Genomic DNA, 57466 nt, shown 5'->3' with positions numbered 1-57466 from the left:
TGGTGGATTGGTCGACCGGTAGAGCTGCCGGGCTCACGCCCGCTGCGCTTCCAGCATGGCGACGATTTAGGTGCCTGCCTGCGCAACTGGCCTAGAGAACAGATCATTAAATGCCTGGTGTTCTACCACCCTGACGACGAGGTTGCGCTGCGCCTGGAGCAGGAGGAGCGGCTGCGCCAGCTCTACCAGGCGGCCTGTGCCTATGGGCTGGAACTGCTGATTGAGGTCATTCCTCCTTCGAGTATGCCCGGCGATGACACCACGCTGCCGCGCAGCCTGCAGCGGCTTTACAACCTGGGCATTCGGCCCGACTGGTGGAAGCTACCCACTATGTCAGACGCTGCCTGGCAGGCGGTGGGCGAGACCATTGAGCGCGAGGATACTTACTGCCGTGGCGTGGTACTGCTCGGGCTTGATGCCCCCATGGACGACATGAAGCGCGGCTTTGACGAGGCTGCTAAACACCCTTGCTGCAAGGGGTTTACCGTCGGACGCACGCTATTTGCCAGCGCCAGTCGCGACTGGCTGGCGGGGCGCATCGACGATGCAGCTTTGGTAACACGCGTTGCCAAAAATTATGCCGAGCTAATACAAGCGTGGCGGCAATTAAGGCAGGCGCAGCCGCAAACGCTGGCCCACACCGAGGAGGCGTAAGATGAGCACCATTCGACTCACCATGGCCCAGGCGCTGGTCAAGTATCTTGCCGCGCAACGTATCGAGATTGATGGTCAAGAGGTGGCGCTTTTCGAAGGCGTGTTTGCGATTTTTGGTCATGGCAATGTGGCCGGAATGGGGGAAGCGCTCTACCACATGCAAGACAAACTGCCGACCTTTCGCGCCCACAACGAACAGGCCATGGCTCACGCGGCGATTGCTTTTGCCAAAGCCAATAATCGCCAGCGCTTAATGGCCGCGACCAGTTCCATCGGCCCAGGGGCGACTAATATGGTCACCGCGGCGGCGCTGGCCCATGCCAACCGGTTGCCGATCCTGCTGCTGCCGGGGGACACCTTTGCCACCCGCGAACCCGACCCGGTTCTCCAGCAGGTGGAGCATTTCGGTGACCCTACGGTTAGCGTCAACGACTGTTTTCGTCCCGTGTCGCGCTACTTTGATCGTATCAGCCGCCCGGAACAGCTACTCACCAGCTTGCCCCAGGCGATCGCCACAATGCTTGACCCGGAGCACTGCGGCCCCGCGACCCTGGCGCTGCCCCAGGATGTGCAAACCTTTGCCTACGACTATCCAGAAGCCTTTTTTGCTCCCAAGGTGCATCGCATTCGCCGCTCGCCGCCGGATGCTTATGAGCTTAGTCAAGCAGTCGCGGCACTCAAGCAGGCCAAGCGCCCGTTGATCATTGCCGGTGGCGGTGTGCATTACGCCGCTGCCTGCGAAGATTTGGCCGAGTTTGCCAAAGCACGCGGCATCCCGGTCGCCGAAACCCAGGCGGGGAAAGGCGCACTGGCGGATAGCCACTCCTGCGCGGTGGGTGCCATTGGCGTCACCGGCAGCGCAGCCGCCAACCAGTTGGCAGAGCAGGCGGATGTCATCCTGGCGGTGGGCACCCGGCTGCAGGACTTTACCACCGGCTCCCGGGTGCTGTTTGAAAGCAGCGATAAGACACTGATTGCCCTCAACGTTGGCCGCTTCGACAGCCTGAAACATCAAGCGCTGCCGCTTAGCTGCGATGCCTTGGTCGGGCTGAGGCAACTCGACGCGGCGCTGGGCGAGTGGCGCGGCAGCGATGAGTGGCGCGAACAGACCAGCACGCTCAAGCGCGAATGGGCCGAGGCGGTACATCGTGTAACCGCCGATCAAGGGCTGGCGCTGCCCACTGATGCTCAGGTGATCGGTGCAGTTAATCGCCAGGCTGGTGATGACACCACCGTGGTATGCGCCGCCGGAGGTTTGCCAGGTGAACTGCATAAACTCTGGCAGTGTTCAGGCCCAGGTAGTTACCACGTTGAGTACGGTTTCTCCTGCATGGGCTATGAAATTGCTGGTGGGCTCGGCGTCAAGATGGCCAAGCCCGAGCGAGAAGTGGTGGTGATGGTGGGTGATGGTAGCTACCTGATGCACAACTCCGAGCTGGCCACCTCGGTGATGCTGGGCCACAAGCTGATCGTCGTGGTGTTGGATAACCGCGGCTATGGCTGTATCAACCGCTTGCAGCAGGCCACCGGCGGCGCGGGATTCAACAACCTGCTGGAAGATTGCCGCACTGTGGAGGCTGGCGCCCCCAAAACCGATTTTGCTGCCCACGCCAAAGCCCTGGGATGTGAGGCTGAGTCAGTGAGCGGCATTGCCGAACTGGAACAGGCGCTGGTGCGCGCTCGCGCTGCCCAATCCACCTATGTGATCGCCCTGGATACTGATCCGTTACCCAGTACCGAGGAAGGCGGAGCCTGGTGGGACGTGGCCGTGCCCGAGGTCTCCGAACGTGAAGAAGTCAATACTGCTTACCAAGGGTATCGCGAGGCCAAGCAGCGCCAACGCCATTAATGCCAACAAACATGCTCACAAGGAATACACCATGCCAACGGTTACGTTAGGTATTAATCCGCTCACCTGGACGAACGATGACTTGCCCAGCCTGGGGAGCGATACGCCCCTGGAAACCTGCCTTCAAGAAGGGCGCGAAGCGGGTTTTAGCGGCTTTGAACTGGGCAATAAATTTCCTCGCACGCCTGACGCCTTGAACAAAGTGCTGGGTGCTCATGACTTGGCGCTCGTTTCGGGCTGGTACTCCGCACGCCTGCTTGAGCGTAGCCCAGAAGAAGAGATTGAAGCCGTTCAGGATCATATGAACCTGCTCAAGCAGTGTGGGGCCAAGGTCATGCTGCTGTGCGAAGTTACCCACTGTGTACACGGCGACCAGCAACGCCCGCTCTCCCAGCGTCCGCATCTTTCTGATGAAGAGTGGCAGCGCCTGCTGCATGGCCTGGATGTGGTAGGCGACTACCTGAAATCCCAGGGCATACAGCTGGTGTATCACCACCATCTGGGCACGGTGATCGAAAGCCAGGGCGACGTTGAGCGCTTAATGGACAACACCGGCGAAGGCGTGGGTCTGCTGCTCGATTTTGGTCATCTGCGCGGCGCTGGCGGTGACCCGCTCGCCATCGCCAAACGCTACAGCCAGCGTATCCACCATGTGCACTGCAAAGACTTGCGCTTCCCGGTGCTGGACGCCGTGCGCAACCGCGACAAAAGCTTTTTAAACGGGGTGCTGGACGGCCTGTTTACGGTGCCCGGGGATGGCAATGTGGATTTTTTGCCCGCCTTAACCCACCTGTGCGAACAGGGCTATCAGGGTTGGTTAGTGGTTGAAGCCGAACAAGACCCGGAAGTCGCTCATCCGCTGACTTATGCCCGTCTGGGTTACCGTAACTTACGCCAACTTGCCGAGCAGGCGGGTTTTAACGTTGCCAGCTAAATAGCGCCAGCGCCGCACTTGAATCAGGAGTTTGTATGAAGACGCTATCCCACTATCTCAATGGTCAGTTCTCTGCCGGTCAGAGCCAGCGCACTTCGCCAGTTTACAACCCGGCCACCGGTGAACAGAGCGCCCAGGTGGCGCTGGCCAGTGCCGACGAGACCCGTGACGCAGTGCGCATTGCCGATGAGGCCTTTGTCGCCTGGTCAAAAACCTCGCCGCTGAAGCGCTCGCGCATCCTGTTTAAGTTTAAAGCGCTGGTTGAGGAGCACACCGATGAGCTGGCGCGGCTCATATCCAGTGAGCATGGCAAGGTGTTTTCTGACGCTAAAGGTGAAGTGACTCGCGGCCTGGAAGTGGTTGAGTTTGCCTGCGGCATTCCCCACCTGCAGAAAGGAGAGCACTCCATGAACGTGGGTAGCGGCGTCGATAGCTACTCGATGATGCAGCCGCTGGGCGTGTGTGCAGGTATCTCGCCGTTTAACTTCCCTGCCATGGTGCCCATGTGGATGTTCCCCATCGCGCTGGCCTGCGGCAACACCTTTGTGATGAAGCCTTCGGAAAAAGATCCCTCTACGCCGCTGCGCTTGGCCGAGTTGTTAAGCGAAGCGGGTCTGCCGGATGGCGTCTTTAATGTCCTCAACGGCGATAAAGAAGCGGTAGATGTGCTGCTCACCGATGAGTGCGTCCAGGCGGTAAGCTTTGTGGGCTCCACGCCCATCGCCGAGTACATCTACGCCACTGCCTCCGCCCATGGCAAGCGCGTTCAGGCCCTGGGCGGGGCTAAAAACCATATGGTGATCATGCCCGATGCGGATCTTGATCAAGCCGTGGGGGCCCTGATGGGCGCTGCCTATGGCTCGGCAGGCGAACGTTGTATGGCGATTTCCGTGGCAGTGCCCGTGGGTGAAGAAACCGCCAACCGCCTGCGGGAAAAGCTGGTGGCTGAACTGGATAAACTCACGGTCGGGCCTGGCTTGGTCGATGGCCCGGATAACGACATGGGCCCGCTGATCACCCGCGAACACCGGGACAAAGTGGCAGGCTATATCCAAACCGGCGTGGATGAGGGAGCAGAGCTTGTTGTGGACGGCCGCCAGACAACGATAGAGGGCGCGGGCGATGGCTATTTTATTGGCGGAACGCTATTTGATCGTGTGACGCCAGAAATGCGCATTCACTCTGAAGAAATCTTCGGCCCGGTGCTGGCGATTGCTCGCGTGGCGAGCTTCGACGAAGCCGTCAGCATGATCAATGCCCACGAGTTCGGCAACGGTACGGCGATCTTTACCCGGGATGGCGACGCGGCGCGTCAGTACTGCGAGCAGATCCAGGTCGGCATGGTGGGCGTTAATGTGCCGATTCCAGTGCCCATGGCGTTCCATAGCTTCGGCGGCTGGAAGCGCTCGCTGTTTGGCCCGCTGCATATGCACGGCCCCGACGGTGTACGTTTCTACACCCGCATGAAGACCATCACCCAGCGTTGGCCCAGTGGCATTCGTGAAGAGACCAACCACTTCACCATGCCGACGATGTAAACACTCTGTGGGGCACGACACCATTCAACGCCGGGCCCAGCCCGGCGTTATTTGTTTAAAACAGGATAACCACAATGAAAACCCTCAAAATTGGCCTCATCGGCACCGGCTATATGGGCAAAGCCCACGCCATCGCCTTTAACGCGGCGTCCAGCGTTTTTGAACTGCCCGCCAAGCCCGTTTGCGAACTACTGGCGGATGCCGACCTCGTCACTGCAGAGAGCCGGGCGCGGGCCTGGGGCTTTACCCGCGCCACCGACGATTGGTGTGCCCTGGTGGCAGACAGTGACGTGGACGTGGTGGATATCTGCGCACCCAATTTTCTGCATAAAGAGATGGCGCTGGCCGCCATTGCCGCTGGCAAGCATGTTTACGCAGAAAAACCGCTGGCGCTGAACACGGCAGATGCCGACGAGATGGTCGTTGCGGCTGAAAAGGCAGGCGTCAAAACCCTGGTCGGCTTTAACTATATTCGCAATTCCGCCACCCAGCTGGCCCGCCAGATTGTTGCCAGCGGTGAAATCGGTGAGCTGATTCACTTTCGTGGCCGGCACAATGAGGATTATCTGCTCGACCCAGCAAAGCCCCACGACTGGCATACACAGCGGGCAACAGCGGGTGCCGGTGCATTAGGCGATGTAGGGTCGCATATTCTCAATATGGCCGAGTTCTTGACCGGGCAGCGCATTACCGAGGCATGCGGCCATCTCCAGACCGTCATTCCCACTCGGCCCAGGGCCGACGGCAGTGGTATGGCGGCGGTAGAGAACGATGATCAGGCCCAGGCCATGTTGCGCTTTGACCGGGGGTTAATGGGCAATATCGAAACCTCCCGGGTGGCCGCTGGCCGCAAGATGGGGTTGGCCTACACCCTTACCGGCACAAAAGGCGCCATTGTGTTTGACCAGGAGCGCATGAGCGAGCTGCAGCTATATCGCCACGGCGATGCACCAGGGAGGCGTGGCTTTACCACCTTGTTCGCTGGTCCTGAACACCCCGACTATGCTTCATTTAGCCCCGCACCAGGCCATGGCTTGGGCTATAACGATCAGAAAATTATCGAGGTTAGGGATCTTGTCGAAGGCATCATCAACCACCGCCCCCTCTATCCTGATTTTCGCGAAGCGGCCCGGGTTAACCGACTGATCGACGCCATCGAAAGGTCAGATCAGACGGGGCGGTGGGTTCACATATAATATTAGCAGCCCGTGCCGTTCTGGGGGGCTGCTAATTGGACTGGACGTATGAACCGCCGTCTCAACATGAGGGCATACGACAGCAGGATGATAGTTGCTGACCCAGCTCTGCACTGGCCTTTTATGTTACATCCTACTTATCTCGTGAAGCCTCCCCATCCGGTATATAAATAAACAACAAAAGCGCAGCCGTTACGCAGACGAACATAGTAAGCGGCATGGCAAGTATCGGCAGGCCGTCTTGAAACAGGCCCACCGCAAATGCCCCTAATGCGCCGCCGGCCATCTGTAGGAAGCCCTGTAGTGATGCTGCCGTCCCGGCCCGGCTGGGGTGACGTTGCAGTGCGGCCGAGATGGCTATTGGCAGGAAGAGGCCAAGCCCCGTGACGTTAAGCACCATGGTGGCGTTGAAGACGTGTTTGTGGACAATCCCCGCAAGCGGCAAGGCCAACATCAACGCCAGCGCGGACATCATCAGGCCAAGTCCGCCCAACGCGATGCGGCGGGAAGGCACGTTTCCGGCGAAGCGGCGAACCGCTACCCCGCCGACGATAAAACCACTTACGGCAAGAGGCGGATAGAGCCCATATTCTGTCGGGCTGACATCGAGCCGGTCGATGAACAGTGCCGGCGATGCAGAAAAAAGGCCGACATGCTTCCGAATACGAGCCCAACCGTCACCGCATTGCCCAAAAAGACGGGGTCGGAAAAGACGATCCGGTAGGCAGATCCCATGCTCTTCAAGCTCAATGCGGGGCTGCGCTCCTTGAGGGTTTCCGGTAGCTTGAGAGCTGCAAGGATCGTGACCCCTGCGCCAAAAACGAAGGTGGCCCAGAATATTGACCTCCAACCTGCCACGCTTTGGAAAAGGCCCCCCAGCAGCGGCGTCAATCCCGGCACCAATGCAAACGCGATCGTCACAGCCGCCAAGGCACGCGAGAGTTCGATCCCTTCGAAGCTGTCGCGCGTGGCGGCTCGGGACACGACCACCCCAGCGGCGGCCCCTGCGGCCTGGATCACGCGAGCGGCGATCAGCGTCTCAAGCGTTGGAGCCAGCGCGCAACCAGCAGTTCCGACCAGGAATAGTGCCAGACCGGTGAACAGGATGGGGCGCCGACCATAGCGGTCGGCTGCGGGGCCATAAGCCAGTTGTCCTGCGGCGAACGCAGCAAGGAAGGCTACGAATGTGAGCTGAGCGCTGGCCGTGGTGGTTACGAACTCCTGGGCAACCGCCGGCAGCGATGGCGTATAGATATTGGACGCAAACTGGCCAAGCGCAGCCATCGCGGCGAGAAGAACGATCAAGAGCCTGGTCGCCGGCAGTGGGCCAGAGCGCCTGCGCGTGGCTGAGCTAGGCATAGTGTCCTTCCCTCATCATCAACGCCATCCCCGGAAAATGACGCTGGCGTTGACGCCACCAAAGCCGAAGCCATTGGATATAGCGTGCTCCATCGACATTTGGCGCGCTGACCCCCGCACTAAATCAAGCCCTTCGCTAGCAGGATCGGGATTCTCCAGGTTGAGGGTGGCAGGCGCGATCTGATCACGTAGCGCTAGGATGGTCAGAATCGCCTCCAGGCCCCCGGCCGCTCCTAGCAAATGACCGGTCGCCGACTTGGTCGCGCTGACGGCCACCTTGTCACCGAAGGTGCTCTTGATGGCTGCGAGCTCTCCTTTGTCTCCTAATGGAGTGGAAGTGGCGTGAGCGTTGAGGTGCTGGATATCGACGGGTTGCAGTTTTGCCTGCGCGAGCGCGTTTGACATCGCTCGCTGGGCGCCACTGCCGTCCTCAGGGCCTGACGTTATGTGATAAGCATCCGCCGTTGTGCCATAACCGACAATTTCAGCGAGGGGCGTCGCACCACGAGCAAGCGCATGTTCAAGCTCCTCTATGACCAGAAGTCCTGCACCTTCGCCCATCACAAAGCCATCCCGAGCGGAATCAAAAGGGCGGGAGGCCTGTGTTGGCGTGTCATTGAAATGCGTAGACAGCGCGCGAGCGGCCAAGAAGCCCCCCAGGCTCACTTCGTTGATGCAGGCCTCGGCCCCACCGCAGATGGCGACATCCACCTCATCGGCCCGAATCATCCTTGCCGCATCACCAATCGCCTGGACGCTGGCGGCGCAAGCGGTTACCGGCGCCCCGATAGGCCCTTTGTAGCCATATCGAATAGAGACATGACCAGCAGCCAGATTGACCAAGAACGAAGGCACGGTAAAAGGAGACAGGCGACGTGCGCCTCGGGTGTCCGTCGTGCGAACGGCATCTGCAATGGCTGGAAAGCCACCCACCCCAGATGCAATCACCGTTGCAGTACGCTCTTGCTCGTAAGCTTGCGTGGGATACCACCCGGCCTGGGCAACGGCTTCCTCGGCGGCTGCCAGCGCAAGCAGCATAAAGCGATCCATTTTGCGCTGCTCCTTAACCGGCACAACGTTATCGGCATTGAAGCCAGCCTCTGGATCTTCCTGGTGATCGGGAATAACCCCGGCAATTTTGACCGCCAGGTCATCTACCATGGTGTCAGGCAGCCGTTTAATACCTGACTGGCCATTCAAAAGCCTCGACCAGCTAGCTTCTACTCCGACAGCCAAAGGGGAGGCCAGCCCCAGTCCTGTCACAACGACTCTACGCATGCTTAGCTCCTTATTAGCTTATTGCTAATTATTCGTTTGGCCCTGTGTAACAGGGTTCACTCCACCTTTAGATGCGGTATTCCCGCCCCTAGGTGTCGGCTTGATCTTGAACCAAATGGCATACATCGCCGGCAAGAACACCAGCGTCAGAATTGTTCCCGCGAAGGTGCCACCGATCAGGGTATAGGCCAGCGTTCCCCAGAACACCGATTGGGTGAGGGGTATGAACGCTAGAATGGCGGCGAGCGCGGTCAGGATAACCGGGCGAGCACGCTGTACCGTCGCCTCGACCACCGCGTCGAAAGGTGCCAATCCATCCTGTCTGTTGCTGCGAATCTGCTCGATTAAAATTAGGGTGTTGCGCATCAGAATGCCTGCCAGCGCAATCAGACCGACGAGGGCATTGATGCCGAATGGCTGATTGAAAGCCAGCAAGGTGGGCACTACGCCGATGAGGCCCAGTGGTGCGGTGGCGAACACCATTGTCATCGCTGAGATCGACCGAACCTGAAAGATGATCGTGATCAGTGTCAGGGCGATCATAATGGGAAATAGGGGGGCCATAGCGCGATTTGCTTTGGCGGATTCCTCAATGGAACCGGCCATCTCGATCCGGTAGCCAGTTGGCAGTTCGGCTATGATTGGCTGTAGTTCTTCCCAGACGGCTTTGGATACGTCGGGCGGCTGCATCCCCTCGGCGATGTCGCCGCGCACGGTGATCGTCGGCGTACGATCATAGCGACGTAGGATCGGGTCTTCCATGCGGATGTCCACCGTGCCGATATGTGACAGCGGAATTCGCTGACCGGCTGAACCGGCCAGCGTAAAGTCGCCGATTTTGCTCGGATCGAGCCGCGTGTCGCCGGCCGAACGGGCAACCACCTGCGCCGAACGGATACCATCACGTACCTCCGTGACCGGGGCGCCATCTAGCAGGAACTGCAACTGCTGAGCTACATCGCTTGAGGTCAGGCCGAGGTTTTGCAGCCGATCCTGATCAAGCGAAAAATGTAGCGTGGGCACGCGCTCGCCCCAGTCGCTATTGACCGTGCGCATTTGGGGAGAGTCCTGCATAACGGCACTCACCTCTGCTGCGATGTCGCGTAGCGTATCTGGCTCGGGTCCCATGACCCGATAAGCCACCGGATAGGGCGAAGGAGGGCCAAATACGATCTGAGAAACGCGCACTTGCGCTTCGGGTGCCAACCCGTCGGCCACCGCTTGGCGCAGCCTGAGCTTGAGGGCTTCGCGTTCTTTGTCACCATCCGTGAGCACCACAATCTTGGCAAATGACGGATCGGGCAATTCAGGTGCCATTGCCAGGAAGAAGCGTGGCGCACCCTGCCCGATGTAGGCGGTCACGTTGCTGGCTTCCTCCTGCTCCGCTAGCCAGGCTTCGACCTTTGCCGTTGCGGCGCTCGTTTGCTTGATTGAGGTACCATAGGGCATCTGCAATTCGACCAACACTTCGGGGCGATCAGAGGTCGGAAAGAACTGCTTGTTGACCGCGCTCATGCCGAGGATCGAGATGCCGAAAGCACCGGTCACCGCTGCCGCGACCAGCCATTTGCGTCGGATCACCGTCCCCAGCAGCCGACGGAAGCGCTGGTAGTTGGGTGTCGCGTAGATCGCGTCGTGACCACCTTCGCGCTTCTTGAAATTCGGCAGTAGCTTCACCCCCAGGTAGGGTGTAAACACCACGGCAACGATCCAGGAAGCAATCAATGCGATACCGACGATCCAGAACATGTTGCTGGTGTACTCGCCGGCGGTGGATCGGGCGAAGCCGTTCGGCATGAAGCCGATGGCGGTTACCAGCGTCCCCGAGAGCATGGGAGCGGCGGTGTGGCTCCATGCATAGGCTGCAGCGCGGATGCGGTCGTAACCTTCCTCCATCTTCACCACCATCATTTCGATGGCGATGATCGCATCGTCGACCAACAGCCCGAGCGCCAATATCAACGAGCCGAGAGTGATGCGGTCGAAGTTCTTGCCAGTGGCCGCCATGACGATAAAGACGATGGCTAGCGTCAGCGGTACCGCGGCCGACACCACAATGCCGGCACGCCATCCCATGCTGAGGAAGCCGACCAACATCACTACGCCGAGGGCGGTGAAGAACTTAACCATAAACTGGTTGACGGCCGCGCGGATATTCACCGACTGGTCTGTGACTTTGGATAGACTCATCCCAAGCGGCATGTCGGCGTTGATCGCCGCTGTCTCTTTTTCCAGCGCCTCGCCGAGATCGAGACCGTTCCAGCCTTCGCGCATGACCACCCCGAGCAGCAAGGTGGGCTCGCCATTATTGCGGATCTGAAAAGTAGCGGGATCCTCGTAACCCCGTTTTACCTCGGCAATGTCGCCGAGCTTTAGTGTATGGCCCTGGGCGGCAACCGGTGTATTGCGAATCGCATCAAGGTCATCAATGGCGCCATCCAGCCGGATGAAGACCTGCGGCCCCTGGGTGTTGATCGAGCCGGCAGGTGTCATAACGTTGCGGTCGTTCAGCGCCGCAAAGAGGTCTTGGGGGGAGACCCCCAGTGTCGCGAGGCGGTCATGGGAGAGCTCGACAAAGATCCTTTCGGACTGCTCGCCGATGATGTTCACCTTCTTGACGCCCGGTACGTGAAGCAGACGCTGGCGCAGGCTTTCCGCTTCGCGAACGAGGTGGCGGTGAGGCTCGTCCTTGGCTTTCAATGCATAAAGTGCAAAGGTCACATCATCGTATTCGTCGTTCACCATTGGGCCAATGACGCCGCTGGGTAGACTGTCGGCCTCGTCGTCAATTTTCTTGCGTGCCTGATAGAACTGCTCGGGAACCTCTTCGGGCGGCGTGCTGTCGCGCAGGTTCATGGTGGTGAAGGCCAAGCCCGGGCGCGTGAAGGTTTCCGTGCGGTCGTACCAGCGTAGTTCCTGTAGACGCTTTTCCAGCGGATCAGCGACCAGATCCTCCATTTCCTGGGCCGTAGCACCGGGCCAAGACGTGACTACGGTCATCTGCTTGATGGTAAAGGCGGGATCCTCCGCCCGCCCCAGCGTCAGGAAAGCCACGATCCCGGCAATGAAGATCACTATCATCAGAAACAGGGTGACCGAACGCTCGCGTACTGCTAGGGCGGAGAGATTGAAGGCACTCATGGCTGCTCTCCCCGGTTGGTGGCTAAGCCTGTGGTCATCGCGCGCTTATCTAACTGCACTTGCTCGCCCTCGTGCAGCAAATGCGCGCCGAGTGCCACGACGCGATCGCCAGTTTCAAGGTCTCCAGCGACGGTGGCTGTTTCTTCGCCGAGGTCGATCACTTGCACCGCATGCCAAGTGACCCGGGGTGTCTCTCCTTCAATCAGCCATACGCCGGGCCCTTTACCCGGATCGAAGAGCGCGCCTATGGGCACCTGCATTGCTGAAGCGGAAGTGTCGGCCTGGATCGCGACGGAGACGGTCGAGCCCAGTGGCGCCTCGGCAAGCTTGCCCTCCAACACATAGCGTGCCTCGAAGGTTCGTGTCAGAGGGTCGGCGGCATCCGACAGCTGGCGAAGCGTTGTTACTTCGGTTTGTTCTCGGCCATACAAGGTCGCACGGGCTGTGCTGCCGATCGCCGGACGCAGCGTTTCGGGGAGGTCGATGAGTGCTTCGCGAGGCCCCGCATGGGCCACCCGCACCACGGTTTGGCCGGCAGCAACAACCTGGCCGGGCTCTGCCAGCGTTTCCACTACCACACCATCAGCATCGGCGTGAAGAACCGCATAATCGGTTTCATTGCGAGCAACGTCTGCCCGAGCCTCGGCTGCCGCAAGATCCGCGCGGGCCGTCTCGGCGGCGGCCCGCGCGCTGTCGTAGGCCGAAGCGGACACCGCGCCTCTAGCGACCAGGTCACGGTATCGCGCCTCGTCCTCTGTGGTTTGACGCGCGCGAGCCCTGGCGGCAGCCACGGCTTCCTCTTGGGCGTGAGCGGCGAGTTCCAGGTCCGTGGGGTCGATGCGCATGAGTGGCTGGCCGCGCTCGACGGTCTGACCTGTATCGACTAAACGCTCCTGTATCTTGCCGGATACACGAAAGCCGAGATCGCTCTGCACCCGCGCGGCAACAACGCCGGTAAATGAGCGCTCGGCTTTTCCATTGGCCTCCACCTCGACTGCCCGCACATAAGGGCTCTGGGTGCGAGGGTCGGTTATAGGGCTATCGTCACTGCAAGCGGCCAGAGCGAAAGGCAGCAGACCAGCGAAGACGAGTGAGTGAATATTACGGCGCTGAAGCATGGCGACCTCCAGTGATAGAAGGCCTCATATTCTAACTAGTGACCAATATTGTCAATAGTCACAGTCATGAGTTCATCCTTCAGGGTGCCAAACTACGCAATACCAGGTTCGAAAGTTGCGCAGGCCCCTCCTCGACAAGATCTAAGTTATGTTGAAGAAGAAGAGGGTTCACATAGGGGTGCATGACTAGAAAAATTGAATTAACCGTCTCGTCGAGCGGGGTTTTTCGCTCGAATTCGCCGCTCTCACGTCCTTCACGGATGATCTCCGAAAGTATCTGCTGAATGTGCTGCGCATAGGCGCGAGCAGAGGGCCAGCCCTCTCCAGCGGAATGTGCGGCAATGTCATACAGCTTGCGATCATTGAAGAAAAGATTTGATCCGGTCTCTACTAGTGCTTTGAACATCCTCCTGAATTTCTCCGTTGGCGTGGGTGCGTTCATCACGGCTTCTTCGATCGCTTCGATAATAGCTTTCAGGACTTTGGAGCAGATGGCCTCGCCAATGGTCTGTTTGGAATCGAAAAACTTATAAATATAAGCCTTGGAGAAGCCAATCGATTTTGCTAAGTCGGAGACGGTGGTTTTCTCGTAGCCGTAGTGGCTGAAGTGCTCTTCAGCCGCTGTCACGATCTGTTCGCGAACACTGTGTTCGGCAGGTCCTCGTGACGGTGGTGTGGAAGGTGTTTCAATCATCGGTCGTGTTGCCTCGTATTCTTTAGCTTGACAGTTAGTGACCATAATGGATTATAGTCACTTTAACAATTTTACTCTCCGGAGACGCTCATGCTCACCCGCCCACGCTCTCTCGCCTTTCTGATGAGTGCCAGTCTATTAACGGCCAGCCTGTTAACGGGATGTGCGGTCGGCCCTGACTATAGCTCACCCGAGACCGCCTTATCGCCTCGTTTCCTTGGCCAGGAGGGTGTCGAAGAGCGTGAGGTGCAGCACAAGGCAAACCTTCAGGCCTGGTGGGCCGCTTTTGATGATCCTATGTTAACGCGCTTCGTTACTCTTGCCCTTGAGCAGAACCTGGATATCGAACAAGCGACAGCCCGTGTCGCCCAAGCCCGTGCCTCATTACGCCAAGCCAATTCAGTACTACTGCCATCGGCCAATGTGAGCGCCCAGGGTGCCGAAGTATATCAATCGGCCGAGACCCCGCTGGGTCAGGTGCTTTCTTCCGTGCCCGAATTCGAACGCAGGGGCAGCGCCTATGAGGCCAACTTCAACATGGGCTGGGAAATCGATGCGTTTGGGGGGCTGAGGCGAGGACGGGAAGCGGCACGCGCGGAATACGTGGCCTCTGAAGCGGGTGCCGTCGCGACGCGGCTGGCTGTCGCCGCCCAAACGGCGGACGTATACGTCATGATTCGGGGCTTGCAAGCGCGTATCAAGATTGCTGAACAGCAAGCTAACACACGTCGTGAACTACGCGACACGATTAAATTCCAGTATGAGAAGGGAGTGGCCAGTGAGCTTCAGGTGAATCAGGCCGAGGGTGCACTCGCTCAAGTCGAAGCACAGATTCCGGCTCTCGAGGCCGGCCTCGACTCGGCAATGAACGCGCTGGACGTGCTTCTCGGTGTACCGCCTGGAACCTACCGCAGCGACGTGAGTCAGGTAGCGTCGATCCCAGTGGCTCCAGGCCTGGCAGAAACCGGCACGCCAGCCGAGATGATTCGGCGGCGTCCAGACCTTATCGTGGCCGAGCAGCGGCTCGTTGCTGCTAATGCGCGCATTGGCATGGCGATTTCAGAGTACTACCCCAAGTTCTCGCTCGGGGGGCTGCTAGGTAGTGCCACTACGATCTCAAGCGGCAACCTCTTCTCCAGCGATGCCCGTCAAGCCCAAGGTGTGCTTGGGCTTCGCTGGCGCCTATTTGATTTTGGTCGCGTCGAGGCACAAATTGCCGCCGCGCGCGGCCAGGAAGCAGAAGCACTCGCCGCCTACCGTCTAGCCGTGTTACGCGCAACAGAAGAAGTAGAAAACGCCTTCTCAGCGCTGGTCAAACACGAGGCCCAAGTCGATATTTTAGCGCGGGGGGAATCCTCTCTCGCCCTCGCCCGCGAAAAATCACGTGCCGCCTATGAAAGTGGTGTCGTAAGCCTGATCGAAGTGCTCAATGCCGACGCTAACTTGCTGCAGATAAGCGATATGAAGGCACAGGCACAGACCGAAGCCGCGCGTGCTGCCATTGCCTCCTTTAAGGCATTGGGAGGCGGGTGGGATGCACCGCATGCAAGCAACGACCGCCTCTACGGTGCCCTCTCTACTAACTACTAATGGTAGGTAAGCGAAATGACCTTAATAAACACTTCATGGGTGCTCATCACGGGGGCATCAAGCGATTTCGGCGAGGAATTTGCCCGCCAATATGCCGAGCAGGGGCACTCGCTGGTGCTGGTGGCGCGACGGCTAGATCGGCTGCAAGCACTTGCCGAGACACTGCGCCAGCAGTACGACATTGAGGTCGTGACGGAGCAGGTCGATCTCTCAGACATTGCTGCGGTTACCCAGCTGCATCAGCGCCTTCAAGAGCGGGGTATCGAGATCTATATCCTAATTAACAACGCTGGGCATGGGTTGCAGGGCCCGTTCGTGGATAGCACGTTGGATGCAGCGCTGGGGATGGTGCAACTGGACGTGGCGAGCCTGACGGCCATCACTCACGTCTTTGCGCAAGACATGCGCACACGAGGAAACGGCAAGATATTGTTGGTGGCAAGCCTGCTGGCCTATCAGGGCGTGGAGGACTTCGCCGTTTATGCTGCGGCCAAGGCCTATGTATTGCGTTTAGGGGAAGCGCTTCATCGCGAGCTTAAGCGCGATGGCGTCACGGTGACAACACTTTGCCCAGGTATGTCGGAAACCGGCTTTGCCACTATGGCGCGTCAGAAGGTTACGCCCGCATTGAAGCGAATGATGATGCAGCCTGCGCCTGTGGTGCGCACCGGGATCCGTGCCTTACAAACCGGGCGCATCAGCGTCGTGCCAGGCTGGGCGAACAAGGCCCTTGTTATCCTTACCTGGGCGACGCCGCGTCGGCTGCACCAGGCTTTTTTATCACGTGCGATGAATGGGTGAGCTTTTACGCTTTTATCGCAAGAAGAGCATATAACTCAAGAGATTGATGCCATGACAACGTCAATTGACTCCCTCAGTCCAGAAGAAATACTTGCGCTCTGGCAGGCCGAAGAGGCAGCCGTGCGAGAGCGTATCCAGACGGTTCCCGGCGTGGCGACGCCTGCTCAGATCGCCGGGCGCAGCGGATTGCAGGTATTTGAGGCGCTTCTCGCCGGTGAGATCCCGCCACCGCCCATGGCTGATACGCTGAACTTCACTCTGCTTCGCGTGGAGCAGGGATTCGCGCTGTTCCAGGGACAGCCCCGGTTCAGCCATTATAATCCGATGGGCACGGTGCATGGCGGCTGGTTCGCGACCATGCTCGATACCGCCATGGGATGCGCCGTGCATTCAACATTGCCACCGGGCAGGGCCTACACAACCCTGGAATTGAAGCTCAATCTCGTCCGGGCACTCACCGATGCGGTACCGCTAGTTCGTGCTGAAGGCCGAGTGGTTCACGGTGGTCGCCAGGTGGCGACCGCGGAAGGTCGGCTATTTGGGCCAGACGGTAAGCTCTATGCCCACGCGACGACAACTTGCTTGGTATTCGAGCAGAGTCCGTAGACGCTGGAGGCTTAACGATTCTGCTCGATGAATACGTAATTCACTTCAGGCTTTTCGCAAAGTCAGGATCCTCCATCGGATCGCGGCTTTTTTGCGATTTCAAGCTCCGATGACTTCTCGGCCAGCTGACACTTGATCCGCGCGTTCTCTTCAGCCTAAGACTGCTCGCGCGCCGAGGCACTTTGCTGCTGCTGAGCTTTGGCTCGCCATTTTTGATAAAACGTTCATGCCAACGCAAGCAACCAACAAAACAGATTGGTTGGCTGGTTACACCGTTACGAAGTCTTAATCGTATGCCGTATCTGGCGCACGTCACGCATAGGAGATACGCCAAATTGCCGCGTATATTCGCGGCTAAACTGTGATGCACTTTCATAGCCAACAACAAACGCTACATCTGACGCGCGATGCTCGCCGGCAAGTAAAAGCTGGCGTGCTTCCTGCAGTCTAAGTTGTTTCTGGTACTGAACAGGACTGAGACCTGTCATTGACAGGAAATGTCGATGAAGACTTGCCCGGCTCATGCCGCTGACATCACACAATACCTCTATCTGAAGTCGGACTTTATAATTGTCCCGGATCCAGGCAGCTGCTCGCCGGATACGGCTTAGCGCACCATCGGGTTGGGCAATCTGACGCAGAAGCTGCCCTTGAGGTTCCTGAAGGAGACGATAAAGCAATTCCCTTTCGACCAAGGGGGCAAGAGCCGGAATATCTTCAGGCGAGTCTAGCAACGATAATAGGCGCAGTAAGGTATCACGCAGCGGAGCACTCATTGGATTTACCGTAATGCCGATCTTCGTTGGTTCGCTTTCGCGAACAGATGGCATAGTTGCCGCTAATTCCGCCAATATTGCCGGATCTAGCACTAGCGATACTGCCACGTAAGGCAAGCCCTCTTCTGCATCAAAAATTTGCCCGGTCAAAGGTAAGTCAAGGGCGCTGATAAGATACTGCTCACTATCGTAGCTTAGAAGGTTGTCATTAATGGCAACGCGTTTTGAGCCTTGCAGGATAAAGCAGATCATCGAGCGATACAGGCAAGGTGCCTTGTCTGTGGAACCTTGCCCCACACAGAGGTCTACACGTGGAATGCGTGTAACCGTCAACCCAGGTGGCGCATGGCGCAGCGCTATATCAAGATGTGGTGTTAAATCATTTTTCATCAACCGATTATAACAACAATCCTTCACTTTATAAGAGGATTGATATAATTGGGCAATAAATTGAGTTTATTAGGCGAAGGATATGAAGCAGCGATTACTTATCATGAGAAGGTCAGGAAGGCGTCGAAAGGCGCGCTGAATTTAAACCTTATCACCGAGATAACTATGAGTAATCAGATCGCACTTATCACTGGCGCCAGCCGTGGCCTTGGTCGCAACATGGCTCTTAATCTGGCCAAGCGTGGCATCCACATCATTGGCACCTACCACAGTGGTGCTGCAGAAGCCAAGACCCTACAGCAAGAGATCGAGGCGCTAGGAGGCAAAGCCGAGATGCTTGCACTTGATGTCACCGACACATCTAGCTTCCCGACATTTGCCGGGAAGGTGGCAGATACTCTGAAAACCCATTTCGGCCGCAAGCACTTCGATTTTCTTGTCAATAATGCGGGGAACGGTATTTTCTCTAACTTCACTGATGCTAGCGAAGAGCAATTCGAATCACTTGTCGCCACGCATCTGCGTGGGCCTATCTTCCTGACCCAAAAGCTACTTCCTCTTATTCAGGACGGTGGACGTATTCTGAACGTTTCATCTGGCTTCGTTCGTTTTACCTTGCCTGGCTACAGTCTTTACGCGTCAATGAAGGCAGCGGTCGAAGTCCTAACTCGTTTCTTGGCTGTCGAGCTTGGTGCGCGTCGTATCCGCGTGAACGCGATCGCTCCAGGCGCGATCGCTACTGACTTTGGCGGTGGTGCAGTGCGTGATAATGAGGATGTAAACGCCTATGTAGCGCAAGGCATCGCACTAGGACGCGTTGGTCTACCAGACGATATAGGTCTTGCCGTAGCAGCCATCCTCTCTGAAGACATGGCTTGGGCTAACGGAACGACCTTTGACATTTCGGGTGGTCAGTTGCTCTGAAGTCGATACGACATCGCTCGTCTCCCGCTAGGAGAAACGTGATTGTAGCGGTTCAATAAAACCGGACACCAACGTAGGTGGTAATATTGCCATCATAAGCGAGGTGCCTGATGACCAAGAAACGACGTACTTTTTCGCCTGAATTTAAGCAAGAAGCTGCCAGCCTAGTACTAGGTCAAGGGTACAGTTATCCTCAAGCTTGTACCTCGTTGGGTGTCGGAGAAAGCGCCCTCCGACGCTGGGTTCACCAGCTTGAGGACGAACGTCAGGGAATAACGCCTAAGGGCAAAGCGTTAACTCCAGAACAGCAGCGTATTCAGGAGCTTGAGGCTCGCTGCAAACGCCTTGAGATGGAAAAAACCATCCTAAAAAAGGCTACCGCTCTCTTGATGTCGGACGACATGAATCGTACGCGCTGATAGACCAGTTGAGTGAGCAAATGCCTGTTGAAATGGTCTGTAACGCGTTTGATATTAGCCGCTCCAGTTACTACGAGTACCGCCCGGCGGCACCGCGTGGATGTTGAACGTCTGGCTTTAAAAGCTCAGGTAAACCGCCTTTTCAAAAAGAGTCGCCGCTCAGCTGGCAGCCGCTCAATCAATGGGTTACTCAGCGAAGAAGGCGTCACCATCGGCCGTTTCAAGGTTCGGCGTTTGATGAGCGAAATGGGATTGGTCTGCAAGCAGCCAGGCCCTCGTGCTTACAAACAGGCGACCGTTGAGCGACCTGATATTGCGAATCATCTTGGCCGCAAATTTACACCAGACCAGCCCAATCAGGTCTGGTGTTGTGACATCACTTATATCTGGAGTGGCCAGCGTTGGAGCTATCTGGCCGTTGTGTTAGATCTTTATGCTCGTCGTGTTGTTGGCTGGCCCATGTCGTCCAGCCCGGATGCAGATCTTGTTGTGAAAGCGCTGGATCATGCTTGGAAACAACGTGCTCAGCCAAAGAAGGTCATGTTCCATTCCGTCCAGGGTCGTCAGTATGCAAGCCGCAAGTTCCGCCAAAGACTTTGACGTTATCGAATTAAACAAAGCATGAGCCAACGTGGCAACTGCTGGGCAACTCGCCGATGGAAAGGCTATTCCGGAGCCTGAAATCAGAGTGGATACCGGCGTGGGGGTATCGAAATCTACCTGAGGCCAAGAAAGACGTTAGTAGCTATCTGATGGGTTACTACAACCAGCAGCGACCTCATTCATTTAACGGTGGCATTTTTCCTGGTGGGGCTGAGGAAAATCTGAAATTACTGTCCGGTATTAGTTGACCACTACAAATGGGGCCGTGTGGAGTCACGGATTTAGGTAAGAAAATCAGAAGGGGCGGTCTCCAACTCTAAGTTTATCGACAAGCCACCCACGTCTATTCGAGACGCTGTTATAGCGGTGATCTAAGTAGGGACATGGATGCCCCTAGTGAAAAATACGAAGCGCGGCTGAACCAGTAATATGGGAGCGGATGCTTGCCTTACGCTCCTCCACGTCGGCTTTGGCTGTCTAATGATCGACAAATGAGGCGTTGCCGAAATTGAATTGGCGAATGCCTCATGGGCTGAAAAGGTAAAAGGAGCAATAAGCTAACGAAAAGATCACAAAATAATCAGCGTCGCCAGCCCCAGAAAGGATAGAAAGCCAACCACATCGGTGACGGTGGTTAAAATGACTGCGCCGGACAGCGCTGGATCAATCTGCAGCCTTTTCAACACCAGCGGAATCAGCACGCCTGACAAGTTGGCGAGGCTCATGTTGATAAAAATGGCTAGGGTGATGACCAGCGTGATCAGTAAGTCACTGAACCACAGATAGGAAATGAACCCGACGACGAGGGCCCACACCAGGCCGTTGCTCATGCCTACCCAAAGTTCCTTGTTATACAGCCACTGTTTGTTGTTACCGGCAAGTTGGCCTAACGCGAGACCGCGGATCACGACCGTCAGGGTTTGGCTACCGGCAATGCCGCCCATGCTGGCAACGACAGGCATCAGGATAGCTAATGCCACGATTTGATCGAGTACCGCTTCGAACTGACCGATCACGAAGGCGGCTAAAAAAGCGGTCAACAGGTTAATACCCAGCCAAATACCGCGGCTTTTAGCACTGCGCATGATGGGGGTGAACACTTCTTCTTCGTCACTGACGCCTGACATGTGCTTCAGCGTCATGTCAGCATCGTCTTGGGTGATTTCTAATACGTCGGCGGAGTTCAACTGCCCAACCAGCAATCCATCGCTATCGCACACGGGCACAAAGGGCAGCTCTTTGGAGCGCAATAACGCCGCTGCATCACTGACTTTCATTTGATCATTCAGGGTAAAAAAATCATCCATATAATCATCAACCACGGCACTTTGTGGTTGTTTGATCAAATCAATCAGCGTCAGTGTGCCGAGCAATCGCTTATCTTTATCCGTGATCATGATCTGCTGGGATTCATCGTCGAGCAACTGGTGGATGCGTATATAGCGTTGCACGGCTTCTAACGAGACCCCTTGCTTTACATTGACCGTCTCGGGGTCCATGTAACGCCCCACCACATCATCTTCATAGGCATGCAGGTTTTCGACCTGGGCGCGAATTTCCTGGTCCAGGCTGGCATAAACGCTGGTCTTGATGGCTTCGTCAGCAACGTCCAGTACTTCAGCCACTTCCTGAGCATCCAGGCCCTTGACGATCTGCTCAACATCGCTTGCCGATAAATCTTCGATATAGTCAGCACGGATGTCTTCATCGACTTCTGCCAATACCTCGCCGATGAGTTCGCCAGGGATGTACTCCCAAAGCCGATCGCGGGTTTTAGCGGGAAAAGATTCAAGGGTGCGCGCAATGGCCAGAATGTCCAGCTCGGCAAATAGCGCTTCCAGAGCGGTGCTATCTTCTTCATCCAGACTTTTTTGAAGATAAAGCAACTGCTCTTCAGTATTGGTGTATTTCTCATCATCGCGCATAGCGTCCATCCTTCGGCAAATTGATCGTCCACACAGCTACCTGAAAGCTATTGATGGCGCTTTATCAATTTTATAGACAGGCCTGGTTAAAAGCTACGCGAACGCCATGAGCCATGCGCTGCTGAGCAGACACAGGGGGCACATCGGTGCCGATCATTTCATCGGTGGCGTCGGCCCAGGTCAGCGTGCCATGGGTGAAGCCCAGCGGCGCCAAGGCACGGCCAATCCACTGCGTGCCGGTAAAGCGCTGCGTCTCGCCATTCTGGTCGATCAGCAAGCTGACGTTGTTATCCTGATGCAAGCGAACGATGTACCAGCCCATATCCAGTCCGTGCACTTCTACGTCAGGAAGCGGTTCGGGCCAGTGTGCAAGGTCTTCAAGGGTGACGTGAGCGGGAAGGGTAGAAGACATGGCGTATCCTCATGCGTGAATATCCGATACGCCAAGACTAAAGGCTGTACTCTATTTGTACAGCAATAACCGTCTGATCGGTGTTATATAAATGCCTGATCAGAGGAGGCGAAATGGGTGTTTTATCCTCTTTCCATTAAGAACTTATCCATTACGGAATAGAAAGCTGTAGGCATTCAATGCCGGTACGCCGCCCAGGTGAGCATAGAGAACCCTGGAGCCCGCAGGGAATTCGCCGTTGCGAACCTTATCGATCATGCCGTGCATGGATTTGCCTTCGTAAACCGGGTCGGTGAGGACGCCTTCCAAGCGAGCACACAGGCGAATGGCTTCCAGCGTACCTTCGTTGGGCAGGCCGTATTCCGGGCCGCCGTAGCGGGTATCCAGAATCACATCGTCGTCGGTAATGCCGCCTTCCAACTCCACCAGCTCGGCGGTGTTGCGGGCGATGCGTAAGATCTGCTCGCGGGTTTGTTCCGGCTTGGCGGAAGCGTCGATACCGATCACACGCTGGGCACGGCCATCAGCGGCAAAGCCCACCACCATGCCCGCCTGGGTGCTGCCGGTGACCGAGCACACCACAATATAATCAAAGGTGAAGCCCAGCTCTTTCTCCTGCTGGCGCACCTCTTCGGCAAAGCCCACAAAACCCAAGCCGCCATAGGGGTGCTCTGAACAGCCCGCAGGAATCGGGAAGGGCTTACCACCCCGCTGGCGAACATCTTCCATGGCCTGCTCCCAACTGGGGCGAATGCCGATATCGAACCCCGCGTCGTCCATGCGTACATCGGCACCCATGATGCGCGACATCTCGATATTCCCCACCCGGTCGTAGACCGCGTCGGAGTAGTTGACCCAGTTCTCCTGTACCAGCACACATTGCATGCCCAAATGGGCGGCCACGGCGGCCACCTGACGGGTCTGGTTGGACTGAATACCACCAATCGATACCAGCGTATCGTAGCCCTGTTCCAACGCTTCAGGGATCAAGTACTCCAGTTTGCGGGTTTTGTTGCCGCCAAAGGCCAGGCCGCTGTTGCAGTCTTCGCGTTTGGCGTAGAGCTCTACGTCACCGCCGAGATGTTCGCTTAGACGTTTGAGCGGTGTGATGGGGGACGGTCCAAAGGTGAGTGGGTAGCGGGGGAAACGTTCTAGGTTCATAGCAGGCTCCGGCTTTTAAGCGTTTCAGTGCGAAATAGACAGCTCGCTTGGCGAGGGTTTAGATGAAAGGTTTAGGTGAAAGCTTTGTGTGAACAGTTGGCGCGCTCTGCTATTTATACTAAGTGTTAGCTGCGATTTTTGTGTTGCAAAATAAGACGTGTTAAAGCAGCAAGTGTTGGTGTTAAATGCTTTATATGGTTTTAAATAGTGTCTAAAGGTCAATAAGGTAAATAATAGTGCGCTCAAAAACCTCCCGTTCAGGCGCTGAGCCTGATGATCAGGCGGCTGAACTGGACCGAACAGACCGGCGTATTCTCAAACTGCTGCAAGACGACGCCACACTCTCCAATGTGGCGCTGGCAGAGCAGGTGAGCTTGAGCCCAGCGGCCTGTTTACGCCGAGTGGAAAAGCTCAAACGGGACGGGGTGATCAGCCGGGTGGTGGCGCATCTAGACCCTGAGCAGCTACAGGCGGGGATGGTGGTGCTGATTGGCGTGGTGCTGGATCGCTCGACGCCGGAATCCTTCGCTGCCTTTGAAGAGGCGGCCCAGAAGGTATCCGGCTGTATGGAGTGCCATGTGGTCACCGGGGAATTCGACTACTTTATGCTGGTGCGCACCCGGGACAGCCAAAGCTTCAATAAATTGCATGCTGAGCAGTTGCTCTACCTGCCCGGCGTGCGCCAGATCCGTTCGTTCATGGGGCTGCGTCAGGTGGTGTCGACCCATAAGGTGGTGGTTTAGCCCTGCTGTAGTCTTGGCTAAGGCGAGGAAGACGGCTCTGGCCGGGTGGCCAGCCAAAGGGCAATCAGCATCAGTAGGGCGATCACGCCCCAGCGTGTCCAGCCGGGGCCGAGCGACCAAGCCGTGATCAGTGCACTCAACGCGATCGTGCTGACGGCCGCCAATTTTCCGCGTCTGGAGATAGCCCGCTCCTGCTCCCAAGTGACCAGCAGTGGGCCCACATAGTGGCGGGAGCGGATCCAGGCCTCGAAGCGAGGCGACCCTTTGGAGGCGCAGTAAACGGCTATTAGCATAAAGACGGTGGTAGGCAGCAGGGGTAGAAAAATGCCGAGGACACCGATGCTAAAACTCAACCCTGCCAGCACGACCCACATGAGGCGGATCAGTCTCATTGTTGCTCCTGTTGGGCACGCTTCAATAACGTCATCGTGCTGAGTGTTGAATAAGTATGGGCTTATGTCACGGCTTTGCCACACAGACAATCTTCATATAAATGCAGGCACTCCGCCATCGTATTGTCATTTAGCTTCTTTAGTGTCTCCTAACGTTCAATCGTTGGCCTACAAACGATCAGGGGGAGACCACAATGAGTAAAGAGATCGAAGATCATCGCCTGTTTAACCAAAGCGGCAATCAACCTTTCGCCGAAGTATTGGCGCACCATGTATCCCGGCGCGATGTGATGCGCGGTGGTTTGAGCATGGCGGCTGCCTCGATGCTAAGCTTTGGCGGTGCGGCGCAAGCGCTTGCCTCCAGCGGCGCCCAAAAAACACCCCTGACGCTGGCGTTTGAGGCGGTTCAAGGATCACGCACCGATGCCGTGGTGGTGCCAGACGGTTACGTGGCCCAAGTCTTGGTGCCCTGGGGCACACCGTTAAGCGCGGGCGGCAGTTGGCAGCCCGACCAGCCAATGACCGCCGAGCGTCAGGCGGAAAGCGTGGGCATGCACCATGACGGCATGGCGGGGTTTGCCCTGGACGCTGACAGCGCCTCACGCCGTTTTGTTCTGGCACTCAACAATGAATATATCGACCAGTCGGCACTCTGGGCACCCCAGGGCGGCCCCACCAATGCGGATGAAGGGCAACGCCCGGCGGCGGAGTCGCGCACCGAGATCAATGCGCACGGTGTCACCCTTGTCGAGGTTGAAAAAGACGCCAGCGGCCAATGGGCGCATGTGCCGGGCTCCCGCTATAACCGCCGCTTTACCAGCGCAACGGAAATGGATCTGGCTGGCCCCGTGGCGGGCAGTGACTATGTTAAAACTCACTTTTCGCCAGCAGGCACCCAAACCCGCGGTACCAATAATAACTGCGGTAACGGGGTAACGCCCTGGGGCACCTACATTGCCTGCGAAGAGAACTGGCCTAACGTCTTTGTTCACACCGGCGAGCGCTTCCAGGACGACGCCCGCATTGGTATTCCCACTGAACGCGGCCGCTATGCCTGGGAAACCTCGGCGGGTGATGCTTCTGAAGAGAACGATGAGTTTGCCCGCTTTGATATCACACCACGCGGTGAGCGCGCCGAAGACGATTACCGCAACGAAGCGCGCACCTTCGGTTACCAGGTCGAAATCGATCCCTATAGCGGTGCTCGTGCCGTAAAACGCACGGCACTGGGCCGTTTTCGCCATGAAGGTTGCTGGTTAGGTAAGCTGGAAACTGGCAAGCCAATCGTTTACTACTCAGGCCACGATGCCCGCAACGAGTACGTATATAAGTACGTCTCCGACGCCGCCTGGGATCCCGCCGATGCCAATCGGCCGGGCGAGGCATATGACCGTCTTGCCATTGGCAACAAATATATGGATAACGGCACCCTCTATGTGGCCCGTTTTCACGCCGATGGCAGCGGTGAATGGCTGCCGCTGACGCCTGATGCCAAGACCCAGGACGGCCGAACCCTGGCGGCAGCCTTAGGCTTGGCTGAGGACGATTTAGCCGGTGTGATTATCAATACCTGCGACGCGGCAGACTTAATGGGCGCCACGCCGATGGATCGTCCCGAATGGGCCTCTGTTGACCCTGCATCGGGCGAGGTGTATCTCACTCTGACCAATAATTCACAGCGCATCGCTGAAGATTCACAGCCAACCTACACCAACGACAGTGAGCGTTTGGAGCAGGTGGGGGTAGGTTATGACCTGGCACCCACTAACGCGGCTAATCCACGTGCCAATAACGAGGCGGGCCACATTATTCGCTGGCGCGAAAGCCGCTTACCGAATGCCTTTACCTGGGAGGTGTTTGTGTTTGGCGCCGCCGCTGACGATACAGATAACCACTCGGGCCTGACCGAAATGAACCAGTTCGCCAGCCCCGATGGGCTCTGGTTCGATGATCGCGGTGATGGTCAGGGTATTCTCTGGATTCAGACCGACAACGGCTACGAGAGCGTGACGGAGTACACCAACGATCAACTGCTCGCGGTAGTCCCTAATGGGCTGGACGATATCCAGGGAACCGGGCCGGTGATCAACAACAGCAACCAGCAGCAGCTCAAGCGCTTTGCGGTGGGGCCGAACGGTTGCGAAGTGACAGGTATCTTTGCCACGCCGGATAAAACCGCGCTGTTCATTAACATTCAGCACCCCGGTAACTGGCCTGCCGATGGCAGTGCGCTGACCCAAGATGCCACCGTTGCCGCTAGCGGCCAAGTCCGCCCGCGGGCAGCAACCGTGGTGATTCAAAAGCGTGACGGAGGGCCGGTAGGGGTTTAAGAGCCAGCCTTCAACACTGCGTAGTATGCCTATACAAGCGTCGAACCTCTCCCAGGTTCGACGCTTTTTTGATGCTAGCGTTGCGCTACATAGTATTTTTCTGACGAGCCTCTAGCGCCTGAATGGCATCGACCTTTAGTGGCAGCTGGTTGGCCCAGAGAATATCTTCGCGGCAATGGCCAAGGTCCTGTAACAACTGATCGTCGTAAGCCAGTAGCGGCAAGATATGACGTCGAAATAGCCGCCGACGCCGGTAGCGCCACCAGCGCATATCGAGCGCTCGAATCAGCCGCATCGAGGGCATGGCCGGCATGTAAAAATGCAATTTTGGCGGCTTGGGCGGCGGCGCCAACTGGCTGGCTTTTTCCCAGGCGTCATGGGCATGTTGGGTCAGGGCTTCGCGCTTCATCTCGCACCTCCATTGTCACCCCCGCAGCACAGAAAGCGGCGCCTAAGCACCGACTGGGCAGGTATGAGCTTTGATTAATAAGCAGGAGGGTCGCGACCTCTGAGGAGTAGCTTGATACGCATTTATGGATCAATCAAACGAAAAGATCTACACTGAGCATTAAGATTTACTGAAAGGTAAGCGTGATGAACCAACTCTCTACCCTGCCCCCCAGTCGGGACGCCTTGCCGCTACTGGATAGCGAGGTACTGCGCACTTTCGTGACGATTGCGGAAAGCGGCAGTTTTACACGCGCCGCCCAGCAGCTGTTTCGCACCCCTTCCGCGCTGAGTATGCAGATCAAACGGCTGGAAGAGATTCTCGGCCAGACGCTGTTTGTACGCGAGGCACGGCATGTCCGCCTGACGGCCGAGGGGGAAGTACTGCTGGGCTATGGTCGTCGGCTGCTTAAACTCAACGCTGAAGCCGTGACCCAGTTTCTAGCGCCTGCCATCGAGGGGCGCGTGGGGCTGGGGATAACCGACGATGTGGTGGGGCGTATCTTGCCCACTGTACTGGCCCAGTTTGCCCGCTCGCACCCGGCGGTCCAGGTCGATGTTGAGGTGGGACGCAGCAAAGATCTGCTCGCCAGGTTGGACGAGGGCGAGCTTGATCTCGCCCTCGTGATGGCCGGAGGGCCTGGTCAGGCCGGACGTGGAGAGATCGTCCACAGCGAACCGCTGGTGTGGGCGGGGCGCGAGGATGGCGTTGCCGTGCAACGAACGCCACTGCCGGTGACCCTGGCCCAACAGGGGTGCGCGTGGCGTCGAATTACCCTCAATGCCCTTGATCAAGCGGGGATTGCTTACCGCATTGCTTACTCCTGTGACCACTGTGCCGGCCAGGAGGCCGCCATGCTGGCCGATTTGGCCGTGACGGCATTTCCAAAAAGCTTGGTTCGTCCGCCGCTCAAACGTCTGCACAACGAATCGCTGCCCCCGCTAGGCGATTACCAGGTGGCGCTGGTGAAGCGCCCAGGCAGTGGCGATGCCAGTGAGGTATTGGCTGAACAGGTGGTCGAGGCGTTCCGGGAGGGTTGAGCTCATATGGGTAATAAATGGTCATTATATGGGGATTCTGAAAAGGGTTCTGTTGCCAAACAGGCAGAATTAACCGACCTCTCCTACGCTATGTAAGTACTTTGTAACTATTTTTGTGGGGTTGTCCAAAAATCAGCGCAATGTATCCCTGTATTTAGCGTTGGATAACTCAGGTTATGTTAACAGCCAGTAAATGATCATACTGTCAGTGTAAATGAAATAATTTTTATGTCTCCACTGTTTTAGCTAGCACGGAGGCCACACCGAGTGAACCTTTCAAAGTGGGTCGGTGCCGCTATGCATGTTGAGCAATACAAGCTCAAGGATGAGTAAATCGTATGTATCAGCACTATGCGCGACCCGGACCTGAAGATAGTGATGAGTCGACGGGCCATGCGGTGGCTATCTTAACCGTGGCTAGGGACTCGCGCAGTGTCCAGGTTCTGGACGTCAATACCGACTATCAGCGCTTGTGGGGAGGAACCCGGGAGGAGTGGTTGGGCGCTACCCCCAATGTGGTTGAGCAGGAAGCGGCCAATGAGCAAATTCTTGCCCGACTGCGTGGTGCACTGAACACCAACGTCGAGCGCAACTTCGAAGGCATCGGTGGGCGTGAGGTTTCTCGTCAACGTGATGGGTCGTGTCGACACATTGAGTGGCGCATCACGGCAATGGGGGCCTGTCAGCACGATGCCATCACGCTGGTACTGACACAGCGTGATGTGACCGATCAAGTGGAAAATGAGGCCCAACTGAAGCAGCTCGCCACCACCGATATGCTGACAGGGCTCGTTAACAGATCTCAATTCGACACGACGTTGAGAAGTGAACTCAGCCGTCAGGATCGCTACGCACGGCCCCTCTCTTTGATCATGCTGGATATTGATTACTTTAAAGATATCAATGATCGCTATGGCCATGATGTAGGCGATCAGGTATTGGTCGAAATGGCCGATTTGCTGAAAGGCAATTTACGTCAAGTAGACTACTGCGCAAGGTGGGGTGGCGAGGAGTTCATGCTGCTGGCACCCGAAACATCTCTGGAGCACGCCGTGCTTCTCGCCGATAAGATGCGGTGCGTGATTAACACCGCGAATTTCCCCGTTTCAGGCTCTGTCACTGCCAGCTTTGGTGTGGTTGAGGCACGGCCTCAAGAATCGGTCAAAAGTATCATGAAGCGAGTGGATGACGCCCTTTATCTCGCTAAAGAGAAAGGGCGTGATCAAGTCTCACCTATCGAGTTAGTGAAATCGATGAGGTTTGCCTAAGCAGGATCGCGATCAATCGCAAATGGCGCCCATGCCTGGCGCACCGGCATGATTTCAAGTCGATTGATATTGATATGTGGCGGTAGGGTGGCCAGGTAATAAAGTTGCTCGGCAATGTCTTCGGCCTGCAGGGGCGTGGTGCCTTTATAAAGCGCATCGGAAGCCGCCTGATTGCCTTTGGTGCGGACCAGCGTGAACTCGGTTTCGGCCATGCCGGGCGCGAGATCCGTCACGCGTACCCCGGTGCCCTGCAGGTCGCAACGCAGGTTGTAACTGAACTGTTGAACAAAGGCTTTCGACGCCCCGTAAACATGTCCGCCTGGGTACGGCCACTGTCCTGCCACCGACCCCAGGTTGAGGATGCTGGCGCCCTTGCCGGTAGCTAACAGGTGAGGCATGGCGGCGTGCGTCACGTTGACCAATCCGGTGATATTAGTGTCAATCATGGTGTGCCAGTCTTCCAGCGCCACGTTTTGGGCTGGTTCAGGCGCGAGCGCCAGGCCGGCATTATTAATCAGGCAAGTGAGTGGCAGCAGCGTGTCGGGGAGTTGACCTAATGCCTTGGTGACCGCGTCGCTGTCGCGAACGTCCAGGGGGATTGTCAGTACGGTGACGTGGAGCGCCAGTTCACTTTCCAGTTCAGCAAGTCGCTCCTCGCGACGTCCTGTCAGAATCAGCGACCAGCCCGCTTGGGCAAATCGTCGCGCGGCGGCTTTACCAAACCCGGATGTTGCGCCGGTAATCAATACGCTTGGCATGATGGTTCTCCTAGGGATAAAAAAAACGACACTACTCTACAATGCGTGAAGCAACGCATTTAGAGCCAGATCATCCTGTCTTCTGTGACATCGGCTGTCCTGTGCACATGATATCTCTGGCTCTATAGAATAGCGGGGAGATATCACTAGGCTAGCAAACACGTTAATACAGAGAATTTATCAGGGTGCTTGCCATGAATACCAACATAGCCGCTTCTTATCCCCCCACAAACGGTGTGGATAACAACTACGTTCACCGCCTGGATCGCCAATACGTATTCCATTCGTGGTCTGCGCAGGGCAGTTTAGACCCGATGGTCGTGGCAGGTGCTGAAGGGTGCCGGGTGTGGGACTATGCGGGACGTTCATATCTTGATTTTAGCAGCCAGCTCGTCAATACCAATATCGGCCACCAGCACCCCAAAGTGGTTAGCGCAATTCAGGCCCAGGCGGCAAGCCTGTGCACCATCGCCCCGGCCCATGCCAACCTGGCTCGTGGTGAGGCGGCCAAGCGGATTATTGCCAAAGCCCCCGCGGGTTTTAGCAAGGTGTTTTTTACCAATGCGGGCGCGGATGCCAATGAAAACGCCATTCGCATGGCGCGGCTGTATACCGGGCGAAGCAAAATACTTTCAGCCTACCGTTCTTATCACGGCAATACCGGTTCAGCGATTGCGGCCACCGGTGACTGGCGGCGTGTACCTAACGAATATGCCAGCGGTCACGTCCATTTCTTCAACCCCTACCTCTATCGCAGCGAGTTCTGGGCGCGGGATGAAGATGAAGAGTGTGAGCGGGCGTTAACCCATCTACGCCGGGTGATTGAGTGCGAAGGCGCGAATGCCGTCGCCGCCATTCTGCTCGAAACCATTCCCGGTACCGCAGGAGTGTTGTTACCTCCCAAGGCTTACCTGCAGGGAGTTCGGAAACTCGCCGACGAGTTCGGCATCGTGCTGATTCTCGATGAAGTGATGGCCGGTTTCGGGCGCACGGGCAGTTGGTTTGCCTTTGAGCATTACGACATGGCGCCGGACCTGATCGTGTTCGCCAAAGGGGTCAACTCTGGCTATGTACCCGCCGGTGGCGTGATTATTTCAGCGCCTATTTCACACTACTTTGATGATCACTTGTTTGTCGGCGGGCTGACGTATTCCGGTCACCCCTTGGCAATGGCTGCGATCGTCGCAACCCTTGATGCCATGGACGAGGAGGGCATCGTGGATAATGCTGATAGAATCGGTAATGGCCTGTTAGCAGAAGGGCTGCAGCAGCTTGCCTCGCGTCATGCGGTGATAGGTGACTGGCGTGGCTTGGGCGTATTCCACGCTTTGGAACTGGTCAGCGACCCGGTCCGCAAAACGCCGCTACCCGGGGCAGAAGTGCTGAAGCTCAAGCAGCAATTGATGGAGCAAGGCTTGCTGGTGTTTACCGTCGAGAACCGCATTCACGTCGTGCCGCCATGCATTGTGTCGGCTGCGGAGGTGAAAGAGGGCCTGGCAATTCTTGAACGCGTGTTTGAAAGCTACGCGGCAACAAGCTGATACGCGCGTTCTCAAGAGCTGAAGGCGTTATCGTAGGCGAGGCCCAGGCGTTGTATGCCTGGGTCGATACGCTCCCTTTCGATGGCGCCAAACCCAAGCCGGAAAAAGCGCCGCGGCGGGGCGTCATCGAAAAAGTGCTGAAAGCCGGGTTCGATCAGTACCCCTCGCTGGGCGGCGTGCCAGGCTAGCCGTTGGGTATCGATGCTGGCATCTGCTTCCATCCAGAAGGCGCTGGAACGGTGGCTGCTATGGCTCCGGCAGCCAGGCAAGGCCTGCTCAATGGCGAGGCGCATGGCGTCGCGCTGCTGATCGATCTCTTCCACATGCAGTTTGAGGTAGCGCTCGTAATAGCCTTCGGAAATAAACTGCGCCAGTTGGTGCTGCAGCGCCGCGGGCGGGTGGCGGTACATCATGCGGCGTAGCGCTCGCAGCTCGTCAATTAACTCTGCGTCTGCCACCACGTAACCCATGCGCAAGCCGGGTGACAGCGCCTTGGATAAGCTGCCCATGTAGATAATTCGTGCGCTCTGGGCACTGGCTTTAAGCGCTGGCAGCGCAAACTGGTCACCGTGAATCTCCGCGTCGTAGTCATCCTCGATAACGATCTGGTCACGGTGGGGTAGCTGGGCCAATAGCGCCTCGCGTCGTTCGCGACTCATGGTCACGCCCGTGGGCACCTGGTGGCTGGGCATCACATACAGATAGTCACACTGTTGAGACCCTTCCAGGCGCATGCCTTCTGCATCCACGGTTTGGAACTGCAGGCGGGCGCCATGCTGGGCAAATACGTTCATCGCCTCTCGGTAACCTGGGGACTCCAGGGCCACGCTCGTCCCACGATGGCAAAGCAGTTGCGCAATCAAATAGAGCGCATTTTGCGTTCCCATGGTGATGAGTATCTCTTCTGAGCGAGCAAAAATTCCCCGGCGCGGCAAAATACGTTTACGCAGCTGCTCAATCAGCAAAGGATCATCCTGATCGATGCGGTCGCGCAGCCATGGTTTGTCGCGTTGAGAACTTAATAACCGGCGGGAAACATCGCGCCATTGAGCGAGTGGGAAGAGGCGGGTATCTAACTGGCCATAAATAAACGGATAGGCATATTCTGACCAATTGCCGGGTTTAAGAATCCCTTGGTAGTTAGTAGGGCTCTTGGAAATACGTTTGTGCCAGTTTGGTGCAGCAGTCGATGCGCTGACATCTTCCGTCATCGCGGTTAAAGAGGCATTAAGCGATGATTGAGATTCATCATAATCAGGATGTAAGTAATAACCGCTACGAGGTCGGCTAATCAGATAACCATCTTCGACCAGCTTTTCGTAAACAATGGCCACCGTGTTACGCGAAATGCCCAACTGTTGCGAGAGCTTGCGGCAGGAGGGCAGCGCATCCTCACTGGGTAAACTCCCCATACGAATTGCTTCTAACAGCGTTTTACGCAGCTGTTCTTGTAGGCAGGGGGCAGCATTGGGGTCGACCTCAAGACACAGCGTTGTCATCCGGTACTCCTATGATCGCTTGCCCTATCAATAGGCGGTACATCTCCACTTAATGCACTTGTATCTGCATCTTTCATGCCAAAGGTTGGATCGATAACTGTCCTTTAAATTTACGCTAACTGGCTCTAATCCCAGCGATGATAAAAAACCTAGGGTGAATCAGCTTCTTCACATCACCGAAATGTTCGCAGCGGCATGGCTGATGACGACAGGCGAGTGATGTTTTGACCTGTTTTTTTTGAACCCCCTGGGAGTATCGGACGATGAAAAAAATAACGGCATTGGCTTCAGTGTTGAGTATTGGCGTACTGGCGCTAAGCGTTCCGCTTACCGTTACCGCTGCGGATTTAGAGGAAATCGAGGAGCGTGGCTACATGAGTGTGGCCACCGAAGATAACTACGCGCCGTTTAACTTCATGAGCGGCAGCGAACCCGATGGTTTTATCAAAGATATATTGATTGAACTGGAGGAATACGCCGACTTCGAAATTCGCCAGGATATTTTGCCCTGGACTGGGCTGCTAGCGTCGGTTTCATCGGGCCAGTACGACATGGCGCTGACCGGCGCTTCGGTAACCGATGAACGGTTGCGGGTGTTCAACTACGCACCACCCTTTGCCTCTGCCCAGCATTTTTATATCAAGCGGGCGGGTGATGACCGCATCAATAGCGTTGAGGACCTAAGCGGGATGACGCTGGGCGTTCAAGCGGGCAGCGCGCTGCTGTCGCGCCTCCCAGAGCTGGAAGCCATGCTGGAAGAAAGTGGGGGCGAGCTGGGCGACGTCATGCAGTATGAAGCCTACCCAGAAATCTACGCTGATCTTGCCAATGGCCGTGTTGATTACGTTATCAACTCCATCGTGCCGGTGAATGACCTGATCCGTGAGCGCCCTGACGTCTTCGAAGCGGGCCAAGCCGTCTCCGGCCCGGGCTTCGTGGCCTGGCCGATGCCCAAAGACAGCCCCGAGCTGCTGGCCTATATCACCGATTTTATGAGCCACCTGCGCGATTCTGGCCGCTTGGCCGAGCTACAGGAAAAATGGTTTGGTGAGTCCTTCGACGACCTGCCAACAACACCGATCACCTCAGTGGAAGAGTTCCACGAAATGGCCGGTATGTAAGCCATCACCTTCGCCAGCCGCCTGGGCGTATCAGCCGGGCGGCTGTTATCCAATCAAGCGAATCAGGGGTGAGTGAGCGTGGACAGTAGCGCATGGGGGCTTCTTATTCAGGGTGCCTGGACCACGCTGTGGATCTCCGGCATATCCATTGCCATCGGTGTGGTGATGGGGCTGTTGATTGCGTTGCTTCGAGTGGCAAAAATTCCCGTTCTGCATCAACTGCTAGGCGTCTACATCAGCCTGGCGCGGGCAACACCGCTGGTGACGCTGGTGCTGTTTATCTTCCTAACCGCGCCGACCATGGGCGTTAACCTCAACCGCAATGTGGCCGGTATCATTGCGCTAACCCTCAATACCACTGCCTTTAACGCCGAAATTTGGCGCTCTGCGTTCAACAACTTCTCCAAAGAGCAGCGTGAAGCTGCACTGGCGATTGGCATGACCCCATGGGTCTATTTCCGCCGCATTATGCTGCCGCAAATTACCATTACCAGCCTGCCGGGCCTGGTCAACGAGATGTCGTTTCTGATCAAAGGCAGCCCTGCCATTGCCGTCATCGGCGTGGTCGACCTGACCCGTGTGACCAACCGTATTTCAGCGGTGACCTACGACCCACTGCCACCCATTTTAGCGGCGGCGGCGCTGTATATGCTGATTATCAGTCTGTTGATGTGGTTTCAACGCGTCGCCGAGCGTAAAGCCAGCCGACTGGCCGTTTAGGGAACCTCTATGAGCAATTGGGACATTCTTTGGTCGTCATACGATGTGTTTTTAAGTGGTTTTTATAACACCTTAAAACTGTTTGGCTTATCCGCCGTGTTAGCTTTTTTAATGGGCAGCGGCATGGTGTTCTTGTTGGAAGGCTCTCGACCGCGTTTGAAGATTCCGCTGCGGATCTTTATTGATGGCATGCGCATGCTGCCGTTTTTGATATTGGCTTATCTGCTCTATTACGGTTTACCCAGCGCAGGCATTCGTATGAGCGCCTGGACGGCTGGGATGGTTGCCCTGGTGATTTACCACGGCGCTTATTTTGCCGAGATTCTGCGCGGCTGCCGTGCCACTTTTGCTCAAGGGCAAGTAGAGGCCGCCATCGCCCAAGGGTTTTCGCAGCCGCAAATGTTTATGCGCATTATCCTGCCGCAGCTGATTTTGAAAACCCGCGGCCTGTTGGGCAATCAACTGATTATCCTGCTCAAGGACACCGCTTTTCTGGTCATTATCACCGTGCGCGAACTCACCGCGGCGGCGAGTAGCCTGTCGAGCACCTACTTCATTCCCATGGAAGCGTTCATTGTGGTGATCGGCTTCTACTGGCTCATCAGTATTGGTTTAGAACTGTTTATCAAAATGATTGGCCGTTTTGGCGCCAAGCGAGGATTCGAAAATGCCTGAGACCGCCGCTGTGAGTATTCGTAATCTTTCCAAAAGCTTCGATGGCATTGAGGTGCTGCGGGATGTATCGCTGGAAGTGCAGCCCGGTGAGGTGGTGAGTATTTTGGGCTCATCGGGTTCGGGTAAATCGACCCTGTTACGCTGCATTAACTGGCTTGAGCACCCCGACCGCGGCGACATTCGTATCGACGGCGACCGTATCGGCGTGAGTGATACCGGCAAATCAATGTCGCGCCGTGAGTTGGCAGGCATGCGCGCGCGCCTGGGCATGGTGTTCCAGGGCTTTAACCTCTGGCCCCACCTCAATGTATTGCGCAATGTCACCGAGGCGCCTATTCACGTTCAGGGCTTGAGTAAAGCCGAGGCAGAAGAGCGGGCCATGGCGCTGCTCGAAAAAGTCGGTATGGCCGACAAACGCGAACAGTACCCCTATACGCTATCGGGCGGGCAGAAGCAGCGGGTCGCGATTGCTCGGGCGCTCGCCATGCAGCCCAGGGTCATGCTGTTTGACGAGCCCACTTCAGCTCTCGATCCCGAACTGGTGGGCGAGGTGCTAGGGGTTATCAAAGACCTCTCCAAAGAAGGCTACACCATGGTGCTGGTAACCCACGAAATGGAGTTTGCCAGGGCAGTCTCTGACCAGGTGGTGTTCCTCGATAAAGGCATCATTATCGAAAAATCCCACCCCAGCGAGTTCTTTGAGAACCCTAAAACCGATCGGGTGCGGCGCTTTCTTGAGCTTGAGGCACCAGCGGTGTGAATTCACTTAATCTGGCGTTGGGTTGAGCCTTACCCCAACTGCCTGCGCCAGCGGTTCTCAATGGTATCCAACTCGGCAGCCCCATAATGCGCATGACCATGTTGCCCGTAGTAGGCCCATAATTGATCGCCATAATCGAAGTGCCACCACTCGCTGGGCAGGTTGGTGAAGCCATGCTCGCTCATGATGTGATACAGCAGGCGGCGATGATCCCGTGCTTTACGTTGCTGAGAGGTCAGCGATTCCAGATGCTCGAAATAGTCGCTATGAGAGGCCGGTAATGCCTCGTCAAACAGGGTGCCCATATCCAGCGGTAGGCCATCGGCATCACATAGCGTGACGTCGACAGCCCCGCCCGTCAGGTGCGGGCTGGGGGCGAGCGGGTCACGGCTGGGTACCGAGACAAACTCCCTGGTACGCTCCAGTAACTCTGCTTCACTGAGCTCGGGCTGGTGGTGGTGGATGGCTTCGTGCAGGGTGTCGAACAGATACTGCTGCACCCGCCATGGACGCCAGCCGTCAAGTACGATTAAACCGATGCCGTCGGGCAAGCTGCGTGCTGCCGCGAGTAGTGCCCGATAAACCCCCTCACGTACGAAACATTCCGGTATCGCACCCGGAATGCCAAGCCGAGCATAGGCGGGAAAAACGCTGATCGGTGCGGGTGCAAGGCTCATCGGCATCAAACGCTCACCGTTATCGTCAATGGGTACGCGGCGCAGCTGTTCCCAGCAGGGGGCTGGGTAGCTGGGTACAGGCGGCAAGGCCTTCAATAGTGTGTTCAAAGGCATCGTCTTATCCAAGCGGGTTATCCAAGCAGAGTCGGTAGCCACAGCGTCAGCGGTGGGAAGAGAATCAATAAAATAAGTACCGCAATTGCTGTCAGCACAAAGGGCCAAATGGTTCTGAATAGCGACACAATTTCAAGACGACTAACCGCAGCCGCCACGAATACGCATGCGCCCAGTGGTGGCGTGATCAGCGCAATGGTGATGTTCAGCGTGATGATGATACCCAGATGGATAGGGTCGATACCCGCCATCATGGCGACCGGCGCGAAGATGGGCGTCAGTAGCATCAACGCCGATACCTCCTCCATGAACATCCCGGTGACAAAGGTGATGGCACTGAGCAGTAATAAAATAACGACACTATTATCCACATAGGGGGATAACAGTGACACAAACTGTTCCGGCACCTGAGCATAGGAAAGCAGCCAGCTAATCGTGGCTGAGGCAGCCATGATCAGGAAAATGGCAGAGGTCAGGCGCGCCGTATCCAAAATGGCTTTCCAGCATTCCTTGAGCCGTAACCCACCCAGCACGACACCACATAAGGCGACATACAGCGCTGTCAACGCGCCCGATTCTGTAGGCGTAACAAAGCCCAGCACAATGCCGGCAACGATAATGAAGGGAGCAATGAGTGCAGGCAGAGCCGCCATGAACGCCAAGCCAAGCTGACCCAATGAGGGAAGTTGAGCGCTTTTGGGTAATCGGTGGCGCCAGGCATACCAGGCGTTCATGCCCATAAAGGCAATACCCAGCAACAGCCCGGGCACGACGCCCGCCAGAAAGAGATCACCGACTGACGTATTCGTCAGCGAGGCGTAAAGAATCATGAAGATACTGGGCGGAATAATCGGGCCAATCAGCGAGCTGCCCGCGGTCAAACCGGCGGCAAAGGCCCTTGGGTAGCCCTCTTTCTCCATGGCGGGTACCAGCAGCGAACCAAGCGCCGAGGTATCGGCCACGGCAGAACCATTAACGCCTGCAAAGAAAACGCTCGAAACCACGTTGACGTGACCCATACCGCCCCGCAAGTGGCCAACTATCAGGCGGGCGAAGCCCATCAGGCGCTCGGTTAAGCCACTGACGTTCATCAGGTTGCCAGCCAGTATAAATAACGGAATGGCCATCAGTGAGAACACATTGATACCACCGAAGAATTGCTGGGGCATCATGCGTGGAATCATCGAGAAGTCGACGAATAAAAACCCCACAAACGCGGTGGTCAACAACGCAATAAACAGTGGCAGCCCCAGTAATACGTGGCCCAGGAAAACGGCCAGCATGGTCAAAGTCATAGGGAGTCCTCAACGGTCTTCATAGAGAGCCCTCAACGGTCTTCATAGAGTGTCCTCGACGGTCTTGAGGGGCGCGGGACCATAGAGAAGCACATGCCAAGCCAGTAGTAGGAAGCCAAGCGGTAACGAGAGGAGGGGCACCGTGCGACTGATGCCAAGCCCGGACGTGGTAAACATGCTGACCGACAATGCATAGCGATAGCTAACCCATGCGCCGCCCGCTGCAATCAACAGGGTAAGTAGCCACTGGTACACATTGAGCAGGCGAGCGAAGGGGGCTGGCAGTAGCTTCTCCAGCAGCCCGACGCGCATATGTCCGCCTTCCGACCAGACGGCGCCTGCCGCGAGCATCACGGTGGCGATGATCAGGAAGCGCGATAGCTCATCCGTCCAGATAGGGGCACCACCGGCAACGTAGCGGGCGAAAACACCATAAAGAATGGCCGCCACATTAAGAGATAACAGCGCTCCTGCCAGGGTAAGGGTGATCGGACGGCTGATCGTCAGAAGACGGAGCCGAAGCGTTTTGAACATGGCAGCCTTCCATGAAGTTCAGAAATGTGAAGTGAAAAAATAGAGGGCCGGTAAAGTACCAGCCCCTGTTATTGCCACGGCGACAGAAACCGTTAGTCGAGCAGGTCGCTCATACCCGCATCTTCCAGCGCCATATCGATCCAGCGTTGCTCGATATCACGCTCTTCGAGCCATTCAAGGTAAGCAGGCTGGCCGATTTCGCGGAAAGCGGTGAGCTCCTCTTCAGAAGGGCGAATCACTTCCATACCCTGTTCTTCCAGGTAGGCAATCCGTGAGTCGACCTGCTCCTCGTTGTGCTCGCGGGCATTCTGGTTCGCTTCGGCGACGGCTTCCTGAAAGGCATCACGAAGCTCGTCATCCCAACCGGCTATCATTTCGCTGTTGCCCACCAGGAACTGATTCGAATACTGGATGTTGGCAAGCGTCAGGTAGTCCTGTACTTCGTAAAGGCTGCCCAGGATGATATACATCGGCGGGTTCATCTGGCCGTCCGCTACCCCGGTGCGCAGTGCCATGTAGGTTTCAGTCCAGGGAATCGGCGTACCCGATGCACCGAAGGCCTCATAGAGCGCAACCTGGCTTGGGTCCATGGCCCGGAAGCGGAGACCTTCGAAGTCGTCAGGGTGACTGATAGGCTTCTCGTCATTGGTAAAGGCTAAAAAGCCGCCTTCCTCGACGACTGCCAGCATATCGATACCGGCGCGCTCCTTCAGCGCCGCACTGACTTCCTGCCAGTACTCCCCTTCATCAAAGAAGGTACGGGCCGCTGCAAAATCGTCGAACAGAAACGGAATCGCACTGACGAAAATTTCATCGACGAGAGGCGAGACACCCGCAAAGGACGCCACGTTGAGCATGGGCGTGCTCATGGTCTGCTCCATGCGCTCCTGCTCTTCGCCCAGTGAGCTATTGGGATATAGCTCTAATTGAATCTGGTTGTCGGTTTTTTCCTCGACCAGTTCCTTAAGGTTAGTGGCAAAGACGTGTACAGCGTTCTTGTCGGGGTCGGGGGCGCCGTTGTAGCCCAAATTTATCGTGGTCTCGGCGACGGCATTGCCAGCCATCAGGGCAGAGCCAATCAGGCAAGCCGAGATGAGCCGCTTGGGTGAAAAGCGTTGGGTCAACACTGGGTGAGTCAACATAGTCAGTCTCCTGGTTTATTGTCGTGAGCTGTAGGGTGCTGAGTGAGCGCTATTAGCTTTATAGGTGCTGCCTACAGGAAGACTATGTATTGAGGCGTTGACTATGCAAGACCTTTAGTGTGGACTTTGTTGCAACAGTCGAGGCGCATCGGCCGAGAAAAAGCGCATGCCTTTGTGTAAATGATCGATACAGGCCGTGGAAGCCACAGGGAGTTCCTGCCCCTTTAAGCTAACGATCTGCGCACGGGTACCGTTCATCACCGGGTAGCGCATGGGTAGCGTGCAAATTTCGCCACGCTTTATTTCATCGATGACGGTGATTTCCGGCATAAACGTAACGCCAATGCCTGAACGAACGAAATTCTTCAACACAGATACAGAGTTGGTGTGCAGGCGCGCTTCGAGATGGATACGCTCCTGGTGAGCCACCATATTGACCATTTGCCGCATGCCGAATGGGTTGTCCATTAATGCCAGCGGCCAATCCTTTAAGTCATGCAGCGTCACGGGCCGCTTCAGCTCAATGAGGGGGTGATTGGGGGGAACAATGACATCGAGTGGCTGACGCGTTTCCACATGGCAGTAAAGCTGCGGGTCCACCGGCGGTGCATAAAGTAGCGCGATATCCACTTCACGGTCTTTGAGTAGCGACATCGCTTCATTGACGCCCGCCATACGGACTTCGACATTAATACCCGCAAACGCCGACATGAACGTGCCTAGCGGCGCGGTGATCAGATCGGCGATAAACCCTTCCCCAACGGCGATACGTACTTCGCCTTTCGCTAGGCCCTGAAGTGCCATGAGTTGGGAGAGTACGGCCTCCTCAGAGGCCCGCTGGGCGTGAAAGTGATGCACCAGCAACTGACCGGCTGCGGTTGCACGCATGCCGCGGCCGTGTCGTTCGCATATCTGGGTATCCAATTCTTCTTCAAGTGCTTTTAATTGGCGGCTAACGGCGGAGGCGTCGACATTCAGATGGGCCGCGGCGCGCCTTAGCGAGCCGCGGCGAATGACTTCATTGAGGTAAGTTAATGCACGTTGATTAAGCATAAAGACACCTGACCATAAGGTGACATCCATATTAACGGATGACCGCTTGGCAAGTGCAATGGGTGCAGATCAGGCTAAGCGAGTGGTTGGGTAGATCGCTCGCCTTGTGCGTTTTTCGCCTCCACTGCATCCGCCAGCATATCAGCGGTAATGGCAGAGAGCGTCCAGCCCAGGTGGCCGTGGCCGGTGTTGTAGAACACCGTGGGCAGTTTGCCGGGGCCGACCTTGGGCAGCATGTTGGGGAGCATCGGGCGCAGGCCCGCCCAGGGTATCACGCGGCGGGTGCTGACCCCGGGGAAGCACTCTTCCACCCAGCGAATCAGCGGGCGGATGCGGTTGTCGCGGATATCGCGATTGAAGCCGTTAAACTCGGCGGTACCGGCGATGCGGAAGCGTTCATCCCCAAGGCGGCTGGTGACCAGCTTGGTTTCATCATCCAAGAGGCTGACCGTTGGCGCAGCCTGTTGGGAGGCAGCATCATCGAGCTGCACGGTAATCGAGTAGCCTTTGACCGGGTAGATATTGACCCGGTCGCCGAGTTTGGCGGCTAGGGCGCGGCTGCCCACTCCAGCGCATACCACCACGCTATCAAAGGTTTCGCGCACCGGTTCGCCGTCAGCCTCGCCTTCAAGAGAGGCGGTGATCCAGGCGTGCTGTTCGTCCGCGCCGATGTCCTGCACGCTATGGCCATATTTCAGCGTTACACCGCGACGTTCGGCGGCTTGCGCCAGGCCGTGGGTAAACTTGTGAATATCGCCGGTGGCGTCGCTTTCGGTGAAGAAACCGCCATAGTAGTTGCCCGCCAGGGTGGGTTCGATGGCACGCATTTCCTCGGGCGTCACCGGCTGGCGCTCCAGGCCACCTTGGCTGAGCAGCTGGGAGACCTTGGCGGCGTGGTCATAGCCCGCTTTATCACGGTAGATATGCAGAATGCCTTTCTGCTTTAAGTCGAAATCGATCTGCTCGTCTTTCGCCCACTGAAACAGGTGTTCGCGGGCGGCAATGGCCAGCCGTGCGGTCTCGGTGGTGTTGGCGGCGTACTTGGGAATCGCGGCAATAAATTCGCCAAACCAGCTGAGCTTGTGCCAGCTCGGGCGGGGATTGACCAATAGCGGCGCGTCGTTTCTGAGCATCCAGCGCAGGCCCTTGATCACCGTTGGCCAGTGGTTCCACACCTCGGCGTTAGAGGCTGACAGCTGACCGCCGTTGGCAAACGACGTTTCCATCGCGGCATAGCGATGCTTTTCAAAGACAGTGACCTCATAGCCACGTTTGGCCAGGGCGTAGGCGCTGGTAATACCAGTGATACCACCACCGATAACGGCAATGCGTTGCATAAGTCTCTCCGGTTTTCATGAGCGTCGGGAATCCCACCTAACGGCGTAATGGCTGCTGGGCGTACCCCTTCCGTCATGGAACCTGAGAGATTCGCGTGCCCTGTGGGGCGCGCTTGCTCCTTCGGTGGGCTGAGTGACGCAGTCATCAGCCGCTCTTCGGAAAGTGAGGGTCATAGCGGTCCGGTTGCCTGAGAGTTTCCGGGGTTGTTGCTCCTTCGGCGCTGGCGTCATCCTTGTGAGATGCGCCAAGCTCTCCCGCTATTACCTGATTATTGTTTAATCGTGGTGGTTTTTAACGTTATCAGCTTCGCGATGGAAGTCGACCAAAGTCGTGAACGCTGATTCCACGGGGCCTCTATCAACAGAATTACTCTGCTGGCTGGGCCCGCGCAATGATCGCCGCGCAATCGAGCCCGGTAGGTAGCGTGCCGGTACTGAGGCCGTTGCGTTCAGCCAGCCGTCCGGCGCAGAACGCATCAGCCACACAAGCCGGGGCGTGCTGTACCAGCAGGGCGCCCTGCAACGCCAGGGCCATACCGTCCGCCAGCTGGCGGGCGCGGTACTGGAGCGCTTGGGTATCCTGCAGTTCCCGCTGTAACTGGTGAATAAAGCGGTCCAGATGTACATCAGCGCCTTTTGCCTTGGCGAGTTCCGCAAAATAGGCGTCGAACACCTCGGGCTGCTTTTCAATCGCGCGCAGGATATCCAGGCACTGGACGTTACCGCTGCCTTCCCAGATGGCGTTAACCGGCGATTCGCGGAACAGGCGCGGCATCACATGGGTTTCCATGACACCGCTACCGCCAATCACCTCCATCGCTTCATAGGCATGATGGGGCGTGCGCTTGCAGATCCAGTACTTGCCAACCGGCGTGGCGATTCTCGCAAGCAGGCGTTCGTGCTCATCGTCTTGCTGGTCCATGGCTCGGGCCATGCGCAGCATCAGGGTGGTCGCGGCTTCACTCTCGATGGCCAGGTCGGCGAGCACGTTTTGCATCAGTGGCTGTTCGCTCAAACGTGCCCCGAAGGCATGACGGTGGGTGGCGTGGTGAATCGCCTGGGCGGTGGCCTGGCGCATGCCAGCCGCGGAGCCAATCATGCAGTCGTAGCGGGTCATGGCCACCATCTCGATGATGGTGCGCACGCCGCGTCCCTCGTCGCCCACCATCCAGGCAAAGGCGCCGCGTAGTTCGGTTTCGCTGGAAGCGTTCGCCACGTTGCCCATTTTGCGTTTGAGTTGCTGGATATGCAGCGGATTTTTAGTGCCGTCGGGTCGCCAGCGCGGCAGCAGAAAACAGCTCAAGCCGCCGGGTATCTGGGCGAGCACCAGAAAAGCGTCGCACATCGGCGCCGAGACAAACCATTTATGGCCGACCAGTTCATAGGCCTCGCCCGGACCGCCTTGATCAATCGGGTAGGCGCGGGTGGTGTTCAGGCGCACATCGGAGCCACCCTGCTTCTCGGTCATTGCCATACCCAGGGTGACGCCCTGTTTTTCGAAATAGGGCAGGTTGCGCGGGTCGTAGTGGGGCGCGGTGATTTTATCGCCCCAGCTCTCAAGCAGATTGGGCTGATGGCGTAACGCAGGCAGGGCCGCGAACGTCATGGTAATCGGGCAGCCGTGTGCTGCTTCCACCTGGGTGTTCAGGTAGTAGTTGGCGGCGCGTGTAACGTGCGCACCCGGGCCTGGGTTTCGCCAGGGACTGGCGTGCAGACCGTGCTCCACCGCTGTTTTCATAAGCTGGTGATAGGCCGGGTGAAACTCGATCAAATCGACCCGATGGCCCTGCCGGTCATGGGTCACCAACTGTGGTGAGTGGCGGTTGGCGTCAAACCCCAGGGCGATGGCGTCGGACGAGCCTGCCCACTGACCAAATGTTTTGAGAGCCGTGTCGTCAGTGCCGCCTTCGCGCTTGACGCCTTCCTGAAGCGCGCGATCGGTTGTGTAGCTATTGACGTTTTCCAGCGACGGTGGCTGGTTTTCCACCTGATGGGTGCTGGCTTGTAGCTTATCAGCGAGGGGGAAGTGTGACGGCATGGTGACCACCTCTTATTGTGTTAGAGGGCCAATAATGAAGCGGCAATTTTTAAACGGTTGTTTGGTCAACTTTAGCGCGATGCGCCCATTATGCAAACACCACGGTTTTGGCCCCTCGCTTTGCGCTAGCGCAAGACTTCACTGACAATAGGGCGTCGCTCCTTTCAACATGGATATGAGTCATGCAAGCAAACGGATTTTTTGATGATGTTGGCGAAACGATCGGTGAAGTGATTCGTGGCGTCGTCGAGTTTCTACTGGGTATTTTTACCAATCTCTTCGGCGCGTTCGATGAGTTTATCGATGGCCTGACGCGCTCGCTGGGCATCAGCGATTCGTTCTTCAGCATCGTGGTGCTGATCATCGGCGTGCTCATTCTGTGGGGAGGATTGAGGGCCTTTTTCCGCGGTTCGATCATCGGCGGTATCATCCGAACCCTGCTGGGACTGTTTATCCTGGCGTGGCTGATGATGTGAATATGTCACCGGGTAGCCCGAGGGTTACCCCAGTTGCTTCTCCAGCGCGAAAATATGCGCGTCATCCACCCCCAGCTCGCGCAGAGCATGGGCAAGGTTCAAAAGATACTCACGATTGGGGCCGCTGGGGCCATGGGCCTGATTGATCTGGCGGGCAATATCCGCAAGCGGTGCCTCGCCAAGAAACGCCGGATTGTCCTCGCTTGCCAGATAAATCAGCCCCTCGCTCCTGCCGGCATCATTGCCATTGTGGTCAAGGAAGGTCAGCGGCACTTTTTCCCGCAGGTAGCCGTTTTTCTCGCGCACATCCAGCGGCCCGAGCACATCGGGCGTAATGCGGTAGGCCATGCCGTGGCACACCGCACCTGGCGAGCGGATCAGCGTCGCCACACGCCCCGGTGCTTCAGGGGTGCCGCGATGGTCGTGGGAGGCCTGCCAGAAGCGCCGCGCCCAGCCGGTAATGTATGCGGGCTGGCGCTCCAGGTAGTCAAAATCAGCTTTCCAGATCAATGAGCCGTAGCCAAACAGCCACAGGTCGGCATGCTCATCGAAAAAGTTTCTTTGCTGGTTTAAGGCAGTGGTATCAAGCAACATAAAGCATCTACCCCGATTACCTGAGTGGCAGCGCGCAATGGCGTTAACGATCGTCCATCATCCCGGTTATACGATTGATTTACCAGCTAACCACCCCTTTCCAATGGAGAAGTTTCGCGTCCTTCGCCAACAGCTTGGGGAGCAGACGATGGCGACGCCAGTCGAGTGGCTGACCCCTCGGCCTGCCAGCATCGGCGCTTTGTCGCGCGTGCATACGCGGGCTTACCTTGACGCTTTTCTGAACGGTACGCTTGATCGTGCCGCTCAGCGCCGTAGTGGCTTTGTGTGGTCTGACGCCCTGGTCGAACGGGTAAGGTTGGAAACCGGTGGTACGCTGCTGTCGTTAGAAGTCGCTTTGGCTTCAGGACTTGCCTGCAACTCAGCCGGTGGCACCCATCACGCCCATGCTGATGCAGCAAGCGGTTATTGCTTGATTAATGACCTTGCCGTTGCGGCGGCTCACGCCCTGGCGCAAGGCTGGGTCGAGCGGGTGTTGATCGTCGATTGTGATGTTCACCAGGGTGATGGCACGGCGCGCCTCTTCGCTGGCGTGCCCGGCGTCTTTACGTTTTCAATGCATGCCGGGCGCAACTTTCCCGCCCGCAAAGCGAAAAGCGACCTGGATATCGCCCTTGCCAATGGCATGGAAGACGATGCCTATCTGGCAGTGCTGGCATCGCGATTGCCAGGGCTGCTGGCGGCCTATCAGCCCGATGTGGTGCTTTATGACGCCGGTGTGGATGTCCATCGGGATGACCGCCTGGGCTATCTGGCGCTGAGTGACGAAGGGCTGTATCAACGGGATGCCTATGTACTGGCGTGCTGCCGCGAAGCTGACATTCCCGTCGCGGCGGTGATCGGTGGTGGCTATGATCGTGATATCGTCACGTTGGCAGAGCGCCACGCCCAGCTTCATCGAGCGGCGGCGGATGTGCTTGAACGTACCGGCGAATAGTAATGAAAAAATAGTAATGCAAAAGGAGGCAGGCATGCGCGCAATCTTTCTGGTGGATAACGGCTCCCTAAGGCCCCAGGCAACGCATAACTTGCGGCGTGTGGCGGCATCTCTCAGCGAGCTCATGGGCGAGACCGTGCAGGCAGCCTCGCTCCTCCACTCCAACAAGATCCCCGCTGAAGAGGTGGACGGCATCCCCGCGATAACGCTGGGCCCCGCTGCCGAGCGGGCGGCTGAGCAGGGCGCCGACGAGATTATCGTGCTGCCGTTCTTTTTCGGCCCCAGCAAGGCGCTGACCGGTTACCTGCCGGAGCGGATGGCCGCCATGCAGGAGCGTTTTCCTAACGTTAATGTGCGCGTGGCCCAGCCGCTGGTCGATGAACTGGGCGATAACGACCTGCGCCTTGCCGAGCTGTTGGCCGACAACGTGCGTGAGCAATCCGCATCAGGCCAAACGCCGAGGGTCGCGCTGGTGGATCATGGCAGCCCGATCCCTGAGGTCACCGCCGTGCGCAACCGCCTGGCAGGCCAACTGAGTGTGCTGCTGGGCGATGAAGCAGCCAGCGTTGTCGCCGCCTCTATGGAACGCCGCGAGGGCGATGAGTACCGCTTTAACGAACCGCTGCTGGAAAATCTTCTGGATAGATCCGAATTTCACGCCGGGCCGGTGATCCTGGCAATGCTGTTTCTGTCACCCGGGCGCCACGCGGGGGAAGGCGGCGATATTGCCGAGATTTGCGCGGCGGCTGAACAGCGTCACCCAGGGTTGAGTGTTGTCTCCACCAAGCTGGTAGGTGAGCATCCGGGCATCGTCGATATCCTGCACACACGCCTGCGCCAAGCGCTTGATGGCGAACGCTTTCTGCTGGCGTTGTCGGCCCCCGGCGACGCGGCACACTAGGCGATGGGTGTAACAGGGCTCAAGAGCGCGTAGAATCGCGGGCCTTTCGATGCGCACTCTACATACCCAGGGCCCAGATCTTGATCGCAACCGCTAATATCACCATGCAGTTCGGGGCCAAGCCCCTGTTTGAAAACGTCTCCGTCAAGTTTAACAACGGCAATCGCTACGGCCTGATTGGCGCCAATGGCTGCGGCAAATCCACCTTCATGAAGATTCTGGGCGGCGAGCTCGAACCGACGTCCGGCCAGGTGATGCTGGATAGCAGCACGCGGCTGGGCAAGCTGCGTCAGGACCAGTTTGCGTTTGAAAACGAGCGCGTCATCGACACCGTGATCATGGGCAACGACGAGCTTTGGTCGGTCACCGCCGAGCGCGAGCGGATCTATTCCCTGGCGGAAATGAGTGAAGAAGACGGCATGGCGGTGGCAGATCTGGAAGTGCGCTTTGCCGAACTGGATGGTTATACCGCCGAAGCCCGCGCGGGCGAGCTGCTCCTTGGGCTGGGCATTCCCATCGAACAGCATACCGGCCCGATGAGTGAGGTGTCGCCCGGCTGGAAACTGCGCGTGCTGCTGGCTCAGGCACTGTTTTCGGACCCCGATGTCCTGCTCCTCGACGAACCTACCAACCACCTGGATATCAATACCATCCGCTGGCTGGAGGACATACTCAAGGCGCGCAACAGCACCATGGTGATCATCTCCCACGACCGCCACTTCCTGAATAGCGTGTGCACCCACATGGCGGACCTGGATTACGGGGAAATCACCCTCTTCCCGGGTAACTACGACGACTACATGACCGCGGCGACGGCTGCGCGCGAGCGTCAGCACTCGGACAATGCCAAGAAAAAGGCCCAGATTGCCGAGCTGCAACAGTTTGTCAGCCGCTTCTCGGCCAACGCCTCGAAAGCGAAGCAGGCCACCTCGCGGGCGCGCCAGATCGACAAGATCAAGCTGGAAGATATCAAGCCTTCAAGCCGGGTTAGCCCCTTTATCCGCTTTGACCAGAATAAGAAGATCCACCGTAACGCGGTCAATGTGGACAATATCAGCAAAGGCTATAACGGCGAGACGCCGCTGTTCGAGCGCCTGTCGATGACCGTTGAAGCTGGCGAGCGGATCGCCATCATCGGGCCCAATGGCATTGGCAAGACGACCCTGCTGAAAACCCTGGTCGGCGAGTTGCACCCGGATGCCGGGGAAGTGAAGTGGACCGAAGCCGCCGAGCTTGGCGTGTTTGCTCAGGACCATACCGACGATTTTGCCGTGGATGCCACCCTGTTTGAATGGATGGGCCAGTGGACACAGGGCGGTGAGCAGGTGGTGCGCGGCGCGCTCGGGCGGATGCTGTTTTCCAGCGACGACATCGATAAATCGGTCAAGGTGATTTCCGGCGGCGAGCAAGGGCGCATGCTGTTCGGTAAGTTAATCCTCACTCAGCCCAATGTGCTGCTGATGGACGAGCCGACCAACCACCTGGACATGGAGTCCATCGAGGCGCTGAACCTGGCCCTGGAAAACTACCCGGGGACCCTGCTGTTCGTCAGCCATGACCGCGAGTTCGTGTCGTCGCTGGCCACGCGCATTATCGATATGCAGCCGGAGGGCATCGTCGACTTCAGCGGCAGCTATGACGATTATTTGCGCAGCCAGGGCGTTGCCTGATCCGCTCGGCAGGCGCTAGCCAATAATGCGTTCGAAGGTGGCGTCGGTGGCAGGTTCACGGTCGCCATCCAGCATATCGCCGGTAAACAGCGTCTGCATTTCTTTGGCCAGTGCCACATAGACATGCATCTGTTGATTGCGGCGCTTGCGCAGCGGTGGTTTCACCAACAGGCTGATGCCCTTGATCGGCTCGTGGGTTTCATTGCGTAGCAGGTCGGGCATTTCCCCGGGCGGAAACGCATTGGCGATAGTGATGGGGTTCGTGGGTTGCTCACCGGCGATGTGAAAGACCTTCTTGATCGGGTCGAACGTCGCCTCCTTTTCGCGCAGCCACTCGGCAAGGCGCTGATCGGTATGCTCATCGGGTTTCGAAAAAATCACGAACAGCGAGTGCTGGGCCACTTTGCCGGAGTGCTTTGCCGATGAGGAGGATGTTTCCTCGGGCGGTGGCGGTGAAGTGGCTTCATGGGAGGGGCGTTCCTCCGTGGAAGCGGCAGTGTCTATCGGCGGTTGACGACGCTGCCGCATGACATAAATGAACAGCGCCAGGGCGGTTAGCGCTAATACGATAGAGCCGATTGCCAGTAGGGTGACTAAGGGTATTGTCTCCATGGTGTTTTTATCCTTTTACGCGCTAATTGCGGGTTAATTGCGTCGCCAAATGGTCGCATTGAGGCAAAGTGCCAGCGCCACCCAAAGGGCATAGGGCACCATTAACCACGCTGCTAATGCGCTTACCTTAGCAAAAACAAAGATGGCAAGCATGATCAGCATCAGTAGTAGTGCGATATCGCCAAGTGCGGCGGCTATTTGTTTACGGCCAAAAAACAGCCACGACCAGGCGGCATTTGCCATCAGTTGGAGGGCATAAACGGTCAAGCCAGCGGTGCGCCAGGCCGAGTCGTCTGCCATGTAGATGCGCCACGCGGCAATCGCCATCAAAAGGTAAAGAATGCCCCAGGCAATGGGAAACGCGATATCCGGCGGTGTCCAGGCGGGTTTGTTTAGCTCGCGGTACCAGCTATCGGGCCTGAACCGTGCCCCGGTGCTGGCGGCAATGCCCACCAGAGCCAGCGATATCAGTAAAGCGAATAGCGAAGGCAGCATTCATCACCTGTGTTTCAAACGTAAGAATCAACAGCCTAGCAGCGTTTTGCCATCGTTAGACACAAAAAAAGCACCACCGAAGTGATGCTTTTCATTATTAAGCGGCTTTTTTTTAAGGCCGCTACTTAGTCCATGCGGTCATAGCCATTATCCATAAACGGATAATCGGTATAGCCTTTCTCGTCACCGCCGTAGAAGGTCTCGTGGTCGGGCTCGGTGAGAGTGGCGTTCACACGGAAGCGTTCGGGCAGATCCGGATTGGCAATGTAAGGACGGCCAAAGGCCACGGCATCGGTGGTGTTTTCGCTGATGCGCGCTTCGGCATGCGCGGCATCGTAGTTACCGCAGTAAATCAGACGACCGCTGAAGCGCTCGCGCATCTGCTCGCGGAAGCCAGCAGGGAACTGAATGTCGCCCCCGGCCCAGTTGGGCTCGTTCAGGTGCAGGTAAGCCAGGCCGCGCTTGGAAAGCTGATCGGCCATGTAGAACGCCATGGCTTCAGGCTCATCGTCGGTCAGGCCAAACAGCTCGATAAAGGGCGTCATGCGAATGCCGACCCGGTCGGCCCCGTAAACGTCGATGACGGCGTCGACCACTTCCAGCGGGAAGCGCGCCCGGTTTTCCAGCGAGCCGCCATACTGGTCGGTACGCTTATTGGTACCGGTGGCCAGGAACTGGTTCAACAGGTAGGCGTTGGCCGCGTGGACCTCGACCATGTCAAAGCCTGCCCGCTTGGCGCGCTCAGCCGCCTGGCGATAGTCTTCGACGATACCCGGGAGCTCGTCAGTTTCCAGCGCGCGGGGCGTGCTGGTGGGGTGCTGACCGGCGGTGCCGTCTTCAAACTCAACGAAACATTGGGCACCTTCACCCTTCAGCGCGCTGGGCGCGACCGGTTGCTGACCATTGGGCTGAACCATTTCATGGGAAACGCGCCCAACGTGCCATAGTTGCAATGCCATACGGCCGCCTTTGGCGTGCACCGCATCGACCACGCCTTTCCAGCCAGCTTCCTGCTCGTCGGTCCAGATGCCTGGGGTATACACATAGCCGCGTGCGGTAGGCGAGATATTGGTCGCTTCGCTGATAATCAAGCCAGCACCGGCGCGCTGACCGTAATAGGCCTCCTGCATCTTACCCGGCACGCTGTCAGGTGTGCGTGCCCGGGTCAGCGGCGCCATGATCACCCGGTTAGGGATCGACAGGCTGCCAAGCTGCGTAGCAGCGAGTAGCGTTTCGTAAGCCATTAAACAAACTCCTTTTGAACTCTTAGGTTGAGCAGTGGGCGACAGAATAGACCAGTTTACTAGTTAATGCCAATTCTATATTCCCTGTGCGCTTCAGACGTCCAACGCTGGCGAAACGTCTTGCTCTCATTGGGCGCTGGCTCTGTTACCCTAGCCCTCTTAATAGACAGGCAGTGTATCGATAGCATGGTAAAAAAAGCATCACCACGGCGCCCCTACCAAGTGGCCGAAACGATTAAATGCTGGATCGTGGATCGTAATCTGAAACCGGGGGATCGGCTTCCCAGTGAAGCAGAACTCATTGAAACACTGAACGTATCGAAAGGGACGGTGCGCGAAAGTACCCGGGTATTGGAAGCCCAAGGGCTGGTCGAGACGCGTACCGGCCCGGGGGGTGGTGCCTTTGTGAAGGCAATGAGCGATGAAAAGGCGGTGTCTTTATTAAGTAATTATCTGTTTTTTAAAGATATTTCCATTCAGGATATTTATCAGATCCGCCTGGCGCTTGAACCTGAGTTGGCCGCTTCGTTAGCCGGCAAGGTCAGCGAAGAAGACATGGCACGCTTGCGCGAGAGTCTGCACAGTTATGCCACACCCTGTGAAGACAGCGAAACCGAAAGGCAGCAGCACCTGGACTCGCTGAACTTTCATTTAATGCTCGCGGAACTGGCGGGCGGCAATCAGCTGCTCACCTTTATCATCCGCTTTACCATTCAAATTTTGTCAGACCTGACGATTTATCATCGACTTTATGAGCCCGTTACCCACGATCTGGGCCAAACGGGCTGCCGCTATCACGCCGAAATATTGGATGCGATTGAACTGGGCGATGCTGATAGCGCCTTTCGCATAATGCGCGAGCACATGCTGGACGCCCAGCGGGTCATGAACCACCAGGAAGCTCAGGTCAGGCGCGCTTTCCTGCCGGAGTTATTGGCCTAACGGCATCTTGAGGGGTCAAGCTGCTGCAAAAAGGCCATCATGACCCGCACCGCTGCTTCGCCATCGGCGGCTGAAATGCTCTCGTCGGGGTGGTGGCTCAAGCCCTCTTTGCAGCGTACGAACAGCATGCCGATATCGGTGACATCCTGCATGGCCAGGCCATCATGCCCGGCACCGCTGAACATCCGCTCGGTGGGTTGCTCCACGCTCGCGCAGGCCTGCTCCAGGCCTCGCATGATCCATTCGGCGCAGTGGGCGCCGTCGGCGCGGTAGGTGTTGTCCATGGAGAGTGTCAGTCCCCGGCGCTCAGCCACTTCGTGCAGGGCGGCTTGAATGGCGTCTTGACCTCGTTGTCTGGTTTCCGACTGCGGGGAGCGAAGCTCGACCGTAAAGGTGACCGACGCGGGAATCACATTCACGGCATTGGGGTGGACATCCAACTGCCCGACGACACCTACCAGCCCCTCTGTGGCTTGCAGTACCCTGTCCACGGCCAGCACCATGTCGGATGCCCCCACCAGAGCGTCGTGGCGACCGGACATGGGGGTCGTGCCCGCATGACCCGCCTTGCCGCTCACCGTTACCTGATGACGTTCAATGCCCGTGAGCGAGGTGACAACGCCGACGGCATGATCACGCTGCTCCAGTCGGGGGCCTTGTTCGATATGCACTTCCACAAAGCCCAGCGTATTGGCAGGGTCGCGGGCCAGGGCAGGAATGCCATCTGGTTCAACGCCGAAGCTGCGCAGTGCCTCCCTTAAAGAAATCCCCTGCTTGTCGAGTGCCTCGAGTTGCTGTGGGTCAATGGTGCCAGCGAGTGCACGGCTGCCGACGAGCGTGGTGGGAAAACGCACGCCTTCTTCATCACCAAAGGCCACGACTTCCACCCCATAAGGCAGCGTGATGCCTGCATGACGAAGGGCTTCCAACGCGACGAGAGGCACCGCGATACCCAGCATGCCGTCATACTTGCCGCCTTCAACGACCGAGTCCTGATGAGACCCCATGATCAATGTCGGCTCGCCCGCCAAAGCGTTAGGGCAGCGGCCGACCAAGTTGCCCGCTGCATCCAGTTCGGGGGTGAGCCCGGCGCGGGTCATCCATTGCTCAATGAGCGGTAGCACCTGGCGATGTTCGGTCGAGCAGAACAGGCGCGTGACGCCAGCACCGGGTTGCGAATATTGGGCGGCTTCGTCCAGGCGGTTCAAGAGATACTGCCCGATCTTGCCTTCAGCGAAGGTAGCGTGTGGGGGTTGTTGAGACATAAAAACTCCATCGAAACGCCATCAGCGCAGCGGTAGCTGTTGCCAGAACGCTTGAAAATCGTCCGCCCTGAAGCGCGCTTCAAGCGCTCTCAGCGACGCGATGACGTTGTCGGACCAGTCGACCCGAAGGTCGATGGGCGCGTGTAAAAAGGATTCGATACGGAGCGCGGCCGAGCGTGTGCCTCGGGCGTCGCCCCCCTCATCGAGCGCAGCTTCCAGCGCGGCAAGTAAATGGCCGAGCAGTTGTTGCGCGTGATCGGCAGGAAACTGAGGGGGCGCGTCGTTTTGCAGGACAGCCTGACTGTTGAGCGTGCTGACGTGGATAAAACGCTGCGCCAATATCTCAACTACATCAGCGCTATGCAGCATATTGCCGACGGCGGCAACGCCGGGGTAAAGATTAGCCGCGATCTCGGGAAGGTTGGCGGCGCCGGTGTGCACATCGGCTCGCCCGTCGCTATCCATCACTAAACACTGGCGATGCTCAGGATGGTCGTCGCGACGGGTGGCGGCATGCAACGCCTGGGACGCTGAAGCACCGTTACGGAGTGCCTCGTAAATCGTTGCGGGGTACCAGGGGTTGGTATAGCGCCCCTGGGTGACGCACGCTCCAAGGCCCCGCCAGCAATGATGCACATAGCCGCCCACCGCCACGCCACCCGTTGCGGTGAGCGTGGCCACGGTGCCCGTTTCAGGATGAACGTGAACCAGTGAAAGCGTCATAAGGTCACTGATCAGTAGCCCGCGTAGTGGCCAATGATCAAGCCGACCCAGGCCAGTAAGTAGACCACGACCATAAAGGGCAGAATGGCTTTTAACCACTGCGCATAGGAAACGCGGCCAAGGGCCAGCATCGCCAGGGTGCCACCTGAGGTAGGTACGATCAGGTTGGTCAAGCCGTCGCCAACCTGGAAGGCAGTGATCATTAACTGACGGCTCATGCCCACCAGGTCGGCCACAGGAATCAGGATCGGCATGGTAACCAACGCCTGCCCGGAACCCGAGGGTACGAAGAGGTTGATAACGCCCTGGACGACACTGGCACCAATCGCCGAGAACAGCGGGGGAATGTTGTCGATCAAGGTGCTCAGCGAGTTGACGATGGTATCGATAATCACCGCCTGCTCCAGGATGACCTGAATAGAGGCCGCGACCCCGATCACCAGCGCGCCAGCGGTGACACCCGCTGCCCCTTCCATCATCTGTTTGACAATGCCGTTGGCCGAAAGGCCGTTGAGTGCCCCGATAATGATCGCCAGTAACAGGAAGGTGGCGGCGATCTCATTGATATACCAGCCGCGGGTAAAGACGCCGATCAACATGCCAATCAGGCCAGCCACAAAGACCGCAATGGTCAAGATGTTGCGCTTGGTCAGGTGGTACTCGCTTAGCGGCTTGCTTAATGCTTCGGCGTTGTCCGGCTCTTCAAAGTCCATCTTGACGACGCGCTTGCAGATATACAGCGACAGCAGGGCGAGCGATGAAACTACCATCAAGGTGCGCAGCCAAGCGCCCGAAAACGTGGGCAACTCGGCAATGCCTTGCGCCACGCCGACGGTATACGGGTTGATCGGCGAGAGCGCAAAACCGATACCGATGCCGCCCACCGCCATTGTGGTACCTACCAGGCTCGAGCACCCAATCGCGCTGGCAATGAGCACGGCAATGGGGACGAGGGCGATATTATTCTCAAACCCCACCGCGACACCGAAAAAGCCGTAAATGAAGGTGCCAACGGTAATGATCATGTTGCGGCGTTCGATCCCGACGCGGTGAACCGCGACGCCAATGGCGTTTTCGAGCGCACCGGTCTTTTGCAGGATGTGAAACAGACCGCCAGCGATAAAGACGATAAAGAGATATTGCGAGGCAGAAATAAGGCCTTCCGGTATCGCCACAAAAATATTGAAGGGCGACATGGCGGCCACGTCGTTTAAGTACCTGAACGAGTCGGCGATGACGACGGTACGCCCGTCCTGGGTCGTTCGCTCAAACTCACCGGGCGGGATGATGAAGGTCAGCAGATAGGTCGCGACCAGTATCATGAAGATCAGCACCATCGGGTCAGGAACCGTTTGGTACCACTTTTTTTGCGGACGGGCTGCCGCCGCCGTGTTGTGTTCTGTCATGAGAAACCCCTTGCGTATTGTGTGTCGCAGCGTGGTGCTCATTGGTGGCACCTTACATTCAATTTATCATGATAAATTTAGCGGTCAAGTAAGCGGCGACAAGCAGACATAGCAACGCAATGCCCGGGAAATGGGTCGGTAGGGAGGCAGAAAGAGGAGGAGGAAGCTTAATAGCTAGGTCAGCGTGCCTGATAATTGCATTTAAAGAGCCCATTCGAGATTATGAGGCTAACTTAAACGTTAATAAGGCCTTAACTTGTGCAGTACGACGCCAACCAAACGCCTGAGCAAGCCGCTCGGGATCAAATAGATGAGCGCCTGCGGGCGTGTGGTTGGCACGTGCAAGATAAAGACGCGCTCGATTTCAATGCGGGTTTGGGCATCGCAGTGCGTGAGTATCAAACGGCGATTGGCCCGGCCGACTACGTGCTGTTTGTTGACCGGCAAGCTGTTGGCATTGTTGAAGCCAAGCCCGATAGCTGGGGCGTGCGGTTGACGTCTGTGGAAGAGCAGTCCGCAGGTTACGCCAATGCCAAGCTGAAATGGGTGGCTAATAACGAGCCTCTTCCCTTTATCTACGAAAGCACGGCACAGGTCACGCGCTTTACCAATGGTCAAGACCCGGTTCCTCGTTCACGAGAGGTGTTTACCTTTCATCGTCCTGAGACACTCAATGCCTGGGCAAAAGCACAGCGATCATTTCGATCAGGCGTAGCAGAGTTGCCCGCGCTGAATCCTGGAGGGTTGCGCGACTGTCAGATCACGGCGATTACCAACCTGGAAGCCTCGCTCAAGGCCGACAAACCTCGTGCGCTGGTGCAAATGGCAACAGGTTCCGGCAAAACCTTTACCGCTATCACCCAGGCGTACCGCCTACTCAAGCACGCGGGCGCACGGCGCATTCTGTTCCTGGTTGATACCAAGAACCTGGGTGAACAGGCTGAACAAGAGTTCATGGCCTTCATCCCCAACGACGACAATCGCAAGTTCACCGAGCTTTACAACGTCCAGCTCCTGACTTCGCCCGCCATCGCGGGCGATAACCAGGTCGTGATTTCAACGATTCAGCGCATGTACGCCACGCTCAAGGGGGATGAGCTGGATGAAGGGGCCGAAGAAGAGCACCCCGCCGAGCAAAAATGGCGCCGCAAGGAACCGCTGCCCGTCGTTTACAATCCCAAACTGTCGCCGGAATACTTCGATGTCGTGGTTATCGATGAGTGCCACCGCTCGATTTATAATCTCTGGCGTCAGGTGATCGAGTATTTCGATGCCTATTTAATTGGCTTGACCGCCACGCCGGACAACCGCACTTACGGCTTTTTTCAGA

The 57466-nt window shown here is 57.2% G+C and carries 52 protein-coding genes, 1 pseudogene and 1 riboswitch (2 of these 54 only partly in view); of the genes and pseudogenes, 25 read left to right on the top strand and 28 right to left on the bottom strand.

The window, feature by feature from the left end:
• The 5 genes from iolC to NH395_RS13535 form a co-directional block, all read left to right on the top strand.
• Positions 1–654, top strand: the 3' end of a protein-coding gene (gene iolC, locus NH395_RS13555) for a 5-dehydro-2-deoxygluconokinase (protein WP_253025594.1). 1305 nt of this gene lie to the left of the window's left edge; the window shows 654 of its 1959 coding nt (coding positions 1306–1959); the start codon falls outside the window, past its left edge; the stop codon is at positions 652–654.
• A gap of 1 nt (position 655) precedes the next feature.
• Complete coding sequence (gene iolD / locus NH395_RS13550) at positions 656–2503, top strand: 3D-(3,5/4)-trihydroxycyclohexane-1,2-dione acylhydrolase (decyclizing) (RefSeq protein ID WP_253025592.1); 1848 nt, start codon at positions 656–658, stop codon at positions 2501–2503.
• 31 nt (positions 2504–2534) lie between these two features.
• On the top strand, positions 2535–3437 hold the full coding sequence (gene iolE / locus NH395_RS13545) for a myo-inosose-2 dehydratase (RefSeq protein ID WP_253025590.1): 903 nt from the start codon (positions 2535–2537) through the stop codon (positions 3435–3437).
• Between the two features lie 35 nt (positions 3438–3472).
• Positions 3473–4975 carry a CoA-acylating methylmalonate-semialdehyde dehydrogenase gene (locus tag NH395_RS13540; RefSeq protein ID WP_230445775.1) on the top strand — a complete coding sequence of 501 codons (1503 nt, stop codon included), beginning with the start codon at positions 3473–3475 and terminating at the stop codon, positions 4973–4975.
• 74 nt (positions 4976–5049) lie between these two features.
• On the top strand, positions 5050–6171 hold the full coding sequence (locus NH395_RS13535; RefSeq protein ID WP_253025588.1) for a Gfo/Idh/MocA family oxidoreductase: 1122 nt from the start codon (positions 5050–5052) through the stop codon (positions 6169–6171).
• 133 nt (positions 6172–6304) lie between these two features.
• Here NH395_RS13535 and NH395_RS13530 read toward each other — a convergent pair whose 3' ends face one another.
• From NH395_RS13530 to NH395_RS13505, 6 genes are all read right to left on the bottom strand, one after another.
• Complete coding sequence (locus NH395_RS13530; protein ID WP_253025587.1) at positions 6305–6646, bottom strand: hypothetical protein; 342 nt, start codon at positions 6644–6646, stop codon at positions 6305–6307.
• Between the two features lie 86 nt (positions 6647–6732).
• Entirely contained in the window at positions 6733–7476 is a 744-nt protein-coding gene (locus tag NH395_RS13525; protein WP_253025586.1) for an MFS transporter, read from the bottom strand.
• A 72-nt stretch (positions 7477–7548) separates the two neighbouring features.
• A complete protein-coding gene (fabF, locus tag NH395_RS13520) occupies positions 7549–8808 on the bottom strand; it encodes a beta-ketoacyl-ACP synthase II (RefSeq protein ID WP_253025585.1) in 1260 nt (419 codons plus the stop codon).
• A gap of 24 nt (positions 8809–8832) precedes the next feature.
• Complete coding sequence (locus tag NH395_RS13515; RefSeq protein ID WP_253025584.1) at positions 8833–11949, bottom strand: efflux RND transporter permease subunit; 3117 nt, start codon at positions 11947–11949, stop codon at positions 8833–8835.
• Positions 11946–13067, bottom strand: a complete 1122-nt coding sequence (locus NH395_RS13510) for an efflux RND transporter periplasmic adaptor subunit (protein WP_253025583.1) — start codon at positions 13065–13067, stop codon at positions 11946–11948. The genes NH395_RS13515 and NH395_RS13510 overlap by 4 nt, the downstream gene beginning before the upstream one ends.
• Positions 13068–13146: 79 nt before the next feature.
• The gene (locus NH395_RS13505) at positions 13147–13761 is read right to left on the bottom strand and encodes a TetR/AcrR family transcriptional regulator (protein ID WP_253025582.1); all 615 of its coding nucleotides are present in this window, start codon (positions 13759–13761) and stop codon (positions 13147–13149) included.
• A gap of 90 nt (positions 13762–13851) precedes the next feature.
• Between NH395_RS13505 and NH395_RS13500 the strand changes: the two genes are divergently transcribed.
• From NH395_RS13500 to NH395_RS13490, 3 genes are read left to right on the top strand one after another with little or no spacing between them, the layout of a single operon-like run.
• The gene (locus NH395_RS13500) at positions 13852–15351 is read left to right on the top strand and encodes an efflux transporter outer membrane subunit (protein ID WP_253025581.1); all 1500 of its coding nucleotides are present in this window, start codon (positions 13852–13854) and stop codon (positions 15349–15351) included.
• 15 nt (positions 15352–15366) lie between these two features.
• Positions 15367–16152, top strand: coding sequence for an SDR family NAD(P)-dependent oxidoreductase (locus tag NH395_RS13495; protein ID WP_253025580.1), 786 nt, complete (start codon positions 15367–15369; stop codon positions 16150–16152).
• A 51-nt stretch (positions 16153–16203) separates the two neighbouring features.
• On the top strand, positions 16204–16758 hold the full coding sequence (locus NH395_RS13490; RefSeq protein WP_253025579.1) for a PaaI family thioesterase: 555 nt from the start codon (positions 16204–16206) through the stop codon (positions 16756–16758).
• A gap of 275 nt (positions 16759–17033) precedes the next feature.
• On the opposite strand, the gene NH395_RS13485 is transcribed toward NH395_RS13490, so the two are convergent.
• Entirely contained in the window at positions 17034–17924 is an 891-nt protein-coding gene (locus NH395_RS13485; RefSeq protein WP_253025578.1) for an AraC family transcriptional regulator, read from the bottom strand.
• Positions 17925–17972: 48 nt separating this feature from the next.
• On the opposite strand from NH395_RS13485, the gene NH395_RS13480 reads away from it, so the two are divergent.
• Positions 17973–18848 (top strand): SDR family oxidoreductase, encoded by an 876-nt coding sequence (locus NH395_RS13480; protein ID WP_253025577.1) that lies wholly within the window; start codon positions 17973–17975, stop codon positions 18846–18848.
• 110 nt (positions 18849–18958) lie between these two features.
• Positions 18959–20118: pseudogene (locus NH395_RS13475) on the top strand (IS3 family transposase).
• 321 nt (positions 20119–20439) lie between these two features.
• Here the strand turns inward: NH395_RS13475 and mgtE are convergent.
• The 3 genes from mgtE to NH395_RS13460 form a co-directional block, all read right to left on the bottom strand.
• Positions 20440–21795 (bottom strand): magnesium transporter, encoded by a 1356-nt coding sequence (mgtE, locus tag NH395_RS13470; RefSeq protein ID WP_085919694.1) that lies wholly within the window; start codon positions 21793–21795, stop codon positions 20440–20442.
• Between the two features lie 70 nt (positions 21796–21865).
• Positions 21866–22207, bottom strand: a complete 342-nt coding sequence (locus NH395_RS13465; protein ID WP_253025575.1) for a DUF6482 family protein — start codon at positions 22205–22207, stop codon at positions 21866–21868.
• 144 nt (positions 22208–22351) lie between these two features.
• The gene (locus NH395_RS13460) at positions 22352–23368 is read right to left on the bottom strand and encodes a 1-aminocyclopropane-1-carboxylate deaminase (protein ID WP_253025573.1); all 1017 of its coding nucleotides are present in this window, start codon (positions 23366–23368) and stop codon (positions 22352–22354) included.
• Between the two features lie 236 nt (positions 23369–23604).
• On the opposite strand from NH395_RS13460, the gene NH395_RS13455 reads away from it, so the two are divergent.
• Positions 23605–24111: an Lrp/AsnC family transcriptional regulator gene (locus NH395_RS13455; RefSeq protein ID WP_253025571.1), complete on the top strand. Its 507-nt coding sequence runs from the start codon at positions 23605–23607 to the stop codon at positions 24109–24111.
• 17 nt (positions 24112–24128) lie between these two features.
• On the opposite strand, the gene NH395_RS13450 is transcribed toward NH395_RS13455, so the two are convergent.
• Positions 24129–24503 carry a YbaN family protein gene (locus tag NH395_RS13450; protein ID WP_253025569.1) on the bottom strand — a complete coding sequence of 125 codons (375 nt, stop codon included), beginning with the start codon at positions 24501–24503 and terminating at the stop codon, positions 24129–24131.
• A 194-nt stretch (positions 24504–24697) separates the two neighbouring features.
• On the opposite strand from NH395_RS13450, the gene NH395_RS13445 reads away from it, so the two are divergent.
• Entirely contained in the window at positions 24698–26833 is a 2136-nt protein-coding gene (locus NH395_RS13445) for a PhoX family phosphatase (protein WP_253025567.1), read from the top strand.
• Positions 26834–26918: 85 nt separating this feature from the next.
• On the opposite strand, the gene NH395_RS13440 is transcribed toward NH395_RS13445, so the two are convergent.
• Entirely contained in the window at positions 26919–27242 is a 324-nt protein-coding gene (locus NH395_RS13440; RefSeq protein ID WP_253025565.1) for a hypothetical protein, read from the bottom strand.
• A gap of 185 nt (positions 27243–27427) precedes the next feature.
• On the opposite strand from NH395_RS13440, the gene NH395_RS13435 reads away from it, so the two are divergent.
• Together NH395_RS13435 and NH395_RS13430 are read left to right on the top strand one after the other, a co-directional pair.
• Positions 27428–28321: a LysR substrate-binding domain-containing protein gene (locus tag NH395_RS13435; RefSeq protein WP_253025563.1), complete on the top strand. Its 894-nt coding sequence runs from the start codon at positions 27428–27430 to the stop codon at positions 28319–28321.
• Between the two features lie 338 nt (positions 28322–28659).
• Positions 28660–29589 (top strand): sensor domain-containing diguanylate cyclase, encoded by a 930-nt coding sequence (locus NH395_RS13430; RefSeq protein ID WP_253025561.1) that lies wholly within the window; start codon positions 28660–28662, stop codon positions 29587–29589.
• On the opposite strand, the gene NH395_RS13425 is transcribed toward NH395_RS13430, so the two are convergent.
• Positions 29586–30347: an SDR family NAD(P)-dependent oxidoreductase gene (locus tag NH395_RS13425; protein ID WP_066314748.1), complete on the bottom strand. Its 762-nt coding sequence runs from the start codon at positions 30345–30347 to the stop codon at positions 29586–29588. The two genes, NH395_RS13430 and NH395_RS13425, sit on opposite strands and share 4 nt — an antisense overlap.
• Positions 30348–30541: 194 nt before the next feature.
• Here NH395_RS13425 and NH395_RS13420 point away from each other — a divergent pair, with 194 nt between their 5' ends.
• The gene (locus NH395_RS13420; RefSeq protein ID WP_253025559.1) at positions 30542–31888 is read left to right on the top strand and encodes an aspartate aminotransferase family protein; all 1347 of its coding nucleotides are present in this window, start codon (positions 30542–30544) and stop codon (positions 31886–31888) included.
• Positions 31889–31899: 11 nt separating this feature from the next.
• On the opposite strand, the gene NH395_RS13415 is transcribed toward NH395_RS13420, so the two are convergent.
• A complete protein-coding gene (locus NH395_RS13415; RefSeq protein WP_253025557.1) occupies positions 31900–33387 on the bottom strand; it encodes a PLP-dependent aminotransferase family protein in 1488 nt (495 codons plus the stop codon).
• A 263-nt stretch (positions 33388–33650) separates the two neighbouring features.
• Here NH395_RS13415 and NH395_RS13410 point away from each other — a divergent pair, with 263 nt between their 5' ends.
• From NH395_RS13410 to NH395_RS13395, 4 genes are all read left to right on the top strand, one after another.
• Positions 33651–34508, top strand: a complete 858-nt coding sequence (locus tag NH395_RS13410) for a transporter substrate-binding domain-containing protein (RefSeq protein ID WP_253025555.1) — start codon at positions 33651–33653, stop codon at positions 34506–34508.
• Positions 34509–34586: 78 nt separating this feature from the next.
• Positions 34587–35228: an amino acid ABC transporter permease gene (locus tag NH395_RS13405; protein ID WP_253025553.1), complete on the top strand. Its 642-nt coding sequence runs from the start codon at positions 34587–34589 to the stop codon at positions 35226–35228.
• Positions 35229–35237: 9 nt separating this feature from the next.
• The gene (locus NH395_RS13400) at positions 35238–35903 is read left to right on the top strand and encodes an amino acid ABC transporter permease (RefSeq protein WP_253025551.1); all 666 of its coding nucleotides are present in this window, start codon (positions 35238–35240) and stop codon (positions 35901–35903) included.
• Positions 35896–36663, top strand: a complete 768-nt coding sequence (locus NH395_RS13395) for an amino acid ABC transporter ATP-binding protein (RefSeq protein ID WP_253025550.1) — start codon at positions 35896–35898, stop codon at positions 36661–36663. The genes NH395_RS13400 and NH395_RS13395 overlap by 8 nt, the downstream gene beginning before the upstream one ends.
• A gap of 29 nt (positions 36664–36692) precedes the next feature.
• Here NH395_RS13395 and NH395_RS13390 read toward each other — a convergent pair whose 3' ends face one another.
• The 7 genes from NH395_RS13390 to NH395_RS13360 all read right to left on the bottom strand — a co-directional run bounded on the left by NH395_RS13390 (position 36693) and on the right by NH395_RS13360 (position 44853).
• Positions 36693–37454: a M15 family metallopeptidase gene (locus NH395_RS13390; RefSeq protein ID WP_253025549.1), complete on the bottom strand. Its 762-nt coding sequence runs from the start codon at positions 37452–37454 to the stop codon at positions 36693–36695.
• A gap of 17 nt (positions 37455–37471) precedes the next feature.
• The gene (locus NH395_RS13385) at positions 37472–38749 is read right to left on the bottom strand and encodes a TRAP transporter large permease (protein ID WP_253025548.1); all 1278 of its coding nucleotides are present in this window, start codon (positions 38747–38749) and stop codon (positions 37472–37474) included.
• A gap of 42 nt (positions 38750–38791) precedes the next feature.
• Positions 38792–39283, bottom strand: coding sequence for a TRAP transporter small permease (locus tag NH395_RS13380; RefSeq protein WP_253025538.1), 492 nt, complete (start codon positions 39281–39283; stop codon positions 38792–38794).
• Positions 39284–39375: 92 nt separating this feature from the next.
• Positions 39376–40425, bottom strand: a complete 1050-nt coding sequence (gene dctP / locus NH395_RS13375; RefSeq protein ID WP_253025536.1) for a TRAP transporter substrate-binding protein DctP — start codon at positions 40423–40425, stop codon at positions 39376–39378.
• Positions 40426–40539: 114 nt separating this feature from the next.
• The gene (locus tag NH395_RS13370; RefSeq protein WP_253025534.1) at positions 40540–41478 is read right to left on the bottom strand and encodes a LysR family transcriptional regulator; all 939 of its coding nucleotides are present in this window, start codon (positions 41476–41478) and stop codon (positions 40540–40542) included.
• Between the two features lie 74 nt (positions 41479–41552).
• Positions 41553–42815: a D-amino acid dehydrogenase gene (locus NH395_RS13365; RefSeq protein WP_253025533.1), complete on the bottom strand. Its 1263-nt coding sequence runs from the start codon at positions 42813–42815 to the stop codon at positions 41553–41555.
• Between the two features lie 166 nt (positions 42816–42981).
• Positions 42982–43083: riboswitch (glycine riboswitch) on the bottom strand.
• A gap of 99 nt (positions 43084–43182) precedes the next feature.
• A complete protein-coding gene (locus NH395_RS13360; RefSeq protein WP_253025532.1) occupies positions 43183–44853 on the bottom strand; it encodes an isovaleryl-CoA dehydrogenase in 1671 nt (556 codons plus the stop codon).
• 182 nt (positions 44854–45035) lie between these two features.
• On the opposite strand from NH395_RS13360, the gene NH395_RS13355 reads away from it, so the two are divergent.
• Positions 45036–45329: a hypothetical protein gene (locus NH395_RS13355; protein WP_066314766.1), complete on the top strand. Its 294-nt coding sequence runs from the start codon at positions 45036–45038 to the stop codon at positions 45327–45329.
• A 24-nt stretch (positions 45330–45353) separates the two neighbouring features.
• On the opposite strand, the gene NH395_RS13350 is transcribed toward NH395_RS13355, so the two are convergent.
• Positions 45354–45923: a gamma-glutamylcyclotransferase gene (locus tag NH395_RS13350; RefSeq protein WP_253025531.1), complete on the bottom strand. Its 570-nt coding sequence runs from the start codon at positions 45921–45923 to the stop codon at positions 45354–45356.
• 37 nt (positions 45924–45960) lie between these two features.
• Between NH395_RS13350 and NH395_RS13345 the strand changes: the two genes are divergently transcribed.
• The 3 genes from NH395_RS13345 to NH395_RS13335 all read left to right on the top strand — a co-directional run bounded on the left by NH395_RS13345 (position 45961) and on the right by NH395_RS13335 (position 49449).
• A complete protein-coding gene (locus NH395_RS13345) occupies positions 45961–46878 on the top strand; it encodes a histone deacetylase (protein ID WP_290443834.1) in 918 nt (305 codons plus the stop codon).
• Positions 46879–46912: 34 nt separating this feature from the next.
• A complete protein-coding gene (locus NH395_RS13340; RefSeq protein ID WP_253025529.1) occupies positions 46913–47779 on the top strand; it encodes a CbiX/SirB N-terminal domain-containing protein in 867 nt (288 codons plus the stop codon).
• An 80-nt stretch (positions 47780–47859) separates the two neighbouring features.
• Complete coding sequence (locus tag NH395_RS13335) at positions 47860–49449, top strand: ABC-F family ATPase (RefSeq protein WP_253025528.1); 1590 nt, start codon at positions 47860–47862, stop codon at positions 49447–49449.
• 15 nt (positions 49450–49464) lie between these two features.
• On the opposite strand, the gene NH395_RS13330 is transcribed toward NH395_RS13335, so the two are convergent.
• The 3 genes from NH395_RS13330 to NH395_RS13320 form a co-directional block, all read right to left on the bottom strand.
• Positions 49465–50061 (bottom strand): cell division protein ZipA C-terminal FtsZ-binding domain-containing protein, encoded by a 597-nt coding sequence (locus NH395_RS13330; RefSeq protein WP_253025527.1) that lies wholly within the window; start codon positions 50059–50061, stop codon positions 49465–49467.
• A 33-nt stretch (positions 50062–50094) separates the two neighbouring features.
• Positions 50095–50556, bottom strand: a complete 462-nt coding sequence (locus tag NH395_RS13325; protein ID WP_253025526.1) for a TspO/MBR family protein — start codon at positions 50554–50556, stop codon at positions 50095–50097.
• A 125-nt stretch (positions 50557–50681) separates the two neighbouring features.
• Complete coding sequence (locus tag NH395_RS13320) at positions 50682–51800, bottom strand: alkene reductase (RefSeq protein ID WP_253025525.1); 1119 nt, start codon at positions 51798–51800, stop codon at positions 50682–50684.
• Between the two features lie 66 nt (positions 51801–51866).
• Here NH395_RS13320 and NH395_RS13315 point away from each other — a divergent pair, with 66 nt between their 5' ends.
• A complete protein-coding gene (locus NH395_RS13315; RefSeq protein ID WP_290443832.1) occupies positions 51867–52742 on the top strand; it encodes a FadR/GntR family transcriptional regulator in 876 nt (291 codons plus the stop codon).
• Here NH395_RS13315 and NH395_RS13310 read toward each other — a convergent pair.
• From NH395_RS13310 to NH395_RS13300, 3 genes are read right to left on the bottom strand one after another with little or no spacing between them, the layout of a single operon-like run.
• On the bottom strand, positions 52739–54007 hold the full coding sequence (locus tag NH395_RS13310) for an allantoate amidohydrolase (RefSeq protein WP_253025524.1): 1269 nt from the start codon (positions 54005–54007) through the stop codon (positions 52739–52741). The two genes, NH395_RS13315 and NH395_RS13310, sit on opposite strands and share 4 nt — an antisense overlap.
• A 21-nt stretch (positions 54008–54028) precedes the next feature.
• Positions 54029–54730, bottom strand: a complete 702-nt coding sequence (locus tag NH395_RS13305) for a DUF1028 domain-containing protein (RefSeq protein WP_253025522.1) — start codon at positions 54728–54730, stop codon at positions 54029–54031.
• An 11-nt stretch (positions 54731–54741) separates the two neighbouring features.
• The gene (locus tag NH395_RS13300; RefSeq protein ID WP_253025520.1) at positions 54742–56136 is read right to left on the bottom strand and encodes a Na+/H+ antiporter NhaC family protein; all 1395 of its coding nucleotides are present in this window, start codon (positions 56134–56136) and stop codon (positions 54742–54744) included.
• Between the two features lie 339 nt (positions 56137–56475).
• Here NH395_RS13300 and NH395_RS13295 point away from each other — a divergent pair, with 339 nt between their 5' ends.
• A protein-coding gene (locus NH395_RS13295) for a DEAD/DEAH box helicase family protein (protein ID WP_253025518.1) crosses the window boundary here: on the top strand, positions 56476–57466 show its start. 1679 nt of this gene lie beyond the right edge of the window; 991 of the gene's 2670 nt are visible here — the first part of the coding sequence; it begins with the start codon at positions 56476–56478; its stop codon lies beyond the right edge, outside the window.

This window comes from Halomonas sp. Mc5H-6, assembly GCF_024124705.1.
Lineage (GTDB): Bacteria > Pseudomonadota > Gammaproteobacteria > Pseudomonadales > Halomonadaceae > Vreelandella > Vreelandella subterranea.
This window is presented reverse-complemented; position numbering and strand designations above follow the sequence as displayed.

Bases quoted from the DNA above. Each gene is read 5' to 3' on its own strand.
- iolD (WP_253025592.1), top strand. From the start codon at position 656: ATGAGCACCATTCGACTCACCATGGCCCAGGCGCTGGTCAAGTATCTT.
- iolE (WP_253025590.1), top strand. From the start codon at position 2,535: ATGCCAACGGTTACGTTAGGTATTAATCCGCTCACCTGGACGAACGAT.
- NH395_RS13540 (WP_230445775.1), top strand. From the start codon at position 3,473: ATGAAGACGCTATCCCACTATCTCAATGGTCAGTTCTCTGCCGGTCAG.
- NH395_RS13535 (WP_253025588.1), top strand. From the start codon at position 5,050: ATGAAAACCCTCAAAATTGGCCTCATCGGCACCGGCTATATGGGCAAA.
- NH395_RS13530 (WP_253025587.1), bottom strand. From the start codon at position 6,646: ATGATGTCCGCGCTGGCGTTGATGTTGGCCTTGCCGCTTGCGGGGATT.
- fabF (WP_253025585.1), bottom strand. From the start codon at position 8,808: ATGCGTAGAGTCGTTGTGACAGGACTGGGGCTGGCCTCCCCTTTGGCT.
- NH395_RS13515 (WP_253025584.1), bottom strand. From the start codon at position 11,949: ATGAGTGCCTTCAATCTCTCCGCCCTAGCAGTACGCGAGCGTTCGGTC.
- NH395_RS13510 (WP_253025583.1), bottom strand. From the start codon at position 13,067: ATGCTTCAGCGCCGTAATATTCACTCACTCGTCTTCGCTGGTCTGCTG.
- NH395_RS13505 (WP_253025582.1), bottom strand. From the start codon at position 13,761: ATGATTGAAACACCTTCCACACCACCGTCACGAGGACCTGCCGAACAC.
- NH395_RS13500 (WP_253025581.1), top strand. From the start codon at position 13,852: ATGCTCACCCGCCCACGCTCTCTCGCCTTTCTGATGAGTGCCAGTCTA.
- NH395_RS13495 (WP_253025580.1), top strand. From the start codon at position 15,367: ATGACCTTAATAAACACTTCATGGGTGCTCATCACGGGGGCATCAAGC.
- NH395_RS13490 (WP_253025579.1), top strand. From the start codon at position 16,204: ATGACAACGTCAATTGACTCCCTCAGTCCAGAAGAAATACTTGCGCTC.
- NH395_RS13485 (WP_253025578.1), bottom strand. From the start codon at position 17,924: ATGAAAAATGATTTAACACCACATCTTGATATAGCGCTGCGCCATGCG.
- mgtE (WP_085919694.1), bottom strand. From the start codon at position 21,795: ATGCGCGATGATGAGAAATACACCAATACTGAAGAGCAGTTGCTTTAT.
- NH395_RS13465 (WP_253025575.1), bottom strand. From the start codon at position 22,207: ATGTCTTCTACCCTTCCCGCTCACGTCACCCTTGAAGACCTTGCACAC.
- NH395_RS13460 (WP_253025573.1), bottom strand. From the start codon at position 23,368: ATGAACCTAGAACGTTTCCCCCGCTACCCACTCACCTTTGGACCGTCC.
- NH395_RS13450 (WP_253025569.1), bottom strand. From the start codon at position 24,503: ATGAGACTGATCCGCCTCATGTGGGTCGTGCTGGCAGGGTTGAGTTTT.
- NH395_RS13445 (WP_253025567.1), top strand. From the start codon at position 24,698: ATGAGTAAAGAGATCGAAGATCATCGCCTGTTTAACCAAAGCGGCAAT.
- NH395_RS13440 (WP_253025565.1), bottom strand. From the start codon at position 27,242: ATGAAGCGCGAAGCCCTGACCCAACATGCCCATGACGCCTGGGAAAAA.
- NH395_RS13435 (WP_253025563.1), top strand. From the start codon at position 27,428: ATGAACCAACTCTCTACCCTGCCCCCCAGTCGGGACGCCTTGCCGCTA.
- NH395_RS13430 (WP_253025561.1), top strand. From the start codon at position 28,660: ATGTATCAGCACTATGCGCGACCCGGACCTGAAGATAGTGATGAGTCG.
- NH395_RS13425 (WP_066314748.1), bottom strand. From the start codon at position 30,347: ATGCCAAGCGTATTGATTACCGGCGCAACATCCGGGTTTGGTAAAGCC.
- NH395_RS13420 (WP_253025559.1), top strand. From the start codon at position 30,542: ATGAATACCAACATAGCCGCTTCTTATCCCCCCACAAACGGTGTGGAT.
- NH395_RS13415 (WP_253025557.1), bottom strand. From the start codon at position 33,387: ATGACAACGCTGTGTCTTGAGGTCGACCCCAATGCTGCCCCCTGCCTA.
- NH395_RS13410 (WP_253025555.1), top strand. From the start codon at position 33,651: ATGAAAAAAATAACGGCATTGGCTTCAGTGTTGAGTATTGGCGTACTG.
- NH395_RS13400 (WP_253025551.1), top strand. From the start codon at position 35,238: ATGAGCAATTGGGACATTCTTTGGTCGTCATACGATGTGTTTTTAAGT.
- NH395_RS13395 (WP_253025550.1), top strand. From the start codon at position 35,896: ATGCCTGAGACCGCCGCTGTGAGTATTCGTAATCTTTCCAAAAGCTTC.
- NH395_RS13390 (WP_253025549.1), bottom strand. From the start codon at position 37,454: ATGCCTTTGAACACACTATTGAAGGCCTTGCCGCCTGTACCCAGCTAC.
- NH395_RS13385 (WP_253025548.1), bottom strand. From the start codon at position 38,749: ATGACTTTGACCATGCTGGCCGTTTTCCTGGGCCACGTATTACTGGGG.
- NH395_RS13380 (WP_253025538.1), bottom strand. From the start codon at position 39,283: ATGTTCAAAACGCTTCGGCTCCGTCTTCTGACGATCAGCCGTCCGATC.
- dctP (WP_253025536.1), bottom strand. From the start codon at position 40,425: ATGTTGACTCACCCAGTGTTGACCCAACGCTTTTCACCCAAGCGGCTC.
- NH395_RS13370 (WP_253025534.1), bottom strand. From the start codon at position 41,478: ATGCTTAATCAACGTGCATTAACTTACCTCAATGAAGTCATTCGCCGC.
- NH395_RS13365 (WP_253025533.1), bottom strand. From the start codon at position 42,815: ATGCAACGCATTGCCGTTATCGGTGGTGGTATCACTGGTATTACCAGC.
- NH395_RS13360 (WP_253025532.1), bottom strand. From the start codon at position 44,853: ATGCCGTCACACTTCCCCCTCGCTGATAAGCTACAAGCCAGCACCCAT.
- NH395_RS13355 (WP_066314766.1), top strand. From the start codon at position 45,036: ATGCAAGCAAACGGATTTTTTGATGATGTTGGCGAAACGATCGGTGAA.
- NH395_RS13350 (WP_253025531.1), bottom strand. From the start codon at position 45,923: ATGTTGCTTGATACCACTGCCTTAAACCAGCAAAGAAACTTTTTCGAT.
- NH395_RS13345 (WP_290443834.1), top strand. From the start codon at position 45,961: ATGGCGTTAACGATCGTCCATCATCCCGGTTATACGATTGATTTACCA.
- NH395_RS13340 (WP_253025529.1), top strand. From the start codon at position 46,913: ATGCGCGCAATCTTTCTGGTGGATAACGGCTCCCTAAGGCCCCAGGCA.
- NH395_RS13330 (WP_253025527.1), bottom strand. From the start codon at position 50,061: ATGGAGACAATACCCTTAGTCACCCTACTGGCAATCGGCTCTATCGTA.
- NH395_RS13325 (WP_253025526.1), bottom strand. From the start codon at position 50,556: ATGCTGCCTTCGCTATTCGCTTTACTGATATCGCTGGCTCTGGTGGGC.
- NH395_RS13320 (WP_253025525.1), bottom strand. From the start codon at position 51,800: ATGGCTTACGAAACGCTACTCGCTGCTACGCAGCTTGGCAGCCTGTCG.
- NH395_RS13315 (WP_290443832.1), top strand. From the start codon at position 51,867: ATGCCAATTCTATATTCCCTGTGCGCTTCAGACGTCCAACGCTGGCGA.
- NH395_RS13310 (WP_253025524.1), bottom strand. From the start codon at position 54,007: ATGTCTCAACAACCCCCACACGCTACCTTCGCTGAAGGCAAGATCGGG.
- NH395_RS13305 (WP_253025522.1), bottom strand. From the start codon at position 54,730: ATGACGCTTTCACTGGTTCACGTTCATCCTGAAACGGGCACCGTGGCC.
- NH395_RS13300 (WP_253025520.1), bottom strand. From the start codon at position 56,136: ATGACAGAACACAACACGGCGGCGGCAGCCCGTCCGCAAAAAAAGTGG.